This window comes from Shewanella sp. MF08487 (assembly GCF_050848685.1).
Lineage (GTDB): Bacteria > Pseudomonadota > Gammaproteobacteria > Enterobacterales > Shewanellaceae > Shewanella > Shewanella glacialipiscicola.
Genome location: NZ_JBOZPB010000006.1, coordinates 1 through 57,671 on the forward strand (window position 1 = coordinate 1; position 57,671 = coordinate 57,671).

Genomic DNA, 57,671 nt, shown 5'->3' on the forward strand with positions numbered 1-57,671 from the left:
GCTACAGAAACAAACTGTACATATTGCTATGAACACTCATTGTTACATTGATTTAAATTTTTGACTGCCAACCCGAAGGCTAAGCAGTTTCGATTAACTCAACACCTGTGAGTGTCCACACAGATTTGCTTGATAAATTGTTAAAGAGCGTTGACCACACACTGAGTTTACAGCGGGTCAGGGCTGCGTATTTTACGCATTCCCGTTGGGGCGTCAAGTAGTTTTTTCAACTTTCTCAACACTCATCGTTTAGCTTGCTAACCGATGAACTAACTGTGTTATTTGCTTAACTTGCGTTACGCTCATTGCCGTGTCAGTGGATGCGCATTATAGGGAGATTGAGAAAGTCCGCAAGCGCTTTTTTACCTATTTGCGTTATTTTTTTAATAGTTTCAGTTAGTCACATAATACCCACCACTTATCCTCAGACTTATCCACAAAACTCGCTAAGAAGGTTAAATTTCATACTGCGCAGGATTTACTTAATGCGTTATTGATTGAAGTGAAACGCGTTATAACTGTGATTAGTAATATAAAAGCGGAGTAAGAGACCGAAATCAGAATCATCCTGTATTAAACGCATGGCTTATTAAAGAGGAAATAAAAAGGCAACTTAGATAAGTTGCCTTTAGCGTTCATTCTATTCTACTTCTTGAGTAGGCTTAATCTGTAAGATGCAGATTAATTTAATTTGCCGTGACATTGTTTATACTTGCGACCTGAGCCACAAGGACAAGGATCGTTACGCCCCACTTTGTCACCATCACGGATCATCGGTGCGTGCGCAGTGACAGCTTCATGCTCATTACCACTGTCAATAAGCGACTCGGCCGCAGCGTGTTGATAGTCGCGCTGGATTTTGGCATCTTCTTCACGACGACGCGCTTCCATTTCTTCCACATCTGACTGAGCTTGTACTTGTACTTTCGACAGCACACTGATGACGTCGTGTTTCAAAGTGTTTAGCAGTTGTTGGAATAACTCAAACGATTCACGCTTATATTCTTGCTTTGGATTCTTCTGTGCGTAGCCACGTAAATGAATACCTTGACGCAGATGATCCATCGCGGCTAAGTGTTCTTTCCACAGGCCATCGAGCGTTTGCAGCATAACGGCTTTTTCGAATTGGCGTAGCACTTGCGCGCCAACCATTTCTTCTTTTGCCTTATAAGCCTCACCCCAAGCAGTGATAATACGCTCACGTAGACTCTCTTCATGTAGATCATCTTCTTTATCTAACCATTCTTGGATAGGTAACTTGAGCATAAATTCTTGGTGTAAACGCTGCTCTAAACCAGGAACGTCCCATAGTTCTTCCACAGATTGCGGTGGAATATACTGATCAATAACCGCACCAATCACATCGCCTTGAATGTTTTTGATGGTATCCTCGATACTCTCAGCATCCATTAACTCATTACGCTGGGCGTAGACCACTTGACGTTGATCGTTAGCGACGTCATCAAATTCAAGTAATTGCTTACGGATATCGAAGTTACGTGCTTCAACTTTACGTTGAGCATTTTCAATAGCACGTGATACCCATGGATGTTCAATGGCTTCACCTTCTTCCATTCCTAGCTTTTTCATCATGCTAGAAACACGATCCGAAGCAAAGATACGCATTAAGCTATCTTCCATCGACAGATAGAAGCGTGATGAACCCGCATCACCTTGACGACCGGCGCGGCCACGTAATTGGTTATCAATACGACGTGATTCGTGACGCTCAGTGCCTAGGATGTGTAAACCGCCCGCGGCAACAACTTCATCGTGACGAATTTGCCAATCAGCTTTAATCTTAGCCTTTTGCTCTGGCGTTGGATTGTCGAGTTCATCGATTTCCATATTCCAGTTACCACCAAGTACGATGTCAGTACCACGACCTGCCATATTAGTGGCGATCGTCACTGAACCAAGACGACCCGCTTGAGCAACGATTTCAGCTTCTTTTTCATGGAATTTAGCATTCAATACTTTATGCGGAATGTTTTCTTGCACCATTAAGCGTGCTAGCAACTCAGACTGTTCGATTGATACTGTGCCCACCAATACAGGCTGGCCACGTTCGCGGCAATCTTTAATGTCTTTGATGATCGCTTGATATTTTTCATCGGCGGTTAAGTAAACCAAATCCGCCATGTCCTTACGCACCATAGGACGGTTAGTCGGCACGACGACTGTGTCTAATCCATAGATATGTTGGAATTCGAACGCCTCAGTGTCGGCGGTACCAGTCATACCTGCCAGCTTCTCGTATTGACGGAAGTAGTTTTGGAAAGTAATCGACGCCAATGTTTGGTTTTCGTTTTGAATGTGCACGCCTTCTTTGGCTTCAACGGCTTGATGTAAGCCTTCTGACCAACGACGACCAGGCATAGTACGACCCGTGTGTTCATCGACGATGATGACTTCGTTGTCTTGTACTATGTAATCCACATCACGCTCAAACAGCGTGTGCGCACGGAGCGCCGCGTTGACGTGGTGTAATAGGGAAATATTTGCAGCAGAATAGAGTGAGTCGCCTTCGGCTAACATTCCGCGCTCGATCAATAGGTTTTCTACTTTTTCTTGACCACGTTCGGTGAAATGCACTTGTTTGGCTTTTTCATCGATGCTGTAGTCGCCTTCACCCACAAACTCTTCCGTGTCTTCTTTATCTTGACGGATAAGATTAGGGATCAGGGTGTTGATCTTAATGTACAGCTCAGAGCTATCTTCAGCAGCGCCAGAGATGATCAGCGGCGTACGCGCTTCGTCGATTAAGATTGAATCCACTTCATCGATTAGGGCGTAGTGCAACGGACGTTGTACCCGTTCTTGCGGTGAAAACGCCATGTTATCGCGCAGATAATCGAAACCAAACTCGTTATTGGTACCGTAAGTGATATCGGCGTTGTAAGCGGCTTTCTTTTCGTGCTGACCAAGGCCTGCCACGTTGATACCCACGGTTAAACCGAGGAATTCAAACAGAGGGCGGTTATTCTCGGCATCACGACGGGCCAAATAATCGTTCACAGTAATCACGTGAACGCCTTTGCCCGTCAATGCGTTTAAATAAGCAGGTAAGGTGGCCGTTAATGTTTTACCTTCACCCGTACGCATCTCCGCAATACGGTTACTATCAAGTACCATACCGCCGAGTAACTGTACGTCGAAATGGCGCATATCAAATACACGCTTAGACGCTTCACGCACTGTTGCAAACGCTTCAGCCATGATGCTATCTAATGAAGCACCAGCCGCTAAACGCTCACGGAACTCGGCGGTTTTTGCTTTTAATGCTTCATCGGTTAATTTTTCATAATCAGCTTCTAATGCGTTAATACTAATAACGATCTTTTGAAGCCCTTTAAGAGTGCGGTCGTTGCGACTACCAAATACTTTTGTCAGTAATTTACCAAACATCTGAATCACTTATTTTCTGTAGGCCAAGTCCATGATGGGAACTAGAAGCCAATGTTTCAATTAACTTGCTTTGCGGTAAACAAATTTTTGTGGATCTATTTGTTGTCCGTCTCGCAACACTTCATAATGCACATGAGCCCCAGTTGAGCGCCCCGTGCTTCCCATACTGGCGATAGCATCGCCTTTTGCGACCACATCACCTACAGTCACTGACAAAGCTTTATTATGGCCGTAACGCGTATGTAGACCGTTACCATGGTCAATTTCAACCAACTCGCCATAACCGAACATATTTCCAGCAAAAGTGACTACGCCGGCTGCAGTTGCAATAACTTTTGCGCCTTCTCGACCCGTAAAATCAATCCCTTTATGTACAGTCCTACGACCGTTGAAAGGATCATTACGCAATCCGTAGGATGATGATAACCAACCTTTATCGAGTGGGACACCTGATATATAACGTTCATCATCTATATGGTGGTTAAATGACACGGTTTCAAGGAGTGAAAGCTGAACATTATTATTGTCAATTCGTGATGCTAGCTTATCCATATCAACGATAAGCTGTCCGAGCTCAATATTAGTGCCTAATTCACTCAAACCACCCACGCCAACTTCAGATGAAAAATCAAAATCTGCATCTAGCTTGTTTTGCTGGGCGACCTGTTGACCTAAGGCTTCGAGACGGGTGATCTTAGCTTGCATACGTGCAACATGGGTCACTAATATGGTTAGTTGTGACTCAGTAGCACTTTTCAGCTCTAAGACTTGTTTCTTTTGTTGTTCGCGTACAAGGCGATCATTATCGACACTCGCCTGCTGATCTTGAAATCGAGCAGAGCTGTATTGATAAATACCCGATCCTGTCGCTAACAATAGCATTGGAAGTAGCAACCAGCGTTTACTGGGCTGCCAGCGTGTGACGCCATTCCGACCTTGAATAAATACTGTTACACTCATAGCCTAATTCAGCCATCTTATTATCATATGAAAAAGCCCCCTCAAGATCTCAGCAAGTTATTACATCAATCGGGAAAGCTACCCGATCTTGCTGAGAAAGCGGAACTACTGTTGTATCTGGATCAGCATGTGAAGCAGATTATTGCAGGTCCTGTTGCGGAGCAACTAAAAGTCGCTAATTTCCGTCAGGGTGTTCTTGTGATTGAAACGACTTCGGCGGCCTGGGCTGCACGAATTAATTTCCAAAAGCCGAAGCTACTCGCGCAACTTCAAGCAGAAACGCTCCCAATCCTTACCGCAATTGAAGTTAAAGTCAACCCGAGATTAGCAATGTATGACGCAAAGCCTAAACTGGGACACAAAGAATTAAGCCCTGCTGCAGCGGAGCATATTGCGGCATTAGCGGAAAATATTGGCGGTTCACTGGGCGAAAAACTAAAACGGCTGGCCTCATTGGCCAGCCGTAATAAATAATCTCACCGCTTTTTAAGCAAATACAGCGCCACCAGGTACTGTAAAGCTAACCGGGACATCGGCTTCTTTTTCAAAGCTGACCAATTCCCACGCATCTTGCTGTGCTAATAAAGCACGCACCAGTTGGTTATTCAGTGCATGACCCGTTTTATACGCAGTAAACTCACCTAAGATAGCGTGTCCTGCCACATATAAATCACCAAACGCATCTAAAATTTTGTGCTTAACAAACTCGTCCTCATAACGCAGGCCGTCGGGATTAAGGACGCGATATTCATCAAGTACAACAGCGTTTTCCATGCTGCCGCCCAACGCTAGGTTGTTGGCTCGCAGATATTCGATATCACGCATAAACCCAAACGTACGAGCACGGCTGATATCTTTTACGAAAGCGGATGTTGAAAAATCCATCACTACATGCTGTTGACTACGGGCGATTTCGGGATGTGCGAAGTCAATTTTAAAATTGACTCTAAAACCTTTAAACGGTTTTAGCTCGGCCCATTTGTCGCCGTCTTCAACACGCACAGTGCGTTTAATCTTTAAGTACTTCTTCGGCGCAGCCTGCTCTTTAATACCCGCAGATTGCAATAAGAAGACGAATGGGCTTGCACTACCATCCATTATCGGAATTTCAGGCGCATCCACTTCGATTACAGCGTTATCTATGCCTAAACCCGCAAGTGCTGCAAATAAATGCTCAATAGTCGAAATTCGAATACCTTCGTCATTGACAAGTGCCGTACACATTGTGGTTTCACGAACTTGTTCCGCCTTCGCTGGAATAGCAACAGCAGGACTCAAATCGGTGCGCACGAGTACGATCCCTGAATTAACGGGCGCGGGCATAATGCTCAAAGTGACCTTGTTGCCAGAATGCAATCCGACACCAGTTGTTTTCACCATTTTTTGAACAGTTCTTTGAAATATCATTCAGTTACCCGTTTAAATTTCAATTATTAAACCTAATATTTTTACACTCAGCGCCAGCAAAATAGCAGTACTGGTACTACATAATAACATAATTTTATTATGTTACACAAATATAGCACTACTGTGGTATTGCTCAAACTGAACAACACCGCACATTTATGCAGGACTCAAACGCTAACGCTAGTCGGCTTGTTTACGCAAAAATGCTGGAATATCAAGATAATCCAACTCATGCTTTGTCGACGGCGCTGAAGCTGGTTGTGCCGCTGGGACCACATTACCTTTTGGCGCAGCATAATTCACATGTACAGCTTCTTCGACATAGGCTTCGACTTTTGGTTCAACTACAACAGGCGTAGGCTCTGGACGAGGTGCAGGTTTAGAAACCAATTGAATATCTGGACGCTTTTCAGCACCAATACCGGTCGCAACAACCGTTACACGCAGCTCATCACTCATTTCTGGGTCGATGACCGCACCAACAACTACAGTCGCATTGTCAGAAGCGTAAGCTTTAACGTGATTACCGACAGTTTCGAATTCTTCGATACTCATGTCCATACCCGCAGTGATGTTAACTAACACACCACGCGCACCGGCTAAATCGATATCTTCTAATAATGGGCTGGCAACAGCAGCTTCGGCCGCTTCTTCAGCACGGTCTTCACCGCGAGCGACGCCGGTACCCATCATGGCATTACCCATTTCAGACATCACAGTCTTCACGTCGGCGAAGTCGACGTTAATCAGACCAGGGCGCGTGATAAGTTCGGCAATACCTTGTACTGCGCCAAGTAACACATTATTCGCTGCAGCAAATGCATCGAGTAAAGAAGTACCACGGCCCAATACTTTTAATAACTTCTCATTCGGGATCGTGATTAACGAATCCACATGTTTAGCCAGTTCAGCAATACCTTGCTCGGCATAAACCATGCGCTTTTTCCCTTCAAATGGGAAAGGCTTAGTTACAACCGCAACCGTCAGAATACCTTCTTCACGGGCGATTTGAGCTACAACAGGTGCAGCACCTGTACCTGTACCCCCGCCCATACCGGCAGCGATAAAGATCATGTCAGAGCCCTTGATCGCCGCGCGAATGTTTTCACGGTCTTCTTCTGCTGCTGCACGGCCCACATCTGGGTTTGCCCCTGCTCCGAGACCCTTAGTGACATCACGTCCTAATTGAATCGTTGAGCCAGCACTTGATTTTCTCAAAGCCTGAGCGTCTGTATTGGTAACGATAAACTCAACACCTTCAATGTTGTGTTTGACCATATGTTCGACAGCGTTGCCGCCGCCGCCGCCAACGCCGATGACTTTAATCACCGCGTCGTCTGAGTGAGTATCCATGATCTCAAACATTGTCTGATCTCCGTGTTGCCTGCGTTATGAAAATTAAAATTCGCCTTTAAACCAGCTTTGGACCCGATTCCAAGCGCTAGTTACCCCTTGGCGCTCAGGACGCTCGAACTGACGTTCGATCACCCGTCGTGCGCCGTAATGAAGCAGTCCAACTCCAGTGGAGTAAATAGACTGGTCCACGTATTCATATAACCCTTTGATCGGTAGCGGTGACGCTACGCGAACTGGCATGCCGAATGTCGCTTCCGCAATATCAACCACACCTTGTATCGACGCCGTGCCACCTGTGAGCACAATACCTGCGGCGATTTGATCTTCTAATCCACTGTCTTTCAATTCTTTGAGCACTAACTCAAATAGCTCTTGGTATCTTGGTTCTACCACTTCGGCGAGCGTGTGACGTGACATGCTACGTGATGGACGCCCTCCTACCGATGGTACTTCGATGCTATCTTCGCGGCTCACCATGGAGCTACGCGCACAGGCAAATTGCACTTTAATTTGTTCAGCATGTGACGATGGCGTGCGAAAAATCTTCGCAATATCATTCGTCACTTGGTTACCTGCAACCGGTACAACCGCACAATGCCGCAAGGCGCCGTTGGTATATACCGCAATATCCGTGGTGCCACCGCCGATGTCAACGATACACACACCTAAGTCTTTCTCATCGAAGGTCAACACTGCATCAGCCGAAGCAATACCCGAGAACACTAAATCATCGACTTTTAAACCACAACGCTCGACGCTCTTAGTAATGTTCTTCGCCATATCATTGGCGCAGGTCACTATATGCACCTTGGCTTCCATCCGCATACCAGACATACCAATTGGGCTGCGAATACCGTCTTGTACATCGATAGCATATTCCTGTGGCAGTACGTGTAAGATGCGACGTTCCGTCGGGATCTTCACCGAGCGAGCCGTGTGGATCACGTTATCCACATCTTCCTGCGTCACTTCTTCATCGTTGATCGATACCATGCCGTTTTCGTTTTGGCAGGCGATGTGTTTACCTGAAATACTCAAATAAACCGAGGCTACTTGGCAATCTGCCATTAATTCTGCTTGATCGAGTGCACGTTGCACACTGCGAACTATCGAATCTAAATCGTTCACGCCACCTTTATCCATGCCCCTTGAGGGATGGTTACCAAGGCCGACTATGCTTATTTCACCATCGGGCAGCACTTCGCCTATGATCACTGCGACCTTAGAGGTGCCTATGTCCAACCCGACGATAAGGTTTCTATCTTGGTTTTTGATCATTAATTATCGGCTCTCTTGTTTGTCCATCGCCCCAGCCTACGGCCAACCCTGTGTCGTAGCGTAAATCAACTCTGGCAACAGTTTTGTCTTGTTTTGCCAAAACCGGATAAACAGTAATAAATCGCTGTATCCGTGCAATTTTATCTTCTCGACCTAGATCTAAAACAATGCCGTTTGCTAGGGTCGCGTGCCACGCATGTCGTGGCGTTAAATTCAAACTCGCTAAGGTAAAACCATTAATCTTTAATAGAGAATTGACTTGTGCATAGACTGTCAATACCTCAAGGCCCATATCATCTGGTCCAGATAACTGTGGTAAATGCTCAAGTCCTGGATGCGCTGGCGCATCAAAAACATCACCGTGCACATTCAACCACGAGGTGCTATTCCAACGAGCAGCAGGTTGCTGTTCTTGCAAATATACCCTGAGCTTCGCTGGCCACTCACGTCTTACCGATGCGCGATATACCCAAGGCAAGGCTTCTAGTGCTTGCTGCACTAAGGTGATGTCAGCACTAAAAAAACTCCGTTGCATCAAATCCTGTAATGCAATCTGAATATCTTTATCTGAGGTGTAAGCCCGCTCACCTTTGATGGCAACCGCTTCAATTGGCAAGGTGCTGGCATCATTTAAAAATTTATGTAACTGGTAACCACCAAACAAAAAACTGGCCACGATGAAGAATAAAAAGCCAGCCCCACTCCATTGATACCAATTAGCCCGTGACATTCTTGCCCGCCAGTGCCGCCGCTTATCACTCCAAGACACGCTTTATTCCACCTTTAACGACACCCATTAAAAACCACAGAAAACCGGCCATTATATAGACCAAAATCCTTTGGTCAAAATTTCCTTTTCCTAGCAGAACGACCGCATACACTTAGCTCGCTTGTGCGGGTAACTCTATAACAGCAAAACCTAACTCTGTGGAAGCTAATTGTCGCGACAGAGCGCCAATATTGCCCGCGCCTTGAGTAAGTAATAAATCGCCTTCCTGTAATACATCTGGCAATATTTCGGCGAGCTGATCTGGGCTGGCAATAAAAATCGGATCTAACTGACCGCGCAGCCGAATGGAGCGACATAATGCTCGACTATCTGCACCTGTAATGGGGGCTTCACCCGCACTATAAACATCAAGTAATAATAGGCAATCCACTTGCGATAACACTTCAACGAAATCTTCATACAAGTCACGGGTACGAGTGTATCTGTGCGGCTGATACGCCATGACCAAACGTTTGTCAGGCCAACCCGCACGGGCAGCTTTGATGGTCGCTGCAACTTCACTAGGATGATGACCATAATCATCAACCAACATGACTTCACCCTTAGGTGTGGCAAATTTGCCTAAATGCTGGAAACGACGCCCTATACCTTGGAACTCGACTAGAGCCTGAGTAATAGCGTTATCGTCGATTTCATCTTCGGTCGCGACCGCAATCGCAGCTAAGGCATTAAGCACGTTATGTTGACCTGGCAAGTTAAGCACCAGATCGAGATCAGCTTTACCTTTACGTCTCACCGTAAAACTGCACTGATGGCCTTTCTGGCTGAAATTCAATGCTTGCACATCCGCATCGTCACTAAAACCATAGGTTACGTGTTTACGGCCAATACGTGGCATGATTTCACGCACCACATCATCGTCAATACACACCACAGCAACACCGTAAAATGGCAAGTTGTGTAGAAAATCGACAAAGGTGGATTTTAATTTCTCAAAATCACCACCGTAGGTATCCATGTGATCGGCTTCGATGTTAGTCACCACGCTGACCATAGGCTGCAAATGCAGGAAGCTGGCATCGCTCTCATCCGCTTCGGCAATCAAGTAACGGCTAGTACCTAACCTTGCATTAGTACCGGCACTATTGAGCAAGCCACCAATCACAAAGGTAGGATCCCGCCCCGCTTGAGCATACACACTGGCGATAAGGCTAGTTGTCGTGGTTTTACCATGGGTGCCAGCAATCGCCACTCCATGGCGGTAACGCATTAACTCTGCCAGCATCTCGGCGCGACGAACAATAGGTACGCGTAATTCTTTAGCAGCGACGATTTCTGGATTTTCCAGATTAATCGCCGTTGAAATAACAACTACATCGACTTGCTGTACGTTTTCAGCGGCATGACCAATTTGGATTTTGGCACCGAGTAAACACAATCTGTCAGTCACAGCATTTTGCGCGATGTCCGAACCGCTCACCTGATAGCCTTCGTTCACTAACACTTCGGCAATGCCGCCCATGCCCGCGCCGCCAATGCCGACGAAGTGAATACGCTTAATACGGCGCATTTCTGGGATCATGCTTCTCAGTTGTGCGTATCTTTCTGTCTTAGTCATGCTTATCCTTTCTCAGCAAGGCTGATGCACACTGCGGCAACTTGTTCAGTCGCATCCAGTACCGCAACATCTCTCGCTCTTTGGCCCATTTGGGCTAATTCTGTTCTGTCATTGGCGAGCAACTGTAATTTACTCGCCAGTTTATTCACGTCCAAGATGGCCTGTGGTAATAGGAAGGCTGCACCAGCCTCAACCAATACTTGGCCGTTACGTGTTTGATGATCATCCACCGCATGGGGATAAGGCACCAGAATACTCGGTAATCCCACCGCCGCTAACTCTGATACCGTCAGCGCGCCGGCTCGGCACAATACCACATCAGCCCAGCGATAGGCGGCTTCCATATCGTCGATAAACTCAGCGATATTCACACCACCATCTTGGCCTTGTTGCTGATAAGCCGCTTTGACACTAGCGAGATTATCCTTACCTACTTGATGCCACACTGTAACCGACTGCTGATGGCTCAGTATCGCGACAACCTCTGGCATAAGATCGTTAAATATCTTAGCCCCTAAGCTGCCGCCGACCACTAGCACTTTTAAGGCTTCATCAGCCTCAGGCTTAGGCTGCGCACCTAAGGCAATCAACTCTTGGCGAATCGGGTTACCTACAACCTTAGCTTTCACTGTGGTGAAGGTATTGTTAAAGGCACATAACACTTGCGTCGCAATCCGAGACAGCAATTTGTTCGTCATGCCTGGAATGGCATTTTGCTCATGCAACACCAATGGAATACCGGCTAATCTTGCCGCAACACCACCTGGGCCACTGGCAAATCCGCCCATGCCAAGGACCACATCGGGTTTAAACTCCGCAATCACGGCCTTAGCCTGCAATATCGAGCGCACCACTTTAAAAGGCGCGGCGAGCTTACGAATTAAACCATTGCCGCGCACACCTTTGATATCGATGAAATCAATATCAAATCCATATTGAGGGACTAAACGCGCCTCCATACGATCAGCCGTGCCTAACCAACGCACCTGCCAACCCTGTTGCGCTAAATACTTCGCCACCGCGAGTGCCGGAAACACATGTCCTCCCGTACCACCTGCCATGACTAAAATACGTTTTCCTGCTGGGGTCATCACTTCAATCTCCCTTGCACGGCCTGAATTAACGTCATGCGCCGCTCGTAATCAATGCGTATCAACATCATGGTTGCTGCCGTCATAACCCATAAACTACTGCCACCGTAGCTGATAAAAGGTAATGTCAACCCTTTGGTCGGTAACATACCAATACTGGCACCGACATTCACTACAGTCTGGAAACAAATCCAAATACCAATGGCATATCCCAAATACCCCTCGAAAGGTTTATCCATGGCCAAACACAAATTACCTAAACGAATCGATCTTAGTGCCAAAAATAGCAGCACAAATAGTACTGCGATAATGCCAATAAAGCCTAACTCTTCACCGATTACAGCAAAGATAAAGTCAGTATGCGCTTCAGGTAAGTATTCCAATTTTTGAATACTGTTACCGAGCCCCTGACCCAACCAATCACCACGGCCGTAGGCCATCAAAGATTGCGTTAACTGATAACCGCTACCAAAGGGATCTTGCCAAGGATCCATAAACGATGTCACTCGGCGCATACGGTAAGGTTCTAACAAAACCAAGGCAACAAACGCTAACACACCAGCGAAAATCAAAGCAAAAAAGTCGAGTAAACGCGCGCCTGCCAAAAACAATAAACCCACAGTGCCGACAAACAATACCACCACAGTCCCTAAGTCTGGCTGCATCAAAATCAACACGGCATAAATAGCGAATACTGCAATAGGTTTATAGAAACCTTTAGCGTTTTCACGTACTTCTTGATGACGACGCACTAAATAACCAGCCATATAAATAGCAAAGGCAAACTTAGCCACTTCTGCTACTTGGATACGTATAGGCCCAAGGGATAACCAGCGCGTTGCACCGTTTACTGTAGTGCCGACAACGAGAACCGCTAACAACATCAAGCCCACAACTAACAACAGCATTGGGCTCCAGCGCTGCCAAGTTTGCATTTCAACCCTAAGCACAAATCCTGCGATCACTAAGCAACCGACTAAATAACCCATATGACGAGTCATAAAATAAAATGGATTACCCGTAAGCGTTTGCGCCTCTGGCATAGAGGCAGACATCACCATCACAAAACCAAAACCAATCAAAGACAACACCGCCGTGAGCAAAGCGCGGTCGTACAATTGCACGCCCGGCACTTCGGTATCACGCTGCCAATTGGGTATCGCTAAACGCAAACGTCCCAAAAGGCTAAGTTGTCTTGCATCACTCACCATTGAGTTGCTCCACAAGGCCACGGAAATCATCACCTCGAGCCATGAAGTTACTGTACATATCTAAACTGGCGCAGGCGGGCGATAATAAAACAATATCGCCAGAGGTCGCTAATTCCGTTGCCTTAGCAACCGCGGCAGCCATAGAGTCAACTTTGAAAGCTCCCGCTTTTAATGCCGCTATTTTGTTACCGTCACGGCCCAAAGTAATAAGGTGCGTTACCTTAGCTAAAGCGGCAGTCAAAGGCGTAAAATCAGCCCCTTTTCCATCACCACCCGCAATCAAAATAATATCGCCTAGGTGGTCACTTAAGCCATCAATCGCCGCCACAGTTGCACCGACATTGGTTGCCTTAGAGTCATTGACATAGGTAATGCCATTCTTTATGGCAACTACTTCGCAACGATGGGATAAGCCAGTAAAAGTACGCGCCACATCGACCATGACTTGTTTACTCACATCGACAAAATCGACCAGCGCCATAGCAGCAATCAGATTTGCGTGGTTATGGCTGCCGAGTAAGGAAACTTCTGCTATCGATATTATCTCACTACTGCCATGATAAATTTTGCCATCGCTAATACCCCATTCGTCACACTTAGGGGCTGCTAAGCCAAAACTATTTTGGTTCATTGGCTCTGGCGGTATGGTTAGCTTGTCATCACGATTAAATAACACTGCGCGGCTCTGCTGATATAGACGTAATTTAGCCGCGCGATAGGAGGCTAAATCGCTATATCTGTCCATGTGGTCTTCACTGATGTTTAAGCAGGTTGCCGCCACACATTTAAGGCTATGAGTCGTTTCTAGCTGAAAACTCGATAATTCGAGTACGAATAAATCTGCATTTTCATGCAATAAATCCAGCGCCGGTAGACCAATATTCCCGCCAACGGCAACGGCAATACCGGCCTCTCTTGCCATCTCGCCTACCAATGTCGTGACGGTCGATTTACCGTTAGAGCCAGTAATGCCAATCACGCAAGGTTTACGGTCGGCAATTTCTCGGGCAAATAGCTCAATATCGCCTATCACTTCGATACCCATATCCAAAGCAACACGTACTTCAGGGGTATACATGGCAATACCTGGGCTAATTATAATTTGGCTTGCCTGCACTAAATAACGACAATCAAATCCACCAGAAATCAGTTTCACATCAGGAAAAGATGTCGAGAGCGTTTCAGTACCTGGAGGCTGCCTGCGGCTGTCCATCACCAGTGGTGTAATGCCCTTTCCGCACAAATAGCGCACGACAGACAAACCTGTCGCCCCTAAACCTAACACTATATGTGAATACTGATTTTGCATGTTCTGTTACCTTAACTTCAACGTGGCTAAGCCAAGTAAAACGAGAAATATCGAGATAATCCAAAAGCGTACAATGACTCGCGGTTCAGGCCAGCCCTTTAATTCATAGTGATGATGTATTGGCGCCATACGGAAAATACGCTGACCACGTAACTTGTACGAACCCACTTGTAGGATCACCGACAGAGTTTCCATTACAAATACGCCGCCCATGATCACTAATAGAATCTCTTGACGAACAAGCACTGCGATAGTGCCAAGTGCAGCGCCTAAAGATAGTGAACCCACATCACCCATAAAGACTTGCGCAGGATAAGTGTTAAACCACAAAAATCCTAAGCCAGCACCAACAATCGCAGTACAGACAATCACTAATTCACCAGAACCGGGCAAGTGTGGAATATGTAAGTAATTCGCAAACTGTGCATGACCCGATAGATAAGCAATCAAGGCAAACGCCGCAGCCACCATCACTGTCGGCATAATCGCCAAACCGTCTAGGCCGTCAGTCAAGTTCACTGCATTGCTTGAACCAACAATGGTAAAGTACGCCAATACGATAAACACGCCGCCCAGTTGTGGCATCACGTCTTTAAAAAAAGGCACGACTAGCTGGGTTTCACCTGGGTTTGCCGCTGTGGCGTACAGGAAAAAAGCCACGAGTAGTGCGGCTAAAGATTGCAGAATGTACTTCCAACGCGCGATCAAACCTTTAGTGTCTTTACGTACCACTTTACGATAGTCATCGATAAAGCCTATCAAACCAAAACTGCCGAGCACAAACAACATCACCCAAACATAGCGACTATCTAAATCACCCCACAATAATACGCTGATGAAGATTGCCGCTAAGATCAGTAACCCCCCCATTGTCGGCGTGCCACGCTTACTAAAGTGAGATTCCGGACCATCGTTACGCACGATTTGACCAATCTGCAGTAATTGCAGACGCTCGATCATTTTTGGCCCCCACCATAGACTAAAAATCAATGCGGTTAATAAACCTAAAATGGCTCGAAATGTTACATAGGAAAACACGTTAAACCCAGTGTAAAAACGGGTTAAATACTCCGCCAGATATACTAGCATCTACACTAACTCCCCACGCCCAAAGGCTATTTTTAGGTCATCCACAACCCGCTCCATGGCGGCGCTACGTGAACCTTTAACGAGAACCGTTACCTGTCCCGGCAACTGGTTGATATGTTTTATGAGTTTTTCGACTAACGTTGCCACGCTGTCATAGTGCTCCGCACCGAAAGCTTGGCTCGTGTGCTGACTTAAGGTTCCGGTACAAAACAAGGCATCAATCCCCTGTTGTTTGGCCAGTTGCCCCAACTCTGCGTGCAAAAGGGGCGCATTGTCGCCTAATTCGCCCAAATCTCCCAGTACCAAACAGCGATTTTCAGAAATTTCCTTTAGCCAAGCAATCGCAGCACCCACAGAGACAGGGTTTGCGTTATAACTATCATCGATTAGACGAACTCGGCCTAATTGGCTTGGCTGCATTCGACCCTTTACAGGCGTTAACTGGCTTAAGCCTTCTGATATTTCTACCAAACTTAATCCCAATGCAATACAGACACTTGCTGCAGCAAGTGCATTACTCACCTGATGACGTCCGGCCAGCGGAAGCACCACTTGGCAAGATTCACCTGAGTAATTAAGCATAAAACGATAACAGCCCTCAGCATTGGCTTTATGACCTGTTGCAATCACATCGATATGCCGTTTAGCCGCACCATCTTGCTGGGAGAAACTCAACTGCTTATATTTTCTGGCTTTTACGCTCATCACATCGGCGAAAGCATCATCGGCGTTAATAATGGCGGTGCCATCGGCTTGTAAGTGATTAAATATTTCTGACTTGGCCTGCGCGACGCCCGCTTGCGATCCAAAACCTTCTAAATGAGCACTGCCGACGTTATTCACCAGCGCCACGTTCGGACGTACGAGTCCTGAGGTGTAATCAATTTCACCCTTATGGTTAGCGCCGAGCTCGAATATCCCAAACTCATCCGCTGGCGTTAAACGCAGCAAAGTGAGCGGCACGCCAATCTCATTATTAAAGTTGCCAGCGGTATAGAGGATTTGATGCTTAGCCGACAGAATGGTCGCGATCATTTCCTTCACACTGGTTTTGCCGTTTGAGCCAGTTAACGCCACGCAAATCGGATTAATTTGGTCACGGACATAAGCCCCTATCGCGCCCATGGCTTTTTGACAATCGGGCACAATGAGCTGCGGGATATCAAAAGCTAACTCACGCTCAACCATTAACGCCGCGACGCCGTTCTCAATAGCGGTAGCTGCAAAATCATGGCCGTCAAAGCGTTCACCCTTTAAGGCAACAAACAGGGTTGCAGCGCCAATTTTGCGGCTATCACTGCTTAAATCTTCGATGGTGACGTCGTCACCGACTCGATGCGTACCTAAGTGTTGACTTAGGGCCTCGAGAGAAAGAGGGATCATCTTGATTGCTCCGTTAACTGGCGTGCCAGAGCGCGTTCATCATAGTCATGACGCACACCTGCCGCCTCTTGGTAAGTTTCGTGGCCTTTGCCAGCAAGCAAGATCACATCGCCAGGTTTAGCCAATGCCACAACCTCTTTAATTGCTGCGATACGGTCAACCTGAGTCAATGCCTGCTGAGGATGGGTTAGCCCTTGGATAATATCGGTAATAATTTGCGCTGGGTCTTCACTGCGCGCATTGTCGCTCGTCACCATAATGCGGTCAGCAAACTGTTCTGCAGCTTGGCCCATCAAAGGACGCTTGCCCTTATCACGGTCGCCGCCACAACCAAACACGCACCATAAATCACCGGCACAATGGCGACGTAGCGCGTTTAACGCTTGTTCGATCGCATCGGGTGTATGGGCATAATCAACCACTAAGGTGATGTTACCCGCTGTAGTGAAACGCTCCATACGACCTGCGACAGGCGTTAGGTATTGCACTTGCTCGGCTAACGCTTTCATATCAAAACCTTGCAGATACAAGGCCGATAACGCCGCGAGTAAATTAGAGAGATTAAAGGCACCAAGAAGTGGCGAGTGGATTTGAGTCTCGCCCTCGGGCCATACTAAGGTTGCACTGACACCTTGATCGTCAAACTTGGCATTTTTGGTATAAAAAGCCGCGGCTTGATGACCTTCAATGCTAAAACCCCAAATCTGCGCAGGCGCAGGCTTAAGCTCAGTCAACCAAGACGCGCCAACTGCATCGTCGAGATTCAATAAACCGTGACCTAAAGTGCTGAAACGAAATAGGCTTTGTTTAGCGGCGGCATAGCTTTCCATGTCACCGTGGTAATCGAGGTGATCGCGCGTCAGATTAGTGAATACGGCAACATCGAATGGCACCGCATCCACGCGGCCTTGCACTAAGCCGTGGCTCGACACTTCCATGGCGCAGACACTCGCGTCTTGGGCTTCAAACTCATGCAACTGACGCATTAAGGTGATCGCATCGGCTGTGGTGTTACCACTATCAACAAGCTCCCCCCAGAGACCATTGCCAAGGGTGCCCATGACGGCGGCTTTGCGCCCCAATGAAGTCACCAGTTGTGCAATGAGTTGACTCGTAGAGGTTTTACCGTTAGTTCCAGTAATACCGATAACCCCAAGGGATGGCATAACGGCAGACTTGTGCGCTAAGGGATAACGCTGGGCAGCAATTGCCGATACCTGGCGACTTAACTGAAAGAAATAAATCTGCACAGAGTGCTCGGCGTTATCGCTGTGCAACACTTTGCCATGTTGGTCAGCATCATCCGTGTGAACTAATACGCCTGCGGCACCTAAATCTAAGGCTTTTTCAATAAACTGTCTGCCATCGACCTTATGTCCTGGCAGCGCCAAAAACACATCGCCGCGACGTATTGCGCGGCTATCTAAGGTCAGATTATTGAAGGACTGCGCGCCGGCATAATGCAGCCAAGGCGCGAGCAGATCCCGTAATAACATCATTCTGCTCTCCCAGCGGCGATTCCCGCCAATTGCACTTGTTCTTTATCGGTAATGGGTTCAACGTTTAACATTTGCAGTGCGCCAGACATGACTTTGGCAAATGCAGGCCCCGCCACTGAACCACCATAATAGAGATCGCCCTTAGGCTCATTCACTACCACCACTATCGCTAATCTAGGATTATTCGCAGGAGCAACACCCGCAAATAAAGCAACATAATCATCACCATAACCACCAGCAACCGCCTTACGACTTGTGCCAGACTTACCTGCGACAGGGTATCCATCAATATGCGCTAAAGTACCTGTGCCGCCTTTTTCAGTCACTCCCACCAACATCTGCATCACATCGTGAGCCACACTTGGTGAAATCACTTGCTCGCCTACGGGTGGCTTTTTCAGTTTCATTATTGAAACAGGATATAAGGTGCCACCATTGCCCAAGGTGGCATACATACGTGCAAGTTGCAGCGTGGTGGCCGTTAAGCCGTAACCAAAAGAGAGGGTTGCGCGCTCAAAGTCTGACCAACGATGGCGATCTTGAATCAAGCCCGCGCTTTCGCCCGTGAGATTAATACCTGAAAAACTGCCCAGACCCATGGATTGATACGTACCGAGTAACTGTTGTACCGGAATAGATAAGGCCAACTTACTGATACCGACGTTACTGGATTTAGCCAAAATACGCGCCAAGCTCATGTCACCGTAGTTTGCAGGGTCGCGCACTTGGCGGCCACCTAAACGCATCCAACCCGGTGAAGTGGCAATAATATCGGTCGATTTAACTGTGCCAGCTTCAAGCGCTGCGGCAACCACAAATGGCTTAATGGTCGAACCCGGCTCAAAGGTATCTGTCATAGCACGGTTACGCATTCTGAAAGTTTGCAGATTGTCGCGCGCATTAGGATTGTATGAAGGCGTATTCACCATAGCCAAAACTTCGCCGGTGTGAACATCGAGGACGACAATCGAACCCGAAGTAGCTTGGTTCATCTCAGTGGTGCGTTTTAATTCGCGATAGGCTAATTGTTGGATCCTATGATCGATACTCAGCACGAGATCGTTAGGGCTTTCGCCTTCTTGTATAATATCAAGACGTTCAACCACATGGCCATCGCGTGATTTACGTACTTTCTGTTTAGATGGCGTACCCGTTAACCAGCTGTTATAAGCATTTTCAACACCTTCAATTCCCACATCATCGATGTTAGTGATGCCAATAAGCTGAGCGGTTATTTCACCACCAGGATAATAACGACGGGATTCAGACTTTAGAAATACACCGGGCAACTTAAGTTGAGTAATGTAATCTGCCACTGCGGGAGTAATTTGGCGTTTCAAGTAGGTAAAGCGCTTAGTAGGATTACTGCGCACACGGTCGAGGACATCTTCAATAGGCTCGTGCAGCACATCAGCTAAAGCTTGCCAACGGCGCATATCCGCAAAGCCGTTGCTATCATTGACTTGTTTAGGATCTGCCCAGACAGCACGTACAGGCACACTTACCGCTAGCATATCGCCATTGCGATCGGTGATTAAGCCACGCTGTACCTCACGACTTGTGGTCCGTAAGGTTCGCATATCGCTTTCATGGCGTAATTTATCAGGCTCGATAATTTGAATGTAGGCCGCGCGTCCCACTAGGCTGCAAAATAATGCACACACAAACCCCACCACAACGTATAAACGCCAATGGATCTGTTGTGGTTTTTGCGGTTTGCTTACCCGTTTGATTTTCGCTTGCCTAGTCATATCTTCCCTATACTCACGGCACCTTCACCACAACTTCTTCGCTGGGTAATGGACGACTCATGTTGAGTTCCTTTGACGCAAAACGCGTAATTCGACTATGTTCGGTCTGCGATTGCTCTTCTAATAATAAATTGCGCCACTCAATATCTAATCTGTCGCGCTCCTGCAGTAGTTGATCCCACTGGGTCGTTAGTTGACGAGTCGTATGACTACCATAGACAACAGCGACCGCATTGCAGAGCACGAGTAGCGCTAATAACAAGATCCATTTGTGCAGCCATAAATCGTGCAATACGATTTGTGGCAGATTAATAGAGGGCTTACTCACTGTGTGCCCCTTAGTAATCTAAACGCTCGGCAATGCGTAGCACTGAGCTACGTGCTCTGGCATTGCGTTCGATTTCTTCATCGGATGGCATAATCGCTTTGCCCACGGCACGTAATTTACGCGATTTATTGATTTGTTCTTCAGTGATAGGCAAGCCATATGGCACTTGTTCGCCTTGACTATGACGACGAATAAAGCGCTTAACGAGACGGTCTTCTAAAGAATGAAAACTGATAACCGACAAACGTCCTTGAGGAGCAAGAACATTAACTGCCCCCTCAAGCGCTTGCTCAATTTGGTCTAATTCACTGTTGATATAAATACGAATGGCCTGAAATACACGAGTCGCAGGATGCTTATTACGCTCTTTATTTTTGGTGATACGTGCGATCAGATCGGCTAAATCTTTAGTGCGTAAAAACGGGGTTTTCTCGCGGTCGGCAGCAATACAACGGGCGATATGACGAGCATTTTTCTCTTCACCATAGGTTTTAAATACCCAAGCCATATCCTCAATTTCTGCGCGAGCGAGCCACTGTGCAGCCGTTTGGCCTTGGCTATTGTCCATACGCATATCAAGTGGTCCATCGCGCATAAAACTAAAACCACGTTCGGCATCGTCAAGTTGCGGTGAAGACACACCTAAATCGAGTAATACGCCATCAATTTTGCCCACAAGCCCAAGTTCTTCGACATAATCGGCTAATTGCCCAAAACCACCATGCACGATTTGAAAGCGTGGATCATCGCTAAATTGTTTTGCCGCTTCGATCGCTTGGGGATCGCGATCGATTGCGATCAATCGGCCATTTTCGCCAAGATGTTGTAATACCTGTCTTGAATGACCACCGCGGCCGAACGTACCATCGATATAGATGCCATCGTCTTTGATGTTTAAACCGCCAACCGTTTCTGCAAGCAGTACGGATAAATGGGCAAATTCTTGACTCATTACTCTCTTCTTATTTAGTTAGCACGACTCGTTAAAGTGAAAAATCCGCAAGGCGCTCGTTATTGGCAAGCTCCTCACTTCGAATCGTTTCCTGACACTCATCAATTTGCTGCAGCCAAGCTTGCTCATCCCACAGCTCAAATTTATTCAATTGCCCCACCAGCATGATGCGCTTATCTAAGTTGGCATATTGCCTTAGCGGTGGCGGCAGTAATATGCGCCCATTACCGTCGAGCTCCACTTCGTGGGCGTAACCAAGCAACAGACGTTTTAACGATCTCTGGGTTTTATCGGTATCGGAAAGCTTTAACAACTTAGCTTCGATTAATTCCCATTCATGGATTGGATACAAGAGTAAACAAGCGGATTGGAGGTCAACGGTAATCACGATACGGCCTTGGTGCTCAAGCTGCAAAGGTTCGCGGTATCGCACTGGAATAGCGATCCGTCCCTTTGTATCTAAGCTGATAGCACTGGCTCCACGAAACACGCTAATTCATCCTATCCTTTGGTTTTTGATCCACAAATATCCACTATTTCCCACAACTGCTAAGTTTAGGGACAGTCGACAAGCATTGTCAAGGGATGGGATCCTTTTATAAATCCAGTCGGCAAGCGGGTTAGCCGCATGTTGAGCACTTAACCTAGCGACAAACTTTTGACAATAAAAACCACTGGTGATTGGCTAAACAGAGGAAACAACAGAAATAAATAGCGCTGAAATATTCAGCAACCTTTTGCTTTCAGGTGCTTGCGATGAAAAAAATGGGGAATTATTTCTGTATTTGTGGGATTTTACGGGTCGAGAAATAACGTCAAACTCAAAAACGCAACAAAACAAACTTACGTTCATCCTTATTCGACAGTCAAAAAAGAGTTGAAATCAGCATAAAAATCTAAATTTTTATTCCAAATAAAGACGTCCATCTTTTTACTAAGGGCTGAATATTAATGTCGCGATTGCGAGAAAGATCAAAAATCCCACGTAAAATCCACCAAAAGAACCACTTTATCCCTATACATTCACCTTATACCCGCACTAGCTACCTAATAGCTCGCCCATTCGCCTTAAAAAGTTAAACGGCGTATAGTCTAAATATTGACCGACTTCAGCCGATACCATATTAAGAGGTGCAATAACAAGGAGGCGTTATGAGTGGATTAGATAGCATTTATGCCATGCTGGCACAGCCAGTCAAAGCGGTGTTAAACCCCAAACGGGTCGTTGACCAGGTGAGTAGTGCTACAGCAAGCACCCCAGATAGCCACGAAAGTCCGCAATCACAATTACCTCCCACATTAGAAGGCCGCAATACTAAGGTTAGAGAACGGCGAAAAGAGTCTAATCGTAATAAGAATAGACAGCGCCGCGCATCGGATACACCTACAGTATTAAAAGAAGGTGCTTTGCTTGAAATAACAGACGATGCCGCTGAGATTCAAAAACCATCTAACCAGCACATTATTGATATAGAAGTATAAAACATGCGTTAACTACGAGTTCTGGCGACTGCGTCCTGCCAACCAGCATATAAACGCGCCCGAGTCTCTACGTCAATATTGGGGATAAACTGTTTATCGATACAAGCCTTATGCTCAAGCTCTATCACACTCTCCCAAAAGCCTACTGCCAACCCTGCTAAAAATGCTGCGCCCAAAGCCGTTGTCTCACAAACACTGGGTCTTAGCACTTCGACATCAGTAATGTCGGCTTGAAACTGCATTAAAAAATCATTTGTGACTGCGCCGCCATCCACCTTCAAACGCTTAAGGCTAACGCCACTGTCTTTGGTCATGGCATCAAGTAAATCTTTACTCTGGTAAGCGATAGATTCCAACGCTGCCCGAATAATATGATTACGATTCGCCCCGCGTGTCAGACCAAATAGCGCACCACGGGCATTGGGATCCCAATAGGGCGCACCGAGTCCCACAAAAGCGGGCACCAGATACACGCCATTAGTATCGGCGACCTTAGAGGCAAAGTACTCGGTATCACTGGCATCACGAATAAGCCCCAGTTCATCTCGTAGCCATTGAATGGTCGCGCCGCCCATAAAGACTGAACCTTCGAGGGCATAGTTCACTTCGCCCTTAGGCCCCACGGCAACTGTAGTCAATAAGCCATGGTTTGAGCGCACCGCTTTTGTCCCTGTATTCATCAACAAAAAACAACCAGTACCGTAGGTATTCTTCGCCATGCCGGGCTCGACACACAGCTGGCCAAAAAGCGCAGCCTGTTGATCGCCCGCCATTCCTGCAACTTGGATTTCACTGCCTTCGCCAGCAATCCGTGTTGTACCATATACGCTGCAGGAAGGTTTAACGTCAGGCAACATAGACAAGGGAATGTCTAAAGCTTCAAGTAACTTGTTATCCCAAGTCAGGCTATGGATATTGAACAACAGAGTGCGGGCAGCATTGGTGGGATCGGTAACATGCACCTTGCCCTCGGTTAACTTCCACACGAGCCAAGTATCGATAGTGCCGAACAACAACTCACCACGCTCGGCTTGCGCACGGGCATTGGGTACATTATCTAGAATCCATTTGATCTTAGTGCCTGAAAAATAAGGGTCGAGTAATAAACCGGTATTCTCACGCACATATTCTTCTAACCCTTGAGCTTTGAGTTGCTCACAAATCTCAGCGCTGCGACGGCACTGCCACACTATCGCGTTATAAATAGGTTTACCTGTGGCCTTCTCCCATATAACAGTGGTTTCCCGCTGATTGGTAATGCCAATGGCGGCCACTTCATCGCTGTGAATACCCGCACGCGCCAATACTTCAATTAACACTGAACTTTGGCTTGCCCAAATCTCCATGGGATCATGCTCGACCCAACCTGGATTAGGGTACAACTGGGTAAATTCCCGCTGGGACACGCTGACAATGTTTGCGTCGTGATCGAACACTATCGCCCTTGAGCTGGTCGTGCCTTGATCTAAGGCCACCACGTATTTTTTCTGCACGCTACTATCCTATCTGAACTCTCCGCCGCCTTTTTATGCTGGCGAGAATTAACATGATCCACCGACTTATGCAGTGAATATATTCGCAATTTTCTGCCGTGACCAGCAAGCAAGCCGTAAAACAAGATAACGCCACCATGCTATAGCCATAAAAAAGCCCTGAAGATTCAGGGCTTTTTTTAACACACTGAACTTACATCTTGTAGCTCATTTGGATACCCGCAAGCCATACATCGCCGCTTGCTTCGCCGTTAAAGTTAACAGTCGCTAGGTTCAATAGGTTTTGCTGTTCGTTGATTGGCGCATCGCCAGTCGCTTTAATATAAGTCACAGCAAAATCAACGTTCAGGTTCTTAGTTGCCTGATAACCTGCGCCGACAGAGAACCACAGACGGTCAGAGTCTGGAATTGTAGTTGTGCGCCACTCGTCATTTGCCGCCGTTTGATCTAAAGCAACACCGGCACGCACTAACCAAGCATTATTCACTTGATAAGTAGTTCCCAGCGCGAAGCGCCAGTTATCTTCGAAGTGTTCTTCTTTAACTAAATCAGACTCTAAATCACCTTTAGGTTTAACATCTCCAGGAAAATAAGCCACCAGTTGATCGAATACACTCCAATCAGTCCAGTTCACACTCGCATGCATGGCCCAGTTATCAGTCAATTGGTGATGGGAAGCAATTTCAGCAAACGCTGGTAACTCAAGCGGTAAATAACCTTCAATAGAGACATCTTGACCTCCGGTATACAAGACACCAGAAGCATGGCCATCTAACTCCAGCTTAACGCCACTGTGGTAAGCAAAACCGACACGATGAATAGAATTAATCTGCCAGCTTGTCCCTAACTGCCAGCCATAACCCACATCATCACCTTCCATGCTTTTCAGCTCTGTGCCACCAGCAGGTAACATGCCAGCCACCTGAGGCGGCAGCGCAGGTTTAATACCATCAACCCAACCAGGTAATGAAGCACCGATTTCGCCTTCACCATAAACAATCCGTACACCAGCACCTACGCTGACAGCATCATTAATGCGGTAAGCAATATTCGGATTAAATTCAACTGTGGTTACCGAAGTCTTATTACCAAAAATAGCAGCAGCATGGGCCGATGGTAAATCAGTGGCTAAGCCATAGTTTGAGTTAACGGCAAGGCCCCAAGTCCATTGATCATTTAGCTGATTTGAATAATAAAAATTTGGCACGAGTGCGTCATCGGCCACATCCAGTGCATCGCCACCTTTCATAACAACAGGATTTGGACCAATTAACGGTGAGCTAAGGCTCACATCACCAGTCACATCGACGTTTGGCATAACGTAAATGCCACCCGCGGACAACTGACGTCCTTCTAAATAAGTGAGCATTGCAGGATTTCGACCTTGAGCCGAAGCGTTATCCGCCATAGCGGCTTCACCCGCAAAGGCGCGACCTAAACCGGTAGCAGAGTATTCCGCAAGTTGAAAACCCGCGGCATGGAGTTGAGTCGTTGAACTTAACAAGGCTGCAGTGACAGCCAAAGTCAGAAGACGTTTTTGCATTGTTATTCTCTAATCATATTATTGTTATCTGTACTACTTAGATGAGTACTACGGCGTTCAGGCAAAATAGAGCAAACACTCCATATTGAATGCGCAGCAGTTTACTTATGCAGAAGATGTTTGCAACCAAAGGAGATAAAACAGACAAAAACTCTAAAGAAATACGACTTTAAAACAGATTTAGTGACGCACATCACCATTAAAACAAAAACCAACATTTAAACGCTCAAAAATCATTCACAACAGTCGTGAGATTTAAATTAAGAATTCAGTAAATACCCATATTAAACAATAACATAAAAAATAAAAACTTTGGAACACCTGTAAATCATTTAAACTCGACAAATTCAGCATAAATCACTGCTGAGAATAAAATTTTCTAGTTCCAAAACGGCAATAAAAATTTATGCTTTAAAATACAATCAATTAAATTAAGCGAGTATTGAGATTTAAAACAAAAGCGCCTAGGTATTAACCTAGGCGCTTAAATATGGACTCAACACCAGTACAAATGTGCGCTGAAAGTTTAGCGGCGCCAACCTTGGATTTGAGTTTCGTACTGACTGATTTGCGCAGCATGGGACAAGGTCAGCCCAATAGCATCTAACCCATTGAGTAACTTATGTCTCGCCGACTCTGCCAGCGTAAAACTAAACTCAGCACCTGACGGTGCAATCACTTTACAGCTTGTGAGATCAACCGTGATTTGCGCACCTTCTTCTGCCGCCACTTCATCCATCAACTGACGCACCTGCGCGTGGGTTAACGCCACAGGCAATAGGCCGTTATTGATTGAGTTGCCGTAAAAAATGTCGGCAAAACTCGGTGCAATAATGGCGCGCAAACCGAAGTCCGCCAGCGCCCAAGGCGCATGTTCGCGGCTTGAACCACAACCAAAGTTTTCCTGCGATAAAAGAATTGAAGCACCTTTATAACGAGGCTGGTTCAGTGAAAACTCAGGATTAGGCACATCGCCCGCATCATCTAAATAACGCCAATCATGAAATAAGTGCACGCCAAAACCATCGCGCGTCACCTTAGACAAAAACTGTTTCGGAATGATCTGATCCGTATCGATATTGGTGCTGTCTATCATCACCGCAAGCCCGGTATGGGTCGTAAAAGGTTGCATTAACTTCTCCTCTGTTTACGGTAATTAGTAAGGTTTACGAATATCGACAAAATGCCCAGCCACCGCAGCGGCAGCGGCCATTGCCGGACTCACCAAATGGGTACGACTGCCACGGCCTTGGCGACCTTCGAAGTTACGATTACTGGTCGAGGCGCAGCGATCACCCGCTTCTAATCTGTCATCGTTCATCGCCAAACACATAGAACAACCCGGTAAACGCCACTCAAACCCGGCTTCGATAAAGATTTTATCTAAGCCTTCGGCTTCGGCTTGGGCTTTCACTTGGCCAGAACCAGGTACAACAATCGCGGTGACGCCACTCGCGACTTTGCGGCCTTTAGCATGCACGGCGGCGCTGCGTAAATCTTCAATCCGCGAGTTAGTACAAGAACCAATAAACACCTTGTTGATACTGATATCGGTCATCGGTGTACCCGCACGCAGGCCAATGTATTCTAAAGCCTTTTCCATACTAGCTCGGGTGCTTGGGTTAGCTTCATTAATAGGATTTGGCACTTTTCCATCGATCGCTACGACTTGGCCGGGGTTAGTGCCCCAAGTCAATTGTGGCGCAATATCGGCGGCATCTAATTCAACGACAGCATCAAACACGGCGTCATCATCGGTTTTTATGGCTTGCCAGTAAGCAACAGCCTCTGCCCAATCTTCGCCCTTTGGCGCAAATTCGCGGCCTGCTAAATAGTCAAAAGTGGTTTGATCCGGCGCGACCATGCCCGCCTTAGCGCCCATCTCAATCGCCATGTTGCACACTGTCATGCGGCCTTCCATCGACAGGGCTTCAATCGCCTCACCACAGAACTCCACCACATAACCCGTGCCGCCATCCATGCCGATTTTGCCAATAATAGCGAGGACGATATCTTTAGCGGTCACGCCATCGGTAACATGACCACGCACTTCAATCTTCATGGTCTTAGCTTTTAGCTGACGCAGAGTTTGCGTCGCTAAAACGTGCTCAACCTCGGACGTACCAATGCCAAACGCCAATGCCCCAAAGGCGCCATGGGTCGCGGTATGGGAATCTCCACAGACAATCACAGTGCCGGGTAAGGTAATACCCAGCTCTGGCCCCATCACATGTACAATCCCTTGATTAGGATGATGAATGTCGTATAAGCGCACATCAAAGTCTTTACAGTTTTGCGCTAGGGTTTCAACCTGAGTACGTGCCATCGGGCTTAGGGCATCTAAGCTGGCGCTACGGGTCGAAGTGTTGTGATCCATAGTGGCAAAGGTTTTTTCCGGTGCACGCAGTTTGCGGCCCGCCACTTTTAAGCCGCTGAATGCTTGGGGAGAAGTCACTTCATGGACTAAATGCCTGTCGACATAAATGATCGGCGCTTCGCCCTCGGGAGAAGCAACAATATGGGCATCCCATACTTTTTGGTACAGCGTCTTTGCACCCACGTTTTTTGGCACAGTCGTCATTACACACCTTCCTTTATAGCATTGGCGATAAAGTCACCCATCTCGGCGGTTGATTTAGCTTGGCTACGCTTGTCGCTGCTCAATAGCTCACCGGTTAAGTAGCCAGAATTTAATGCTTTGCTTACGGCACGCTCAATCGCACTCGCCGCTTCTTCTTGCTTTAAGCTGTGACGCAACATTAAGGCCGCCGACAGAATTTGGGCGATAGGGTTTGCAATGCCTTTGCCCGCGATATCCGGCGCACTGCCCCCCGCTGGTTCAAATAAACCAAAGCCAGTGCTGTTCATGCTCGCCGATGACAACAAGCCCATAGAGCCCGTTAACATCGCGATTTCGTCGGATAAAATGTCGCCAAACAGGTTAGAACATAGCATCACATCGAACTCATCGGGACGACGTAGCAACTGCATGGTCGCATTATCGATATAGATGTGTTCAAGCTCTACATCGGGGAAATCTACCGCCACTTCTTCAACCACTTGGCGCCACAACACTGAGCAAGCCAGTACGTTGGCTTTATCCACAGAGGTGACTTTTTTACGGCGACCACGGGCGGCTTCAAAGGCGATGCGAGCGATACGGCTAATTTCGCGGCGGCTATAACGCATAGTATCGAAGGCTTCTTCATTCTCGCCTTCGCCTTGACGGCCCTTTGGCTTACCAAAGTAAATACCGCCGGTTAACTCGCGTACACATAAAACATCAAAGCCACGGGCAGATATATCGCTGCGCAGGGGTGACATATGCTCTAGGCCGTCGTGCAATTTAGCTGGGCGCAGATTACAAAACAGTTCGAAGTGACCACGCAGAGGCAATAGCGCACCGCGCTCAGGTTGTTCATTTGGCGGTAACTTTTCCCACTTAGGGCCACCGACTGAACCAAATAGAATCGCATCGGCCGCTTCACAGCCCTTTAGCGTGGCATCGGGTAAGGGGCAACCGTGGTTATCAATGGCAATACCGCCAACATCGAATTCAGTGTATTCGATATTCAAATCGAAACGCGCTTCCACCTCACGCAGCACTTTACGCGCCTCTGCCATCACTTCAGGACCGATCCCATCCCCTGCTAATACTGCTATTTGATAACTCATACGCCAGCCAACTCCTTTAAATGTAAATGCTTTATGCTCGACCTTGCTATTCTTTGGATGCTTTTAGCGACTAGACGCCGCCTAGCTCTCGATTTTTTTGCATGCTTTGTTTGTAATCGGCGACCTTGTCGGCGCGGCACGTTAAGTTCATCACATGCACTAAAGCGCGCGCCGAGGCTTCTACTACATCGGTCGCTAAACCTACACCGTGGAAGTTTTGCTCGTGGTAAACAGCGGTAATATCCACTTGGCCTAAGGCATTTTGGCCAACGCCCTTAGCGCCTAACTTGTAGCTGATGATATCAATTCGACGATCGGTTGCGCGGGCAATCGCGTTATAGGCAGCATCGACAGGACCATTACCCGTTGCGGCTTCGGTTTTAATTTCGCCGCCCACTTCAATACGCACAGTCGCCGTAGCTACGCCTTCAGTTGAGTCAGACTGCACCACTAATTGCTGCAATTGATAGTGATTATCTTCTTCGGCCTGTGCTTCCATAAAGGCTAAGGCTTCTAAATCATAATCAAATACTTGGCCTTTTTTATCTGCCAATTTTAGAAACTCTTCATACAGAGTATCCATATTGTAGTCGTGCTCGCTATAGCCCATTTCTTCCATGCGATGCTTGATCACATGGCGACCCGAGCGCGAGGTCATATTCAAATTGTTGCGATTCAAACCTATGCTTTCGGGCGTCATAATTTCATAGGTATTTTGCGCTTTTAACATGCCATCCTGATGGATGCCCGACGAATGGGTAAAGGCATTGGCACCGACAATCGCCTTGTTCGCCTGCACTGGCATATTGCATAACTGGCTGACTAAATTAGAAGTACGGTGAATTTCTTTGGCATTAATGCCAGTTTCTAGCCCTAACATGCCCTTACGCGTCGCTAAAATCATAGCGATCTCTTCCAATGAACAGTTACCCGCACGCTCACCTATACCATTGATCGTACATTCAATTTGACGCGCACCGTGTTGCACTGCGGTTATCGAGTTAGCCACTGACAAACCTAAGTCATCATGGCAATGCACTGAGATCACCGCTTGGTCGATATTCGGCACCCGATTAAACAAAGTCTGAATGATATTGCCAAACTCACTTGGCACTGTGTAACCGACCGTATCGGGAATATTAATGGTGCGTGCGCCCGCAAGAATGGCGGCCTCCACCATACGACATAGATTATCGATGGGCGTACGCCCCGCATCCTCACAGGAAAACTCCACGTCATCAGTAAAACGGCGGGCATACTTCACCGCGCCTACGGCCATCTCTAACACTTGATCGAAAGAACGCTTCAACTTGCTCTCAACGTGAATCGTCGAGGTCGAGATAAAGGTATGGATACGGAATTGATCTGCAACAGACAAGGCCTGCGCCGCAGCATCTATGTCCTTTTCCAATGCGCGGGATAAGGCACAAACGCGGCTATTTTTGATGGTACGCGCTATGGTCTGCACTGACTCAAAATCACCGGGTGAAGAAACTGGAAAACCCACCTCCATCACATCCACACCCAGACGTTCCAGCGCCATAGCGATCTGTAACTTTTCTTTGACCGAAAGGCTTGCGGCTAACGCTTGCTCACCATCACGTAAGGTCGTATCAAATATAATTACTCTGTTAGACATCTCGCTTCTCCATGGAACGTCACCGTTCATTATTTAACTTTTGCCGTATTCAGATACAAAAAACCCCGCAACATCGGTGCGGGGTTTGTGAATGCTTTGCCTCTTTATCGAGCGTGCAACACTAAGACCTCCGCGTATAAACCGCGAGAGAGAGAAGGAGGAGGTCGAGTTTGCGGCTAATAATATTCATTTAATCTGTATATTTATTCTGTTTGAATTTTTGAGGACGGTTAATATTTAACTTGCCTAGCCGATAGTGTCAACCCTAATTTTTTCATGTTTAACGGGTTTAGTTAGATATAAAGCTAATTATTACCGCTTTTACCTTATATTAGTGACCAACTTTACAGAATTAACCAACTGTTTGGATTAAGAAATTATATGGATGTGTTAACTTATATCTCTTAAAATAAATAGTTTTTTATGCAAAAAGCATTTAAGAAAAGTTATAATCCCGTTCTAGTGATTATGGATAGTAGAACTTACGCATTTTATGGAGTACAAAATGGATTTTCGCGTCATGGTACTGAGCCTGTTTTTATGGCTGTTCCCCTTTGGAGCCAGTGCTATAGACCAGTTAGATGAACTGACAGAACTCGTCTACCAATATCCTAGCAAAGCATTTTCTCAGCTTGCTCTTTTAGAAAAAACATTCGCAGCTAGCCATATAAACTCAGATATCAATCAACTCAGATTGAGCGTGTTGAAGTGTCAAAACCTGCTACAACTCGGAGAAAATGAAGCGGCAATCAACGTTGCCCAACTAGGTGATGCGCGCGCTAAGCAACTTAAGCTAGACCAAGCCCGTCCTTACTTTTTAATTTGCCAAGCCGATGCCAATCTTAATAACAACAATATTCAAAATGCCCTCCCCTTACTCGACTCAGCCATTACCTTAGCTAGGCGCTACCAGCAACCCCAAGCCTTAGTCGATGCCTTACGCTTGCGTGGCCAACTCGACACCGATACAGGTAATTTCTCTTCTGCTATCGAAGATTTACGTTTAGCTATCGATATTTATCCCGATATTCATACTCAAACCCAAAATTGGGTTTGGCCACCACAGGCTTATATCTATGCCGCTATGGGTAATTTACTTTATGCGACCCATGATGTCCCCCAAGCCATGTATTACACCAATCTAGGAATACAGAGCTCAGATGCAAAAGGGAAAGTCTTACAAATCACTTTACTAAATGCGGCCAGAATAGCATTCGATAATCAAGAGTTCGATTACAGCGACCAGCTCGAAATACAAGCTAAAACACTGCTGCCAGAATTAGGTACACAGTTAGAACTTGCCTACAGCTATGCCATTTTAGCCTCCATCGCACTCGATAAAGGCCGTATTGATAATGCCGAAGAGTATATTTCAATAGCCATCAACATATTCAAAAAGCAGAAGCAAAAATTAGCGATAATGCGCTCAAACCGTCTACTAGCACAAATACGTTTTGCCCAACACCAAGACGATGAAGCATTAATTCTCATGAATCAAGCCATTGAACAAGGGGAAAGCCTGAATCAATACTCCGATCTCAAAGGATTTTATGGGATCATGAGCGACTATTACTTAGAGCAAGATGATTTTAAACAAGCTTATGCTTTCTTACTTAAACGCTATCGAGCAACTGAACTCGCGAATCAAGAAATGAATAATGCCCGAATATTGCAATTTAAAGCGCGCCTCAATCAACAAAATATAGGGCTAGCTAGCAATGATCATGCGCCAGAGTCGGACTCAATCTTACAAGAGTTAAATGTAGACTGGGTCTATAGCACACTATTTTTAATCGCAATGCTCTTACTCGGTGGAATGATTTGGTATTTGATTGATAAGCAAAATAAGCGCGCCCCCCATATTGAAGGTGATGAGCCTGTTGAAACTTTAGTACAGCAGATACTATCGGTATTAAATAACGCTAAACAAGGTAATTACCCGCTATCTTTATTGATCTTTAATGCCAGTCAAATCCGTCAAGTGGACTTACCCTCATTGCAAGATGAGTTACAACATCGACTGCGAGAACAAGACAAATTAATTCGCTATTCAATGGATGAAATTGTCATTGTTTTACCGCATACCTCAACCGAAGGTGCCCAAAAAGTCATTACTCAGCTAGTAGCGTGCATTCAACCTTGGCAATGCTCGAGCAAGGTCAATATTGGTGTCGCTGCGATGCAGCAATTTGATACGTTAGAGTCATTAATCAAGCGCGCCAGTATCAATCAATTGGGTAAAGTTAAGAGTGGTGAGAACAATTAATCTCATTATTCTCCCGCAATTCATTATTCTCCTGCTAAATAAGCAGCAATTTCATCAAGAAAATCGTTACCAAAACGACTCAATTTACGCTCACCAACGCCATTTACAGCAAGCATTTCGCCCGCACTCGTCGGCATCATGGCGGCCATTTCAGCCAGCGTAGCATCGTTAAACACTAAATATGGCGGCACATCCTGCTGCTCGGCAATGGTTCTACGCAATAGCTTTAGCCGCGCAAATAACTTACGGTCGTAGTTGAGCGGAGTTTTGGATTGACTCACCTTACGTTTAGTTGTCGTTAATTGAATACGCGGTTCGGCCAGCATTAACACCACTTCACCTTTCAGTATTGGTCTTGCTGAAGGGTTTAACGTGATAGAAGATCCACGCGTCACATCCTGACTCGCTAATCCTAAATGGATCAATTGACGGATAACACTCAGCCAATATTCATGACTCCTATCTTTGCCAATCCCCCAAGTCGTGAGTTTATCGTGGCCGCGATCGACTATTGGCGCGCTTTTCGAGCCCCGCAATACCTCAATTAAATGATTAATACCAAAACGCTGCCCTAAACGAAAAATACATGACAGCACCTTTTGCGCATCTTCAGTACCGTTATAACGTTTAGGTGGGTCAAGGCAAATATCGCAGTTACCACAGGGTTCGAGCGCACTCTCATCAAAATAATGCAGCAACACTTGGCGACGGCAGGTTTGCGCCTCGGCAAAGGCGGCCATGGTATTGAGTTTATGGAATTCTACTTGTTGCTGTGGCCCTGGCTCTGCTTGCTCAATTAAATGCCGCACACGGCCAATATCGGCAGGATCAAACAGCATAAACGCTTCCGCGTCGAGCCCATCACGGCCAGCACGACCCGTTTCCTGATAATAGGCTTCGATGCTTTTAGGGATATCGTAGTGCACCACAAATCGTACGTTCGATTTATTAATTCCCATACCAAAAGCCACCGTCGCCACGACGATGTCAATTTGATCTTTAAGAAAACTATCTTGTACGGCGCCGCGATCTTCTTGCGTCATACCCGCATGATAGGCCTTAGCATTAAAGCCTTGCAGACATAAGCGATCGGCCACCTCATCGACTCGTCGACGGCTACTACAATAAATAATACCGTTAGTGCCATTTTGCTGAGTGAGAAAATGCCGTAATTGATTAGCAGCATTGAGTTTTTCGGCGACTGTATAGCGAATATTGGGCCTGTCAAAACTGGAGAGTAAACGGAAAGGGTCAATACCGAGCCGCTCGCAAATACTCTGGCGGGTCGCCTGATCTGCAGTTGCAGTCAGCGCCATCATGGGCACATAGGGAAAGAGTTGTTTTAATTGCCCGAGCGCGGCATATTCAGGTCGGAAATCATGTCCCCATTGGCTAATGCAATGGGCTTCATCAATCGCGAACATGGCTAATGGCAACGACTGCATTCGTTCAATAAAATCGCTGCTTAACAAACGCTCAGGTGACACATACAGCAGTTTTAATTCGCCATGGCGTAATTGTTTTAGTACCTCGGCGCTACGCTCTCGTGGCAAAGAAGAGTTAAGGTAGGCGGCTGCTACACCGGTTTGTAATAAACTATCAACTTGATCTTTCATCAAAGAAATCAAGGGTGAAACGACGATAGTGATGCCATCCATCAACAATGCCGGCAATTGGTAACACAAACTCTTACCGCCACCAGTAGGCATAATAACTAAACAGTCTTGTCCACCACAAACACGCTCAATAACTTCACGTTGACCGTCCCGAAAATTGCGGTAACCAAACACCTGTGCAAGGCGTTGTGAAAGGGGATCATCGTGTATTTCGAGGACAGGCGTTTCCATGGATCTTCTATGTCAAAAGTGAGGGCGCCTATTCTAAAGCAGTGAACCGTTTCTGTCTTGCGCCAATGTAACATCGTCTATCAGGCTAACTTATCTTGCGTGGCTAGAGTTGCATTCGTCGCTAGCTTCACTGTAGATTAATTGCTCTAAGTCGTACTTTTATAGAATTAGCGTTGATAATAAATCCAATAAAGCCTCATACCGTCACTTCGTGACAAGGACAATCCTAATGACAACCCCTATGCAAGCCGAGATATTAAAAAAAGTGGCTGACGTCTTTGATAAACATGTGCCTTTTCATAATTTACTGGGGCTAGAGATTAAACGCTATGACATCAATGGTGTCGAAGTCGTGGTCAATATGAAACCCGAATTAATTGGTAACATTCACCAACAAATTCTCCATGGTGGCGTGACCGCGACGATCTTGGATGTTGTTGGTGGCCTGACAGCTTTTGCCGGCCTTGTCGCCAGCGGCGAAGATTGGACCATTGAAGAATTACAACAACGCCTGCAGACCTTAGGGACTATCGATATGCGGGTCGATTACCTACGTCCTGGCCGCGGAGTCACTTTTACGGGCACGGGTAGCGTGATCCGTGCGGGCAATCGGGTATCTGTGTGTCGCATGGAGCTGCATAACGAGCAAGGTACTCACATTGCTTTTGGAACCGGCACCTATATGGTGGGCTAACGGCGGGAATCGTTAACTATAGATAAATAACCTAGCCTACTACGTTCAACGTCAGCAACGTAAACAGCTTGATTAACAAGCTGTTTTACTAACGTTCATTGTCCGTTTAACGACTTATCGAGATATTCTGTAACGAAAATAGCGCGGTTAATATCTTGAGTCAGCTAGCAGACACACCTACAATCGCCGTCTTGTTGTCCTTCGAAGATGTCTCATGTCAGATCGTGAATACCGCAAAGGGATCCTGCTCGCAGTCAGTGCTTACTGTATGTGGGGGTTTGCGCCTTTATATTTCAAATTACTCAACCATGTTTCCGCCACCGAAATTTTGCTCCATCGGGTGATTTGGTCATTCGTGTTTATGCTGATCATTATGCAGTTTATCGGCGGTTTTTCTCGCTTACGCTTACTGTTTAAACAGCCTAAACAGTTGATGGTTCTCACCATTACTTCCATACTGATCGCGGGAAACTGGCTGCTATTTATCTGGGCGGTAAATAACGACCACATGCTCGATGCCAGCCTAGGTTACTTCATCAATCCTTTACTCAACGTCTTACTCGGGATGTTATTTCTAGGCGAAAGGTTGCGTAAACTGCAATGGTTTGCGGTTTCACTCGCCAGCGCAGGCGTATTGATCCAATTAATCTCTTTTGGCTCTATTCCAATTGTCTCACTGGCACTTGCAGGCACCTTTGGTTTCTATGCGCTGCTGCGAAAAAAGGTCAATGTGGATGCTAAGGCCGGTTTATTAGTTGAAACCGCTGTACTGCTGCCCGTTGCGCTGATTTATCTTGTTGCTACATCAGATACCGCTACAGCCAGTATGCTAACCAACGATTGGCAATTGAACCTTTTATTAATGGCTGCGGGTATTGTTACTTCCATTCCACTACTGTGTTTTGCGGGTGCAGCTGTTCGTATTCCTTTATCTACGCTAGGTTTTTTCCAATATATTGGTCCAAGTATTATGTTTATCTTAGCTGTAAGCCTGTTTAATGAGCCCTTCGATGCAGAAAAAGGCGTCACTTTCGCTTTTATCTGGGCGGCATTACTTATTTTCAGCTTAGATATGGCCTACAAGCGCAAAAAAACGTAAGGATTTACCCTTTGCACAGCGGCAAAAGATTCACTTTTGTAGCTGTGCAATTAACTCTGCACCTCGAGGTACCGTCAGCAATAGATCATATCCTTTGGTTGTAGGGATTAGCACTAACTGTGATTTATCTGTTATCGCTAAAAATAATCTCCCTTTCCCCTGTAGATTAAACCAGCCCAATTGAAACCCTGGCATACCTATGCCGTTCGCCTTAAAGCTCGGCGTTAAACCTACCTCTTGTTGTAAATCGACTATGCGCGCCTCGGTAACTAATAAATCCGCGCGCGATAGGTGCACTTTGTAGAAGGGGGCATCCAATGTGAGCCCAGTATCAGTTAACACTAACTTCGCATGACTAGATTGATAAAATACCCAAGAAAAGCCGCCCATCATCACAAGCAGTATCCCTAAACTGGCAGATTTGGCGATATTCGGCATTTTTTTGAACCACAACATCAATAAGATACCGGCTAAGCCTAATAGCAAGACGATAAAACTTAACATAGAGGTTTGGGTTAACGGGGCGAGTTCGAATACTTGGGGGCTCATCGGCAGCATCTCCTGTGCGGTTAAACCTTAATTTGCCAATAAAGACCAATTATATCAACAAAAATGCCAGCACTAATATGAGTACTAGGCTGGCATTAATAGGGCTGATTTAGAATAAACTAGAGATCGAGTGCGAGGATTTTTGAACGACGTTGATAGTTATACAGCTGCTTTTTCTTTTGTGGCAGCGCTTCAACATCTTCAATCACAAAACCGTGCTCTAAAAACCAGTGAATACTACGGGTTGTTAGCGCGAATAAACGTGAATAACCTCGATTTCGCGCCTTATTGATGATGTTTTTCAACAGCAAACTACCTCTATCGGCATCGCGATAATCAGGATGCACGACCAGGCAAGCAAACTCGCCCGCATTGTCCTCTTCAAAAGGATAGAGCGCAGCGCAACCAATCACTAAACCATCGCGTTCAATCAGCATAAATTGTTCGATTTCAATCTCGAGCTGCTCACGGCTACGACGCACCAGAATGCCTTGCTCCTCCAATGGACGAATCAGGTTCAGTACGCCGCCAATATCGGCGATAGACGCACTACGTAGGCGCTCAGCGCTCTCAGTCACTATTTGCGTACCAATGCCTTCACGCGAGAACAACTCTTGCAGTAAAGCACCGTCGTCGAGATAGCTGACTAAGTGACAACGTGGCACGCCATTGCGACAAGCATCAATGCTTGCTTTCAAGAAAGCCATAGTGCCAACGCAAGCAGAACCTTGTTCACTCAGCTTATCCATAATGTTTTGCGCATCATTAGGCATCAATTCTGCAATCACATCGCCGTTACGATCAAGAATACCGTTTTGCGAGCTAAAACCGATCATCTTGTCAGCTTTGAGCTTGATCGCCACCTGAGTAGCAATTTCCTCAGCCGTTAAATTAAAACTCTCGCCAGTAACAGAAGCCGCAATCGGCCCCATCAGCACAATACAGTGATTGTCTAACTGGCGTTTTAAGCCTTGCACATCGATACGACGCACTCTACCGCTTAAACAAAAATCGATACCGTTATCCACACCAAGCGGCTGAGCAATGACAAAATTGCCACTAACTAAGTTAATTTGTGCCCCTTGCATCGGTGTGTTGCTTAAACTCATGGATAAACGCGCTGTGATATCAAATTGCAGTGCACCCGCAACTTGTTTGATCACTTTGAGCGACTCTTCATCGGTGATACGCACGCCTTCATGGTAGATAGGCTCAATGTCGTTGTTCGCTAATGCAGCATCAATTTGCGGCCTAGCGCCATAAACCAAAACCACTTTTATCCCTAAACTGTGCAGCAAAGCGACATCATTTAAGATGGCGCGAAATTGATTTTGAGCCAAAGCTTCACCGCCAAGCATCACCACAAAGGTTTTACCTCTGTGAGCATTGACATAGGGGGCAGAGTGACGAAATCCATCAACCAGTTCAGTGGTACGCACGCGTTATATACACCTCATTTTGAGCTGGCAATGTCACGGCGACATACCAGGAATGAATCGCTAACTTTTGCGTATGGTATTGCATTTTAATTCACATATAAAGAATTTATTCTCACCAAAGCACAGCTTTAATGATTTTAAATGCTTAAAACAGCACTTTTTACATTTCGCTTAACGTTTTGACTTTACCAGGCATGATTCATGCGACTTAGGTATGTAATGCAATGCCTTCAAATTGATGATTCGTCGCGAAAAAAATGCAAAAAAAAGCCCCTTAAATAAGGGGCTTTTCTCGAAACACTCACCAAGAATTACTTGATTTTGGCTTCTTTGTAGATAACGTGCTGGCGAATAACAGGATCAAATTTTTTGATTTCCATTTTCTCAGGCATGTTACGCTTGTTTTTTTCAGTTGTGTAGAAGTGACCAGTCTTAGCTGTAGAAACTAATTTGATCTTCTCACGATTACCTTTAGATTTAGCCATGATCTATTATACCTTCTCGCCACGGGCACGAAGTTCAGCAACAACAACTTCGATACCTTTCTTGTCGATCAGACGGATACCTTTAGTAGATATACGTAACTGTACGAAACGCTTCTCTTCTTCTAACCAAAAACGGTGGTTTTGTAGGTTAGGTAAAAAACGACGACGGGTCGCGTTTTTTGCATGCGAACGGTTGTTACCAACCATCGGCTTCTTGCCAGTAACTTGGCATACTCTTGACATGTCAATCTTCTCCAAAAACAATTTTAACGCTCGAGCATTAATGTGCCTCGTATGGCCGTCGCCCGAGGCACAAAGAGGGCGCATTTTATACACGATCACAGAGTGAAGATCAAGTGTTAGATTAATTAATCCAGCCTCGTTCTGCAAAAGAAACTATCTCTTGATCACCTACAACCATATGGTCCAATAAGGATACGTCTATGGTTGCTAACGCATTTTTTAATCGTTCAGTTATTCGTCGGTCAGCCTGACTGGGCTCGGCAATACCAGACGGATGATTATGACAAACGATAACTGCTGCGGCCTTTTTCTCCAACACTAAGCTCACCACTTCACGTGGGTACACTGAGGCTGAGTCTATTGTACCGCGGAATAATTCGACAAACTGAATCACTCTATGCTGGCTATCTAGCAGTAAAACTGCAAACACTTCATAGGGGCGATCAGCCAATTGTCTCATTAAATAGTCCCGAGTTAAATCGGGATTTGTCAAAATTTGACCTCTTTGCAAGTTTTCTTGCGCTACACGCCGCGCTAATTCGGCCGCAGCTTGAAGCTGAGCGTATTTTACAGGTCCTACGCCCGGAAGTCGACATACCTGATTTCGAGAAGCGCAAAGCAAATTTCTAAGGCCGCCAAACTCACCAATTAACGACCTCGCCAAATCAACAGCATTCAATCCCGCGACACCATTTCGCAGTAATACCGCTAATAACTCAGCATCCGACAGCTGCCCCGCCCCCTTTTGTAATAGCTTATCTCGAGGCCCTTCGCCCTCTGGCCAATCTTTAATGCCCATACGACCTCCGTGTCATCTCACATATTTTTACTTTACAGAGTATGGACGAGTTTTTTTGAACAGGGATGATCACTAAAATTCACCACTTTGTGCTATCGTTGCGGCATTATTTCTATCTCAGGTGATGTCTGTGAGTTTGACAAATAAAAACGTCCTGCTGGGCATTGGCGGCGGCATTGCAGCCTATAAAAGTGCTGACTTAGTCAGGCGCTTGAAGGATCGCGGCTTTGATGTACGCGTAGTGATGAGCCAAAGTGCGATGGAGTTTATCACCCCGCTCACACTGCAAGCGTTATCGGGTCATCCCGTCGCATCGAGCTTACTCGATCCTGCAGCAGAAGCGGCGATGGGTCATATAGAACTCGCTCGCTGGGCAGATCTGGTTATTATCGCGCCTGCGACCGCAAACCTATTGGCGCGGATTAATGCAGGCATGGCCGATGAGTTAATCACAACCACTTGCTTAGCAACCGAGGCGCCCATTGCACTGTGCCCGGCGATGAATCAGCAGATGTATCGCAATGTGGCAACGCAAACAAATTTAACTAGCCTTGCATCCCGTGGCTTTACGCTTTGGGGACCCGCAAGTGGTAGTCAAGCCTGTGGCGAAGTCGGTCCTGGGCGCATGTTAGAACCATTAGAGATTGCCGAGCTGGCGACACAATTTTTTGCCCCTAATGACAGCGCTGAACTTAAGCCTCTCGCCGGACAATCAGTGCTTATAACGGCGGGGCCAACCCGAGAAGCCATTGATCCGGTCAGATATATTTCGAATCATAGTTCAGGGAAAATGGGCTTTGCCTTAGCCAAAGCGGCCTCAGATATGGGCGCAGAGGTTACGTTAGTCTCAGGTCCGGTGAATCTAATGACGCCAGAGGGTATAGTACGTATTGATGTTGAATCGGCACAAAATATGCTCGATGCCGTAATTAAACATATTGATAATAAAGATATTTTTATCGGCTGCGCTGCCGTAGCTGACTATCGCATTAGTGAGATTTCCAGCTGTAAGATCAAAAAATCGGCAGAAGAAATGCAACTTGCGCTAGTGAGGAATCCTGATATCTTAGCCACGGTTGCGAGCTTACCTAACCGTCCTTTTATGGTGGGATTTGCCGCTGAAACCCATGATGTAGAAGCCTATGCGCGCGATAAACTCAAACGTAAAAACTTGAATATGATCGCCGCAAACGATGTTTCCATTGCAGGTATTGGCTTTAATGCCGATGCCAATGCCCTGCGCGTGTTCTGGCCGCAGGGTAGTCAAGATTTGCCAGCGACGGATAAGCTCACGCTGGCACGGCAATTACTTTCGTTAATAGTAAAAGAAAAAACAAATACATGAAAACACCGATTGAATTAAAAATTCTCGACTCCCGTATTGGCTCTGAATTTCCTCTGCCCGCTTATGCCACCCTAGGCAGCGCAGGCATGGATCTTCGCGCCATGATAGACACAACTTTGACGATAGCACCGGGTCAAACCGTGCTGATTCCCACAGGAATAGCCATTCACGTTGCAGACCCGGGACTGGCTGCAGTTATTTTACCGCGCTCAGGCCTAGGTCATAAACACGGTATCGTACTTGGTAATTTGGTTGGACTCATCGACTCAGACTACCAAGGAGCGTTAATGGTGTCTTGCTGGAATCGCAGCGACAGTCCGTTCACCTTAGAAATTGGTGATCGTCTGGCACAACTGGTGTTTGTTCCTGTAATACAAGCACAATTCAAACTCGTTGATGAGTTCGATAGCTCAGATCGTGGTGAAGGTGGATTTGGCCATTCAGGCACTAAATAATCCCCTAAGTCGTTATTGAGCCAAGGATACTGCAATGGCTGTAAGCCCAAAAATTAATCGTCGTGAACACATATTACAATGTCTAGCGCAGATGCTAGAAACACATCCGGGACAAAGGATCACCACCGCGAAACTGGCCTCAGAAGTCGGTGTATCGGAAGCCGCACTCTACCGCCACTTTCCAAGTAAGGCGCGGATGTTTGAAGGCTTGATTGAATTTATCGAAGAGTCATTATTATCGCGCATCAACTTAATCATGGATGACGAGAAAGACACCATGAAACGTTGCCAGTTGGTATTGCAACTATTGTTGATTTTTGCCGAACGTAACCCCGGCATTTCCCGCGTTCTCAATGGCGATGCATTGCTGGGTGAAAATGAACGTCTACGGAGCCGGATCAGCAGCTTATTTGCCAAAATTGAAACTCAATTGAAGCAAATATTGCGTGAAAAAATGCTCCGCGAAGGTAAAGGTTTTAACCTAGATGAAGCCATATTGGCTAATTTACTGCTAGCCTTTGCCGAAGGACGAATAGCCCAATTTGTACGCAGTGAATTCAAACTAAAACCGACTACACACTTCGATGAACAATGGTATTTCATCCAACACCAACTATTGCAAAGCTAATGATTTTTCAACATAAAGGACGGTAAATACCGTCCTTTTTTAGTTTACTTTCCTTGTCTCACTATGACTTTTGTTTTATCCTCGAAATACATTTACAAAACAAAATTAACAAATGACTTACAAGGATGTCAGGTGAAACTCTTTCAATTATCTGCTTTAGCAGCGCTTTGCTTATCAATATTACCCATATCAACATGTACCGCTGATACCACTAATCCGCTATCACAGGCTCAGTTATTCAGTAAGGGAGATGAATACTCTAATGTGAAAATCTCGCCTACGGGTAAATATCTAAGCGCTATTACCAGTGTTGAAGGTAAAAAAGTTCTCTTAGTATTGGATGCTCAAACAAAAAAACTAATTAATGCCATTCACTTCCCTGGTAATGCTCAGGTCGGTACTTATGAATGGGCTAATAGTGAGCGACTAGTACTGGCTAAAGAATACTTAAAAGGCTGGCAGGACACCCCCATTTATTATGGTGAATTACTGGCGGTTAATGCCGATGGTTCACGTAAAAATTACCTCTTTGGTTACAACAGTGGCGACCAACAAACAGGTTCAAATATCAAGAAAAATACCCCGATGCGAGCAAGTGCCTTTATCCTCGATCCGCTGCCAGATGATGAGCGTTATATGCTCGTTAACGTCATCCCATGGAACGACAAAATAAATCTTGATGTTGAGCTATTGCAAGATGTATATCGCGTAGACTTATTTAATGGTACACGTAAACGCATCATGGGCTCACCGATAGGTCAGGCGCGCTTTTTGACGGATCATGAAGGGGAGGTTCGTTTCGTTGCAGGTGAAGACCGTAAAAACATCACTAAGGTCTTCTATCGTAAAGAGGGAAAATGGATAGACACCGATAAATTAAACTTGGGCTTCACAGACTTTAGCCCACTCTCCTTTAGTAATGAAAAAAATACCATTTATGCCGCAGGACGTTCACAAGGCACAACCTTAGGGATTTACAAAATAAATCTCGAAACAGGTGATAAAAAGGAGATTATTCAAGATGAAATCGTTGATCCCAGCAACTTTTGGATTAACGGTACCAATAAGCAACTTTACGCAGTCGAATTCGAGAATGGCTATCCTAACTATGCCTTTGTTGATAATGAAGATTCGCACGCTAAATTGCTAAAAGATTTGTTAAGTGCGCTGCCCGGCCATCAAGTACGCATTGTGAGCGAAACTCGAGATGCAGAAAAACTCATAGTGCTTGCATTTAATGATCGTAACCCAGGCGATTACTACATATTTGATACGAAAAAACTCAAACTAGAACATCTTGCCGCCGCTAGAAACTGGCTTGACCCAGAAAAGATGGCCGAGGTTAAACCTATCAGCTTCACCAGTCGTGATGGTAAAAAACTCCATGGTTATTTAACACTTCCCATTGGTAAAGAAGCTAAAAACCTACCATTAGTGGTCAATCCGCACGGTGGCCCACATGGTATACGTGACTGGTGGGGCTTTGATCCACAAAACCAATATCTAGCAAGTCAGGGCATTGCGGTTCTGCAGGTTAACTTCCGTGGCTCTGGCGGATACGGTGAACAATTCGAGCATGCTGGCTATCAAAAGTGGGGCTCAGAAATACAATACGACATTATAGATGCCACTCAATATGTCATTGACCAAGGTTTTGCCGATAAAGAGCGTATCTGCATTGTTGGCGGCAGTTTTGGCGGCTATAGCGCCCTACAGAGTGCCGTGCTTGCACCGGATATGTTTAAATGCGCTGTGGGTGTAGCCGGTGTATACGATTTAGAATTAATGTTTGATGAAGGCGATGTCGCCAGTCGACGTGCAGGAACAAGCTATCTTAAGGATGTACTAGGGCAAGATGAAGCGGTGCTCAAGGCAATGTCTCCTTCTCAAAACGTCAATAAACTCAAAGCAAACTTGCTACTGGTTCATGGCGGCGAAGATGCTCGAGCGCCAATTGAGCAACTGGAATCCCTCGAAAAAGCCTTAAAAGCTCACCAATATCCGTACCAAAAACTGGTGATGGATAATGAAGGCCACGGTTTTTATAACGATGAACACAGAGCGAAATACTACGAAAAGATGCTGAGTTTCCTAAAAACAAATCTAACACTGTAAACTTCAGCGACGTTAGCCAACGTTTATCGTTGAATAAGATTAGCCACAGTAGATTTAAAGCTGATATCCGATAAGGACTATCGGCTTTTTCATGTTTGCGATGAACGTTTTTCGGTATGAATCAGCCGCTATTCGCGCTATTCTCATCAGCCTATTCTTGCTCTAGCGAGAATAGTAATAATTTGTATCTAGTGCTGGACAGCCCAAATACCCCATACTGTTCAGCATAGGTTTTCTGTTATAGCCGCTACAAGGTAGTGGAGGATAAGATGTCATTAAGTGAAGCAGCAGTAAAAGTACAAGCCGCATTATCAGAACGTGGACTTGAAACCCCAATGCTCCCAAGCGTTTACAGCAGTGAAGAACGTAAAGACAAGATTGAACATCATATGAAAGAAATCCTAACATTAATGTCATTGGATCTATCAGACGATAGCCTTGCCGATACGCCGCGCCGCATTGCTAAAATGTACGTCGATGAAATCTTCTCCGGCTTAGATTATGCGAACTTCCCTAAGATCACGGTTATCGACAATAAGATGGGCTTCGATGAAATGGTGCGCGTGCAAGACATTAGCCTCACCAGCACCTGCGAGCATCATTTAGTGACCATTGATGGCACTGCGACCATCGCTTATCTGCCACGTAAAAAAATTATCGGTTTATCAAAGATTAATCGTATCGTACGTTTCTTTGCCCAGCGACCACAGGTGCAAGAGCGTTTGACTCAACAAGTGTTAGTCGCGCTGCAAACCTTGCTTGAAACTAAAGACGTAGCGGTAAAAATGGATGCGGTGCATTACTGTGTTAAATCTCGTGGCGTGATGGATTCCACCAGCTCAACCACTACCACAGCACTGGGCGGTGTTTTTAAATCAAACCCTGCGACCCGTGCTGAGTTTTTGCATCAGACTAAATAAGGGCATTGAAGCCTAACGCGATTTAAAGCCTGCCTAAGTCGGCACAACCTAAATCCGCACCAATCAAAACGCATGAATAAAAAAATGCTGCGATTCTTTTATAAAGAACGCAGCGTTTTTATTGGGCCTAACTTAATCACACTAAGTGGCTCAGGGTGAATGAGACATTACAGCCTAAATGCCGTATTGCTCGCGATACTGACTCACGGCGGCAAGTTGCACTTCCATGCCTGGTTTTTCAGACAGATAGCTGATTAAGTCGGCTAATTTAATAATAGCGACAATACCGCAACCAAAATCACGCTCAACCTCTTGAATAGCCGATAGCTCGCCCTTGCCTTTCTCTTGCCTGTCTAATGCAATCAACACGCCCGCTAATTGCGCCTTATGGGCTTCGATGATTTCCATCGACTCACGAATCGCAGTACCCGCAGTGATCACATCATCAACCAGCATCACGCGGCCTTTAAGCTCACTACCGACTAAGCTGCCACCTTCACCGTGATCTTTTTTCTCTTTGCGATTAAAGCAGTAAGGAATGTCGATATCGTGGTGCTCACACAGGGCAACCGCCGTAGTCGTCGCAATCGGAATACCTTTGTAAGCAGGGCCAAACAGCAAGTCGTAATCAATGCCAGAATCCACTAACGCAGCGGCATAAAAACGGCCCAGACGCGCTAAATCACGGCCAGTATTGAACAAACCCGCATTGAAGAAATAAGGACTGATACGGCCCGATTTAAGGGTAAATTCGCCAAATCGCAACACCTGACGTTCTAGGGCAAATTCAATAAACTCACGTTGATAGGCTTTCACACTTTCTCCTTACGATTTTCTACTTGATATTTTTATTGGTGATTTTTATTAGATATAAGGCTTTCTTCACATACGTATCTTGCTACAACTAAAAAATTACAGCTAATAAAAAGCCCCATGACGGGGCTTAATAACAACAGACTTAATTTAATGCGGCTTTCTGCACATCAACAATTTCACGAATACTGTTCTTGGCGAGCACCAACAGTTCGAGTAATTCTTCGTGGCTGAATGGCTCGCCTTCGGCGGTGCCCTGAATTTCGATAATCTTACCCGTTTCAGTCATCACCACGTTCATGTCAGTTTCAGCGGCGCTGTCTTCGATATATTCTAGATCGCTTATCGCTTCACCCTTGTAAATACCTACGCTGACAGCAGCGATAAGGAATTTCAGCGGGTTAGATTTAATGATGCCTTTACCACGCGCCCAGTTCAACGCATCCACTAAGGCCACACAGGCGCCAGTGATAGAGGCAGTGCGCGTGCCACCGTCAGCTTGGATCACATCACAATCGATCACGATAGTGTTTTCACCTAGGGCTTTCATATCCACACAGGCGCGTAGGGCACGACCGATAAGACGTTGAATTTCTTGCGTACGGCCAGATTGCTTACCGCGAGCGGCTTCACGATCCATACGGCTATGGGTCGAACGTGGCAACATGCCGTATTCCGCCGTTACCCAGCCTTGACCCTGACCTTTAAGGAAACGTGGCACACCTTCAGTAAAACTGGCGGTACAAAGCACTTTCGTTTCGCCAAATTCCACTAACACAGAACCTTCGGCATGGGCCGTAAACTGGCGAGTGATAGTGATGGGACGAGTTTGTGCTGGCGTTCTGTTACTTGGACGCATGCGAGATTCCTGTATTCTGAGTCATTGACCGATTTTGGCTGCATATTATAGGGGCTTGCGCCTTAGGATGCCATGCTTAGGGTGATTCTCTGGCAAACTCATCACATTCAAACGCCTAATCCGTGCACCTATTTGCCGTATGCCTTTAATCCTAAAGCCATTGACTCTATAATCGCCTCTCATTATGACGATTACACCATTAGGACAACCCATGATCCAAAGCATGACAGCCTACGCTCGCATCGAGCACAAAGCACAATGGGGCACTGCCTCCTGGGAAATTCGCTCAGTCAATCAACGCTATCTCGAAACTTACCTACGTTTACCCGAGCAATTCCGCAGCTTCGAACCCGTACTGCGCGACCGCCTTCGTAAACGGTTAAGCCGCGGCAAAGTTGAAGTCAATCTGCGCTACGAACTGGCAGACAACAGCAATAACGAGCTGCAGTTGAATCAAGCGCTAGCAAAACAACTATTAGGCGCCGCCACTTGGCTTAAGCAAGAAGCGGGACAAGGCGATGTCAATCTTACCGACATCCTACGCTGGCCGGGCGTGCTAGCGAGCGGTGAACAAGATATGGATGCCATCGGCGCCGATCTGATGACAGCCTTCGATTCAGCCATAGATCAATTCATCGAAGCCCGTGGCCGTGAAGGCGAAGCCATCAAAGACATGCTGCTAAGCCGCTTAGACGGAGTCAGCGAGCAAATCGCCGTCGTACGTGAGCACATGCCAACGGTGATGCTGTATCAACGCGAAAAGCTCACCAACCGCCTTGCAGAAATCAAAGGTGAACTCGACCCCGCCCGCATCGAGCAAGAAATGGTGCTTCTGGCGCAGAAACAAGATGTCGCCGAAGAAATGGACAGACTCGAAGCCCATGTCGCCGAAGCCCGCCGCATCCTCAAAAAAGGCGGCAGCGAAGGTCGCCGTTTAGATTTTATGATGCAAGAATTCAACCGCGAATCGAACACCCTCGCCTCTAAATCCATCAGCACTGAAATCACCTCAGCCGCAGTGGAACTTAAAGTCCTGATTGAGCAGATGAGAGAGCAGATCCAAAATGTTGAATAATGTTTTCGCGGTCACACCAGAACACTAAGAACACTATAAAGCCTCATTTTGTGAGGCTTTTTTGTTTTCACCCGTTTCTGTTTGTTCGCAGTTGTTGTAGTATTTGTGGTGGGCAATTCGGTGGGCAGTTACCACCAACAAAAACAGCAATGGTGGGCAAGGAAGATAATGGCAACAATAACAGCAAAGCAAATACAGACTTTCGCCAATGGTGAACCCAAAAGGCACCCTATTGGTGGCGGCCTCTACTTCGTAGTAAGAAACAATGCCACTCCTTATTGGATGCTGCGCTATACCTCCAATGGCAAGCGTAAAGAAATCACTTTGGGGCAATTCCCTTACCTTTCACTTGCCGATGCTAAAGCGGAAGCCGCCATTCAAAAACGAGATATAAACGCTGGCTCAGATCCCCTTATTGCTCGCCAACGCATCAAAGAACAATCCATAAAAGTGGTTGATGATTTATTTAACGACTGGTACGAGTCGGACTTAGTTAAGCGGCTTAAGCACCCACATATTCCACAGCGGGTATACCGTAATGATATAAAGCCCGCCATCGGAGAAATTCCGATAGATCAAGTAAATGCTAGGGACATTAGGGCTATCGTTCAGAAAATTGCCCAAGAAAGACCGACAACCGCCAATGATGCGTTAATGTATTTGAAGCAGTTATTCAGGCATGGCATCAAGTTAGATCTCTTGGGCAATAACCCAGCTAGTGCCTTTACAGTTTCTGACGCTGGCGGCGTCGAACTCAGTAAAGACAGAGCTTTGACCTTCCCTGAGATAGAAAAAGCGTTCAAGCTATTTAAAGCCAACGCTATGAGCTTCACCCGTGATAACTATTTAGCTTGCGCCATGCTGGTCACTTTGGGCCTTCGTAAGAGTGAGCTATGCTGCGCCATGTGGAATGAATTTGAGTTAGATAAGGCCCTTTGGCACTTACCAGAAGGCAGAAGCAAGACAGGTGCACCTATTACTATTCCACTCCCTCGCCAGGCTATGGAATGGCTGAATGAGCTTAAAATCAGATCTTGTGGTTCTGCCTATGTCTTTCCAGCTCGCCGAACCTCAAGCAAACCACACATGGGCAATGACACGCTTAACAGAGCTATTTCTAAGTTATTTGGTCGTGAGCCAGGGCGTAAGGTGCAACCACCAAACCTTATGGGGGATATGCTGCTTTTTACCCCACATGATTTAAGAAGAACTTTCAGGATACTGGCTGCATCCCAAGGTGTGCCTGGTCATGTCGCCGAACGCTGTTTAAACCACAAACTCAAAGGTGTAGAGGGCATTTACGACCGCCACGATTACCTAGAAGAACGCAAGGAAGCTCACGCTAAAGTGGCTGATTTACTCGACCCAATAATCAACGGATGATGAAGATGGAAATAATATCAAGCACTGCACAATTACCAACTTGGTATACACCTGAACGATATATACATTTGAAGCGTGCAAGTTACGATGTGATCCTGAATGAACTTTGGTTACGTCATCATGCCAACGAAGACATTGAACAAGGAAAGGAGTGTAAAGAACTATCTTTACTATTTAATAAGCGGTTTATAAACGACTCAGATATTCCTCCAGATGACGCATACAACGCTCTTGGATTGAATGTAAAATTAATATCATCCCCTATTCTTAAGATATTAGCAGGAGAAGTCATGAGGGACAGTGATGACACTGAAAATAGATATGTCCATGAAATTGGGATGTGCAATCTATTTGGGGATGGTTTTGTAAGCCTGAATCTAAAGCTGGCAACTAATAGTGAAATTATTGATGAGTTCACTATTCTATTAGACAAACTCAGAAAAGAATCAAATATCCCAGAGCCTAAACGCGAGTTCAGGAGTGTAGAGAAATTCGATGCTATTTTTCAAAACCATGTGTTTGAGTATATAGACCTAACTCTTTGGGCCAAAGCCAATAACTTAAAAATTCCACCTAGAGTGTTTGCAGAGGCTATCGTCAATGCTGATAAAACCCCTGCCTTTACTGCAACTGAAATCCAAAACAAAGTTCAGAGAAATGCTCAACAAATCTTGAGCATTAGCTATTTGAAACAATTAGAGGTGGATATAAAAACCCATAGAATCTAATTTTCATCTCATCTTCTTAGGTAAGAAGATGAGCGTTTTTATTCTAATATTCCCCCTAGTATATGCCTGAACTTACCAATACACGTTGAGGCATATAATGACCATCCAATACACCCGCCCTACCCCTGAACAACGCCAGGAACTGCTTAAAGTCGCTGGCGAATCAGATCGTTTAGTTCGTGAGAATGAACGCAAGCAAATTACCACTTTGTCTCGGTCCAGAACTTGGGAGCTAGAACGCTTAGGGCTGCACCCTATCAGAACCAAGCTTGGTGTGAACTCAGTCGCCTGGCTACTCTCAGATCTACTTTGGTTTATCTACCACCCCACACTCACTCAAGCAGTATCAAGTCCCCGTACTACTAGCAAAGCCCAGTTAGGAGCACAGAAATGAATACTCTCTTTCACAATGGGCTAACACTGCCGCTTAGTGATGCACATGTATATCAAAGACGCGGCATCATCCTAGCTTATCGCAATCAGGAACCTTTGCACTTCACTATTTTACGCTGCCAAGAAGGTAACGAAGTTCAAACCTATTTTGGTGCGGCTAGAGTAGACAGTATCCAAGATTTTAAAACCATCATGGACTACGGCGATAAGTTCGAGATCGTTAACTCATGGTTTAACTGTTGTCACCAACAGAGACTACAAAACCCATGTTAAACAACAGAAACACACACAAATCTCTATTTTCACTTAAACGAGGCTACATGGATAAGGCATGGCAAAAAGACGGCAAAGTCGCAGTGCACATAAACGCTATATCAGTATCCCGCACTGTGTATTGGATTCGACTAGCTACGCTGACCTTAATGGCAGTGCCATCAAATTGCTGACTCTAATCGTTAGGCAGTGGAATGGCTATAACAACGGTAATCTAACCTGTACTTGGGACCAAATGAGACCCTACTTCGGCGGCCAAGACACAATGAGAAGTGCCCTAAAGGCGCTCATTAAACATAGATTAATCGAAGTCACGGGCACAGGCTCAACATCGAGAAAAGGCGGATTACCACCAGTGCTATACGCAATAACCTGGGAGTCAGTTGATGAATATCGTGGACAAGGACAGATGACAACAAAACCGACGTTAAGCCCGATTCGGAATGACTGGCATAAGATTAACGGCCATAAGGGTTCAAAATCACCTGTACTAAAAATTGGTGCAAACACCAGCTAGTTAGTCCCAATAACTGGTGTAAACCACCTTTAATTGATAAACAACAAACACCAATTACTGGTGTTTGGGTAACTCACATCAAACTAATTATTAACAATAACAATCAACAACTTAAATTTAATTTATGCAATTTAGGATACGCAAGGGTTTGTCCCAAAATCTGGTGTGCTTTATATAAGCCATACCCAAACAAAAAATTAACTCACTTTATGTCAGAGGAATTATAGTAATGTCAGCTAAAACATTTACTGCGCTAGAACAAATCGAAACCAAAACCTCACAGATTAAAGCCTTAACCATTCTTGCCCAAGGGAGTCATATTGAAGAATTAAACTCAGATGATATTGGGCATTTCTTCAACACCCTAACCGATATGACCAATGATATTCAAAACAGCCTTGCCACCTTAAATACCACTCTTAAAGCAAATAAGTAGGTTAATCATGTCAAGAGTGCATTCAGCTAGGGATCGTGACGAATTTGGCGTAATTCTTGATGCGTTGGAACGAAATCACGGACTTAAAGCCCGCTGGCTGGCAGAGTTAACCGCACTATGGGCATTAAGGATCAGCGATTTACTCGCAATTACAACCGCTCAAGTTGATGAGTCTTTTAATACTGGTGAATTCACCATTATCGAGACCAAGACTCAAAAAAATAAGGTGATCACCTTAACCCCTCACGCCATTAAATTACTTAATCAAATGAGACTGACATACCCAAACAACATATACCTGTTTGAAAGTCGTCATGGAGGTTCAAGAAAACCATTAAGCCGCAAGACTGCTTGGCGCTGGATGTCACAAGTAGAACCCGATGTCATCAAGTGGCGGCGTACCTGTGGCCGCTTAGGGGGCGTTAATCTCGGTACTCACTCTTTGCGTAAGTCAGGCTCACGATTACGACAGCAAGCAGGTGTGACTTTAGAAGAATTACAGCAATTACTTAACCACAGTAAGCCAGAAACAACCATCAACTATCTGGACAATAACGAACAAGACTTAGTCGATACCTTTGTAGCAGGAGATATAGCGCTATTTGGTGAGGGGATCTTAGATCAAAAGAACAATTGAGACAGTTTATAAGTTGCGTCCCAAATGAAAGCTAACACACTGATTTTTAAAGATTCATAAATACTAGGATTGATAAGTATTTTAAGCAGCCGTTATCAAGTAAATCACAGTTTAAAAAGCTTTTATATCAATCTATTACAAGAATTTTGCAGTCATTTAAAAACATCGGGGGACCCTGGGGGTTTCAACTTTAACCACGGGTACGAGGCCCGCGGTATCTGGAAAATTATTGCGGCCCCTATGCAACAGCAGCAATCTTACCAGGTCACTGGAAAAAGCCTTGTCTTTACTGGGCTGCAGGCTGCCGTTTGCCGCATTTTAGCTGCGACGAACGGCGATAAACCGCCGTGTTGTAATTAACTTAAACAAACATCAACAGAGTAGGAGAAGATTTTGAATATAGACTCGAAAACAACCATCGCAGGACTGCCAGCAATGAACGCACGAAAGCTGGTCAGCAGTATCCCATTTGAAACCCATGGTTTCTCTATTCGATGCTTTGCCAATCGATTTAAGATAAGCCAGAAGATCGCCAAAATCCGTATAGAAGCGTTTGAGTCTGAGGGGTACTTTGAAAAAATCAGGGATGATAGTAAGAAAACCCGTTGGCAACTCACCATGAAGGCTGCTTCACTAGCCCAAGCCAGTGCCGCCAAGAAAGTTAAGCGAGCAACAGCCGACAAGCACTATCAGGCGTTTCTACAACGAGTCAATGAAATCAATTTCAATGACTCGTATTTGTATCAAGTAACCAAGGTGGCTTTGTTCGGAAGTTATCTAACGGAGGCTGACCTAGTGAGCGATATCGACTTGTTCATCTGGATATCATGTAAACCAAAATTTGATACTGACTTTACAATCATTCGCGAGCAGAGAACCAAGGAAATGCTATCTGAAGGTCGTGGCTTTAGAGATTTAAGCGAAGCACTGCACTGGCCTGAATTGGATGTCAGAAAGTATCTCAAAAACGGTTCAAGAGTCATTAGCATTCAGGGGCACAACGAAGGCTACGAGCAATTTGAACATAAAATTATATTTCAAATAAACGAAAATATGCCTTTGTAAATTGTGACTACAAAAAACTTGGAGGCAGCATAGGGTGTTTGTGACACGTCACAAATGCAAAGATTAAGTACAATAACGTTCGCCCAAACACTTAAAACAACTCATTAGTTAGCTAAATCTAGCCTTGTTTAACTCAATTCTTAGTCTAAACAAGGCTAAAAACAACTTTTATAGCTTGATTATGGTGATGAATGACACCAAGCCAATGAAGATGAACATCATGGTTTAGTCTCACAACATGGCATATGCGCCCTTCCATTCTGACAAACAAAGGACCGCCTACCATTCAGTGTTTATAAGGAGTACAGCCTTTTTAGCCACCTCGAATTTACCACTACCAAATGGAGGGGGTGGTCAAATACCTACAGCCTGTAAGTACAGTACCGTCCCCCTAACTCAATTTTTATTCGCGATAAATAAGATCTTTTTTTCTGTGACTAAAAGCCAGTCTCCATCAATAAACCTATAATTCACATATAAAAGACACGAACTGCACTTATGCTGAAGTTGACTATTCATAATTTATTCACTACGTTATAGGTGTTTTTATATGAAAAAAAAAGTATATATGGCTATATAACAACTTTAAATGTAAAATTCAGCCGCATTTTTAGCAATAGTGCACAAGGATTGCGCAATCTAAGGATAATAATAAAAAGGATATGGCTATGTTAAGTAGTACAAACTTTAGTCAAGCATTGCTCTATAGGGCACATCATAAAGGTATAAATCTTTGTAATTTAAAGCTACAGAAGTTAGCTTATTATTGCCAAGGTTATTACTTGGCTACACATAATGAACCGCTTTTTCACGATGCCATAAACGCTTGGCAGCATGGTCCAGTAGTCCCGACTCTTTATCATAGCTTTTGCGGATACGGCGATAGACATATCCCAGTTCCTGCGCAAGATCACTTTTCTTCATTAGCCCAAAGCGCAAAAGAAATGATTGATTTTATCATTGATAAATATGGCAGAGCTGGAGCTTGGACACTGCGTAACAATACTCATAATGAGTCTCCATGGTTAGCACATTACGATCGAGATTCAGGAAGAATTGATAAAGCTGAGATTACTCATCAAGAGTTAAAATCATTCTTTTTAAATGAGCTTGCCGAAATCCAAGACAAACAATTAGCTAAACTCCTTGATCAGTATCAAGAAGCTTCAACTAAACCTCCTGTTGCCATGCCTGATACGATATCAAGCAGCAAGGACTTTCTTCAGTGGATTAGAAATAGATAAGGATATCTAAATGGCTCACGTAGTTTTTTTTAGCCATTCATTTTTAGATGAGCTCAAAAACTCAAATGACGATGTCATAGAAAAGATTTATTACAACTTTATAAATCCCATTAAAAATGGACTCGAGCCGCAAGGCGAGTTACAAGGGAAATATAAACCGAGCTGGGAAATGAAATTCATTGATAGCCCAATGAAAAAAGCTTTTACTGATTTAGCTCGAGAGAGGAATTTCCACCACTATCATTTTGGGTATTCATACTATAAAGAAGGAAATGACCCTGCCTATCAAGGTGATGTGTCTGATGGAATTTTACATATAAGAAAAAATGATAACGCCAGTTGTTCTGAACACATACTATTTTCGGTATGCCTCGAACACCCGTCACCTTTCAAAATTCCTTTTGAAAAAGATGCTAGTAAAGCTGAAGCAGCTTAGCTGAAAATTTGATAGCTAAAAATACTGTATCAATTACGGCTTCCTGTACACCATTGGTGGGCAAAATGGTGGGCAAAAACATAAATAACTCACAAGACTAATTATAAAGCATTGTTTTTAAACAGATTAAATTAAAATATCAACAAGCAGATCCAAAACGTTGAGTAATGATAGTTAACGCGTTTTAGATACCAAAAAGCCCTTAACTTAAGGGCTTTTTGTATTTTATGGCACTGAGGAAATATCAGTTAAAGCACTCACTCTTAGCCAAACCTATCGAGTGCAAAGTGCTGAGCTAGGCTCAGTGAACAATCCTTTACAGTAACAGGATTTTTTGCAGCTCTTGGTGTGAGCTCACTTGATAGTGCGGGGCGATACCGGCAGGTACGTCGTGGCCGTGGAGGTTATACCAGCAAGTATGAATACCAGCATTGATACCGCCTTGGATATCTGAATGCGGGTTATCGCCGACCATAAGCACAGTCTCACGCTCAGGATGACCCATGAGTTCGAAGGCATGTTCGAAGATGCCCACATCGGGTTTGGCTATGCCCACTTTTTCAGAAATCACTAAAATATCAAAATGATGCTGCAAGCCTGTACGCTCTAATCGCACGGTTTGTAGCTCAGTAAAACCGTTAGTTATGATACCTAATTTTGCCTTACCTTGGAGCGCGGCTAATAACTCGCGGGCACCGGGTAGCGGTGAACAAATTTCGGCCATTGCCGATAAAAAGGCACTATTGAGCGTCATGGCCGTGACAGATAATTTGGCAGCCCAAGGCTCGAAACGTATGGTCTGCAACTCGGCGGCAGTTATCTTGCCATCTTGATAATCAACCCAAAGTGGTTTGTTAACTAACTGATACTCATCAAAATCGGCTTGGGTAAAACCGACCCCAAACTCACTAAACATCAATTTAAGCCCTTTTAAGGCATCGAAATAAAATAGGGTTTCATCGGCATCAAACAAAATCCATTGGTAAGGCAAGGACATAGGAACTCTCTTTCTGACAAAATAGCTAAGACCCATCCCCATGCCGTTCAGTGGCATCGAGAATGGTACATCGGCGATTGCGGCAATGCTGTGGCTAGCTGCCTAGCAGTAATCAAGATAAGCGATAAACATGAGCGATAAACATGAGCGATGAGCGCGAAAATAACTAGGCTTCACAGTCGACACCCGCAATCAGCAAGTGCATTAGTCTACCTTGCATCACGGGCAATGATAACCACGATAATAAAAACTGACTGTTGAGGTATCATCAACAATAATGGCAGGGGAACTCGATAATCTAAGGACACCATTGAGCACTTTTCAGCACTACCTATCTTTGTCACTGTCGTGGAATGCGGTAGCTTTTCATTGGCTGGTCAAAAGCTTGGACTGAGTAAATCGGCTGTGAGTAAACGCATTACCCTATTAGAACAAAGTCTGGGTATTCAACTTTTGCACCGTAACACTCGCAGCTTGAGTCTTACCGAAGCGGGCGGACGAGTTGACCCAAGCTGGTTTTAATCTTGGCACTAGGGTTTATTCCCTTTTCAAGCTGCAGATTGTTGGCTTCAATTGATTTGGTTAGAAAATGGAAATTGAGGTAGCCATCTTCATACATATTTTCTCCACATGCTGGCTTTTTATATCTCAGTACATCACCAATCTGAATTTCCATTATTCGTTATCAATCCTTATCTAAGCAGCTTGGTGCAATATAACATACTGATA

Annotated in this window: 53 protein-coding genes and 1 pseudogene; 22 read left to right on the plus strand and 32 right to left on the minus strand. The window is 45.5% G+C overall.

All coding sequences use genetic code 11. The features are described 5' to 3' along the window. Positions 1-681: 681 nt before the first annotated feature. Together secA and ACRN9H_RS05935 are read right to left on the minus strand one after the other, a co-directional pair. Positions 682-3,408 carry a preprotein translocase subunit SecA gene (gene secA, locus ACRN9H_RS05930; RefSeq protein ID WP_432312868.1) on the minus strand — a complete coding sequence of 909 codons (2,727 nt, stop codon included), beginning with the start codon at positions 3,406-3,408 and terminating at the stop codon, positions 682-684. Positions 3,409-3,468: 60 nt separating this feature from the next. Further along, a complete protein-coding gene (locus tag ACRN9H_RS05935) occupies positions 3,469-4,368 on the minus strand; it encodes a M23 family metallopeptidase (protein ID WP_220773653.1) in 900 nt (299 codons plus the stop codon). Between the two features lie 27 nt (positions 4,369-4,395). Between ACRN9H_RS05935 and ACRN9H_RS05940 the strand changes: the two genes are divergently transcribed. Beyond that, a complete protein-coding gene (locus ACRN9H_RS05940) occupies positions 4,396-4,842 on the plus strand; it encodes a DUF721 domain-containing protein (RefSeq protein ID WP_432312869.1) in 447 nt (148 codons plus the stop codon). 12 nt (positions 4,843-4,854) lie between these two features. Here the strand turns inward: ACRN9H_RS05940 and lpxC are convergent, their stop codons facing one another. The 15 genes from lpxC to mraZ form a co-directional block, all read right to left on the minus strand. After that, positions 4,855-5,775, minus strand: a complete 921-nt coding sequence (gene lpxC / locus ACRN9H_RS05945; protein WP_198572582.1) for a UDP-3-O-acyl-N-acetylglucosamine deacetylase — start codon at positions 5,773-5,775, stop codon at positions 4,855-4,857. 180 nt (positions 5,776-5,955) lie between these two features. Then, positions 5,956-7,140, minus strand: coding sequence for a cell division protein FtsZ (ftsZ, locus tag ACRN9H_RS05950; protein WP_432312870.1), 1,185 nt, complete (start codon positions 7,138-7,140; stop codon positions 5,956-5,958). Between the two features lie 33 nt (positions 7,141-7,173). Beyond that, positions 7,174-8,409: a cell division protein FtsA gene (ftsA, locus tag ACRN9H_RS05955; protein WP_076497088.1), complete on the minus strand. Its 1,236-nt coding sequence runs from the start codon at positions 8,407-8,409 to the stop codon at positions 7,174-7,176. Then, positions 8,390-9,139, minus strand: a complete 750-nt coding sequence (locus ACRN9H_RS05960) for a cell division protein FtsQ/DivIB (RefSeq protein ID WP_432313046.1) — start codon at positions 9,137-9,139, stop codon at positions 8,390-8,392. Before ACRN9H_RS05960 ends, ftsA begins: the two co-directional genes overlap by 20 nt. 151 nt (positions 9,140-9,290) lie before the next feature. Then, entirely contained in the window at positions 9,291-10,757 is a 1,467-nt protein-coding gene (gene murC, locus ACRN9H_RS05965; RefSeq protein ID WP_432312871.1) for a UDP-N-acetylmuramate--L-alanine ligase, read from the minus strand. Between the two features lie 2 nt (positions 10,758-10,759). After that, positions 10,760-11,848 (minus strand): undecaprenyldiphospho-muramoylpentapeptide beta-N-acetylglucosaminyltransferase, encoded by a 1,089-nt coding sequence (gene murG / locus ACRN9H_RS05970; protein WP_432313047.1) that lies wholly within the window; start codon positions 11,846-11,848, stop codon positions 10,760-10,762. Continuing rightward, positions 11,848-13,059: a cell division protein FtsW gene (ftsW, locus tag ACRN9H_RS05975; RefSeq protein ID WP_432313048.1), complete on the minus strand. Its 1,212-nt coding sequence runs from the start codon at positions 13,057-13,059 to the stop codon at positions 11,848-11,850. Before ftsW ends, murG begins: the two co-directional genes overlap by 1 nt. Then, positions 13,049-14,368: a UDP-N-acetylmuramoyl-L-alanine--D-glutamate ligase gene (murD, locus tag ACRN9H_RS05980; RefSeq protein ID WP_432312873.1), complete on the minus strand. Its 1,320-nt coding sequence runs from the start codon at positions 14,366-14,368 to the stop codon at positions 13,049-13,051. Before murD ends, ftsW begins: the two co-directional genes overlap by 11 nt. Positions 14,369-14,374: 6 nt before the next feature. Beyond that, complete coding sequence (gene mraY, locus ACRN9H_RS05985; protein ID WP_220773661.1) at positions 14,375-15,457, minus strand: phospho-N-acetylmuramoyl-pentapeptide-transferase; 1,083 nt, start codon at positions 15,455-15,457, stop codon at positions 14,375-14,377. Beyond that, the gene (locus tag ACRN9H_RS05990; protein ID WP_432312875.1) at positions 15,458-16,840 is read right to left on the minus strand and encodes a UDP-N-acetylmuramoyl-tripeptide--D-alanyl-D-alanine ligase; all 1,383 of its coding nucleotides are present in this window, start codon (positions 16,838-16,840) and stop codon (positions 15,458-15,460) included. Continuing rightward, complete coding sequence (murE, locus tag ACRN9H_RS05995) at positions 16,837-18,339, minus strand: UDP-N-acetylmuramoyl-L-alanyl-D-glutamate--2,6-diaminopimelate ligase (RefSeq protein WP_432312877.1); 1,503 nt, start codon at positions 18,337-18,339, stop codon at positions 16,837-16,839. Before murE ends, ACRN9H_RS05990 begins: the two co-directional genes overlap by 4 nt. Continuing rightward, positions 18,336-20,090, minus strand: a complete 1,755-nt coding sequence (locus tag ACRN9H_RS06000; protein WP_220773664.1) for a peptidoglycan D,D-transpeptidase FtsI family protein — start codon at positions 20,088-20,090, stop codon at positions 18,336-18,338. Before ACRN9H_RS06000 ends, murE begins: the two co-directional genes overlap by 4 nt. A gap of 13 nt (positions 20,091-20,103) precedes the next feature. Next, entirely contained in the window at positions 20,104-20,418 is a 315-nt protein-coding gene (gene ftsL / locus ACRN9H_RS06005) for a cell division protein FtsL (protein ID WP_220773665.1), read from the minus strand. A 10-nt stretch (positions 20,419-20,428) separates the two neighbouring features. After that, positions 20,429-21,370 (minus strand): 16S rRNA (cytosine(1402)-N(4))-methyltransferase RsmH, encoded by a 942-nt coding sequence (gene rsmH / locus ACRN9H_RS06010; RefSeq protein ID WP_432312879.1) that lies wholly within the window; start codon positions 21,368-21,370, stop codon positions 20,429-20,431. A 31-nt stretch (positions 21,371-21,401) separates the two neighbouring features. Beyond that, a complete protein-coding gene (gene mraZ / locus ACRN9H_RS06015; protein ID WP_263190404.1) occupies positions 21,402-21,860 on the minus strand; it encodes a division/cell wall cluster transcriptional repressor MraZ in 459 nt (152 codons plus the stop codon). A 662-nt stretch (positions 21,861-22,522) separates the two neighbouring features. On the opposite strand from mraZ, the gene ACRN9H_RS06020 reads away from it, so the two are divergent. Next, positions 22,523-22,852, plus strand: a complete 330-nt coding sequence (locus ACRN9H_RS06020) for a hypothetical protein (protein ID WP_432312881.1) — start codon at positions 22,523-22,525, stop codon at positions 22,850-22,852. Positions 22,853-22,860: 8 nt separating this feature from the next. Here the strand turns inward: ACRN9H_RS06020 and glpK are convergent, their stop codons facing one another. From glpK to leuA, 6 genes are all read right to left on the minus strand, one after another. Continuing rightward, a complete protein-coding gene (gene glpK, locus ACRN9H_RS06025) occupies positions 22,861-24,345 on the minus strand; it encodes a glycerol kinase GlpK (protein ID WP_432312883.1) in 1,485 nt (494 codons plus the stop codon). Positions 24,346-24,538: 193 nt separating this feature from the next. Further along, a complete protein-coding gene (locus ACRN9H_RS06030) occupies positions 24,539-25,888 on the minus strand; it encodes an outer membrane protein transport protein (RefSeq protein WP_432312885.1) in 1,350 nt (449 codons plus the stop codon). 526 nt (positions 25,889-26,414) lie between these two features. Next, complete coding sequence (leuD, locus tag ACRN9H_RS06035; RefSeq protein ID WP_105251184.1) at positions 26,415-27,020, minus strand: 3-isopropylmalate dehydratase small subunit; 606 nt, start codon at positions 27,018-27,020, stop codon at positions 26,415-26,417. A 24-nt stretch (positions 27,021-27,044) separates the two neighbouring features. Then, the gene (gene leuC / locus ACRN9H_RS06040; protein WP_432312887.1) at positions 27,045-28,469 is read right to left on the minus strand and encodes a 3-isopropylmalate dehydratase large subunit; all 1,425 of its coding nucleotides are present in this window, start codon (positions 28,467-28,469) and stop codon (positions 27,045-27,047) included. Then, positions 28,469-29,563: a 3-isopropylmalate dehydrogenase gene (leuB, locus tag ACRN9H_RS06045; RefSeq protein WP_432312889.1), complete on the minus strand. Its 1,095-nt coding sequence runs from the start codon at positions 29,561-29,563 to the stop codon at positions 28,469-28,471. Before leuB ends, leuC begins: the two co-directional genes overlap by 1 nt. Positions 29,564-29,633: 70 nt before the next feature. After that, a complete protein-coding gene (gene leuA, locus ACRN9H_RS06050) occupies positions 29,634-31,202 on the minus strand; it encodes a 2-isopropylmalate synthase (protein WP_011787768.1) in 1,569 nt (522 codons plus the stop codon). Between the two features lie 505 nt (positions 31,203-31,707). Here leuA and ACRN9H_RS06055 point away from each other — a divergent pair. After that, on the plus strand, positions 31,708-33,468 hold the full coding sequence (locus ACRN9H_RS06055; protein ID WP_432312891.1) for a diguanylate cyclase domain-containing protein: 1,761 nt from the start codon (positions 31,708-31,710) through the stop codon (positions 33,466-33,468). A gap of 23 nt (positions 33,469-33,491) precedes the next feature. On the opposite strand, the gene recQ is transcribed toward ACRN9H_RS06055, so the two are convergent. Then, complete coding sequence (recQ, locus tag ACRN9H_RS06060; protein ID WP_432312893.1) at positions 33,492-35,315, minus strand: DNA helicase RecQ; 1,824 nt, start codon at positions 35,313-35,315, stop codon at positions 33,492-33,494. Positions 35,316-35,544: 229 nt separating this feature from the next. On the opposite strand from recQ, the gene ACRN9H_RS06065 reads away from it, so the two are divergent. Together ACRN9H_RS06065 and rarD are read left to right on the plus strand one after the other, a co-directional pair. Continuing rightward, entirely contained in the window at positions 35,545-36,009 is a 465-nt protein-coding gene (locus tag ACRN9H_RS06065) for a thioesterase family protein (protein ID WP_432312894.1), read from the plus strand. Positions 36,010-36,223: 214 nt separating this feature from the next. Further along, on the plus strand, positions 36,224-37,108 hold the full coding sequence (rarD, locus tag ACRN9H_RS06070; RefSeq protein WP_432312895.1) for an EamA family transporter RarD: 885 nt from the start codon (positions 36,224-36,226) through the stop codon (positions 37,106-37,108). A 30-nt stretch (positions 37,109-37,138) separates the two neighbouring features. Here the strand turns inward: rarD and ACRN9H_RS06075 are convergent, their stop codons facing one another. The 5 genes from ACRN9H_RS06075 to radC all read right to left on the minus strand — a co-directional run bounded on the left by ACRN9H_RS06075 (position 37,139) and on the right by radC (position 40,623). Further along, positions 37,139-37,657: a PH domain-containing protein gene (locus ACRN9H_RS06075; RefSeq protein ID WP_432312896.1), complete on the minus strand. Its 519-nt coding sequence runs from the start codon at positions 37,655-37,657 to the stop codon at positions 37,139-37,141. Positions 37,658-37,776: 119 nt separating this feature from the next. Then, on the minus strand, positions 37,777-39,096 hold the full coding sequence (argA, locus tag ACRN9H_RS06080; protein ID WP_432312897.1) for an amino-acid N-acetyltransferase: 1,320 nt from the start codon (positions 39,094-39,096) through the stop codon (positions 37,777-37,779). Between the two features lie 311 nt (positions 39,097-39,407). After that, positions 39,408-39,581, minus strand: a complete 174-nt coding sequence (gene rpmG / locus ACRN9H_RS06085) for a 50S ribosomal protein L33 (RefSeq protein WP_160054468.1) — start codon at positions 39,579-39,581, stop codon at positions 39,408-39,410. A 6-nt stretch (positions 39,582-39,587) separates the two neighbouring features. After that, positions 39,588-39,824 (minus strand): 50S ribosomal protein L28, encoded by a 237-nt coding sequence (gene rpmB, locus ACRN9H_RS06090; RefSeq protein ID WP_076497114.1) that lies wholly within the window; start codon positions 39,822-39,824, stop codon positions 39,588-39,590. Between the two features lie 121 nt (positions 39,825-39,945). After that, a complete protein-coding gene (gene radC, locus ACRN9H_RS06095) occupies positions 39,946-40,623 on the minus strand; it encodes a RadC family protein (RefSeq protein WP_432312898.1) in 678 nt (225 codons plus the stop codon). A 121-nt stretch (positions 40,624-40,744) separates the two neighbouring features. Between radC and coaBC the strand changes: the two genes are divergently transcribed. From coaBC to folE, 5 genes are all read left to right on the plus strand, one after another. Further along, on the plus strand, positions 40,745-41,968 hold the full coding sequence (coaBC, locus tag ACRN9H_RS06100) for a bifunctional phosphopantothenoylcysteine decarboxylase/phosphopantothenate--cysteine ligase CoaBC (protein WP_432312900.1): 1,224 nt from the start codon (positions 40,745-40,747) through the stop codon (positions 41,966-41,968). Beyond that, positions 41,965-42,423 (plus strand): dUTP diphosphatase, encoded by a 459-nt coding sequence (gene dut, locus ACRN9H_RS06105; protein ID WP_432312902.1) that lies wholly within the window; start codon positions 41,965-41,967, stop codon positions 42,421-42,423. Before coaBC ends, dut begins: the two co-directional genes overlap by 4 nt. 34 nt (positions 42,424-42,457) lie before the next feature. Then, positions 42,458-43,051 (plus strand): nucleoid occlusion factor SlmA, encoded by a 594-nt coding sequence (gene slmA, locus ACRN9H_RS06110; RefSeq protein WP_076497118.1) that lies wholly within the window; start codon positions 42,458-42,460, stop codon positions 43,049-43,051. Positions 43,052-43,183: 132 nt separating this feature from the next. Continuing rightward, positions 43,184-45,166 (plus strand): alpha/beta hydrolase family protein, encoded by a 1,983-nt coding sequence (locus ACRN9H_RS06115; protein ID WP_432312904.1) that lies wholly within the window; start codon positions 43,184-43,186, stop codon positions 45,164-45,166. Between the two features lie 269 nt (positions 45,167-45,435). After that, positions 45,436-46,086: a GTP cyclohydrolase I FolE gene (gene folE, locus ACRN9H_RS06120; protein WP_432312906.1), complete on the plus strand. Its 651-nt coding sequence runs from the start codon at positions 45,436-45,438 to the stop codon at positions 46,084-46,086. Between the two features lie 174 nt (positions 46,087-46,260). On the opposite strand, the gene pyrE is transcribed toward folE, so the two are convergent. Then, positions 46,261-46,902, minus strand: coding sequence for an orotate phosphoribosyltransferase (gene pyrE, locus ACRN9H_RS06125; protein ID WP_006079863.1), 642 nt, complete (start codon positions 46,900-46,902; stop codon positions 46,261-46,263). A 142-nt stretch (positions 46,903-47,044) separates the two neighbouring features. After that, the gene (gene rph, locus ACRN9H_RS06130) at positions 47,045-47,758 is read right to left on the minus strand and encodes a ribonuclease PH (protein WP_076497122.1); all 714 of its coding nucleotides are present in this window, start codon (positions 47,756-47,758) and stop codon (positions 47,045-47,047) included. A 211-nt stretch (positions 47,759-47,969) separates the two neighbouring features. Here rph and ACRN9H_RS06135 point away from each other — a divergent pair, with 211 nt between their 5' ends. From ACRN9H_RS06135 to ACRN9H_RS06185, 11 genes are all read left to right on the plus strand, one after another. Further along, positions 47,970-48,833 carry a YicC/YloC family endoribonuclease gene (locus ACRN9H_RS06135; protein ID WP_006086670.1) on the plus strand — a complete coding sequence of 288 codons (864 nt, stop codon included), beginning with the start codon at positions 47,970-47,972 and terminating at the stop codon, positions 48,831-48,833. A gap of 168 nt (positions 48,834-49,001) precedes the next feature. Then, complete coding sequence (locus ACRN9H_RS06140) at positions 49,002-50,216, plus strand: tyrosine-type recombinase/integrase (protein ID WP_432312908.1); 1,215 nt, start codon at positions 49,002-49,004, stop codon at positions 50,214-50,216. A gap of 5 nt (positions 50,217-50,221) precedes the next feature. Further along, the gene (locus ACRN9H_RS06145) at positions 50,222-50,944 is read left to right on the plus strand and encodes a DUF6387 family protein (protein ID WP_432312910.1); all 723 of its coding nucleotides are present in this window, start codon (positions 50,222-50,224) and stop codon (positions 50,942-50,944) included. A gap of 97 nt (positions 50,945-51,041) precedes the next feature. Next, positions 51,042-51,338 carry an AlpA family phage regulatory protein gene (locus tag ACRN9H_RS06150; protein WP_011494777.1) on the plus strand — a complete coding sequence of 99 codons (297 nt, stop codon included), beginning with the start codon at positions 51,042-51,044 and terminating at the stop codon, positions 51,336-51,338. Beyond that, positions 51,335-51,610 carry a hypothetical protein gene (locus ACRN9H_RS06155; RefSeq protein WP_432312912.1) on the plus strand — a complete coding sequence of 92 codons (276 nt, stop codon included), beginning with the start codon at positions 51,335-51,337 and terminating at the stop codon, positions 51,608-51,610. Before ACRN9H_RS06150 ends, ACRN9H_RS06155 begins: the two co-directional genes overlap by 4 nt. 58 nt (positions 51,611-51,668) lie before the next feature. Beyond that, on the plus strand, positions 51,669-52,127 hold the full coding sequence (locus ACRN9H_RS06160) for a hypothetical protein (RefSeq protein WP_432312914.1): 459 nt from the start codon (positions 51,669-51,671) through the stop codon (positions 52,125-52,127). Positions 52,128-52,356: 229 nt separating this feature from the next. After that, positions 52,357-52,563 carry a hypothetical protein gene (locus ACRN9H_RS06165; RefSeq protein ID WP_432312916.1) on the plus strand — a complete coding sequence of 69 codons (207 nt, stop codon included), beginning with the start codon at positions 52,357-52,359 and terminating at the stop codon, positions 52,561-52,563. A gap of 7 nt (positions 52,564-52,570) precedes the next feature. After that, positions 52,571-53,200 carry a tyrosine-type recombinase/integrase gene (locus ACRN9H_RS06170; protein WP_432312918.1) on the plus strand — a complete coding sequence of 210 codons (630 nt, stop codon included), beginning with the start codon at positions 52,571-52,573 and terminating at the stop codon, positions 53,198-53,200. A 393-nt stretch (positions 53,201-53,593) separates the two neighbouring features. Then, on the plus strand, positions 53,594-54,265 hold the full coding sequence (locus ACRN9H_RS06175) for a hypothetical protein (protein ID WP_432312920.1): 672 nt from the start codon (positions 53,594-53,596) through the stop codon (positions 54,263-54,265). A gap of 668 nt (positions 54,266-54,933) precedes the next feature. Next, positions 54,934-55,509, plus strand: coding sequence for a Panacea domain-containing protein (locus tag ACRN9H_RS06180; RefSeq protein ID WP_432312922.1), 576 nt, complete (start codon positions 54,934-54,936; stop codon positions 55,507-55,509). 10 nt (positions 55,510-55,519) lie between these two features. Continuing rightward, a complete protein-coding gene (locus tag ACRN9H_RS06185; protein WP_432312924.1) occupies positions 55,520-55,945 on the plus strand; it encodes a hypothetical protein in 426 nt (141 codons plus the stop codon). A gap of 316 nt (positions 55,946-56,261) precedes the next feature. Here the strand turns inward: ACRN9H_RS06185 and yjjG are convergent, their stop codons facing one another. Beyond that, on the minus strand, positions 56,262-56,942 hold the full coding sequence (gene yjjG / locus ACRN9H_RS06190; RefSeq protein ID WP_432312926.1) for a pyrimidine 5'-nucleotidase: 681 nt from the start codon (positions 56,940-56,942) through the stop codon (positions 56,262-56,264). 309 nt (positions 56,943-57,251) lie between these two features. Here yjjG and ACRN9H_RS06195 point away from each other — a divergent pair. After that, a pseudogene (locus ACRN9H_RS06195) lies at positions 57,252-57,443 on the plus strand (LysR family transcriptional regulator); the annotation flags it as partial. Positions 57,444-57,671 lie beyond the last annotated feature (228 nt).

Excerpts from the sequence above, each read along its gene's own strand:
- secA (WP_432312868.1), bottom strand. The coding sequence starts at position 3,408 with ATGTTTGGTAAATTACTGACAAAAGTATTTGGTAGTCGCAACGACCGC.
- ACRN9H_RS05935 (WP_220773653.1), bottom strand. The coding sequence starts at position 4,368 with ATGAGTGTAACAGTATTTATTCAAGGTCGGAATGGCGTCACACGCTGG.
- ACRN9H_RS05940 (WP_432312869.1), top strand. The coding sequence starts at position 4,396 with ATGAAAAAGCCCCCTCAAGATCTCAGCAAGTTATTACATCAATCGGGA.
- lpxC (WP_198572582.1), bottom strand. The coding sequence starts at position 5,775 with ATGATATTTCAAAGAACTGTTCAAAAAATGGTGAAAACAACTGGTGTC.
- ftsZ (WP_432312870.1), bottom strand. The coding sequence starts at position 7,140 with ATGTTTGAGATCATGGATACTCACTCAGACGACGCGGTGATTAAAGTC.
- ftsA (WP_076497088.1), bottom strand. The coding sequence starts at position 8,409 with ATGATCAAAAACCAAGATAGAAACCTTATCGTCGGGTTGGACATAGGC.
- ACRN9H_RS05960 (WP_432313046.1), bottom strand. The coding sequence starts at position 9,139 with ATGTCACGGGCTAATTGGTATCAATGGAGTGGGGCTGGCTTTTTATTC.
- murC (WP_432312871.1), bottom strand. The coding sequence starts at position 10,757 with ATGACTAAGACAGAAAGATACGCACAACTGAGAAGCATGATCCCAGAA.
- murG (WP_432313047.1), bottom strand. The coding sequence starts at position 11,848 with ATGACCCCAGCAGGAAAACGTATTTTAGTCATGGCAGGTGGTACGGGA.
- ftsW (WP_432313048.1), bottom strand. The coding sequence starts at position 13,059 with ATGGTGAGTGATGCAAGACAACTTAGCCTTTTGGGACGTTTGCGTTTA.
- murD (WP_432312873.1), bottom strand. The coding sequence starts at position 14,368 with ATGCAAAATCAGTATTCACATATAGTGTTAGGTTTAGGGGCGACAGGT.
- mraY (WP_220773661.1), bottom strand. The coding sequence starts at position 15,457 with ATGCTAGTATATCTGGCGGAGTATTTAACCCGTTTTTACACTGGGTTT.
- ACRN9H_RS05990 (WP_432312875.1), bottom strand. The coding sequence starts at position 16,840 with ATGATCCCTCTTTCTCTCGAGGCCCTAAGTCAACACTTAGGTACGCAT.
- murE (WP_432312877.1), bottom strand. The coding sequence starts at position 18,339 with ATGATGTTATTACGGGATCTGCTCGCGCCTTGGCTGCATTATGCCGGC.
- ACRN9H_RS06000 (WP_220773664.1), bottom strand. The coding sequence starts at position 20,090 with ATGACTAGGCAAGCGAAAATCAAACGGGTAAGCAAACCGCAAAAACCA.
- rsmH (WP_432312879.1), bottom strand. The coding sequence starts at position 21,370 with ATGAGTCAAGAATTTGCCCATTTATCCGTACTGCTTGCAGAAACGGTT.
- ACRN9H_RS06020 (WP_432312881.1), top strand. The coding sequence starts at position 22,523 with ATGAGTGGATTAGATAGCATTTATGCCATGCTGGCACAGCCAGTCAAA.
- ACRN9H_RS06030 (WP_432312885.1), bottom strand. The coding sequence starts at position 25,888 with ATGCAAAAACGTCTTCTGACTTTGGCTGTCACTGCAGCCTTGTTAAGT.
- leuD (WP_105251184.1), bottom strand. The coding sequence starts at position 27,020 with ATGCAACCTTTTACGACCCATACCGGGCTTGCGGTGATGATAGACAGC.
- leuC (WP_432312887.1), bottom strand. The coding sequence starts at position 28,469 with ATGACGACTGTGCCAAAAAACGTGGGTGCAAAGACGCTGTACCAAAAA.
- leuB (WP_432312889.1), bottom strand. The coding sequence starts at position 29,563 with ATGAGTTATCAAATAGCAGTATTAGCAGGGGATGGGATCGGTCCTGAA.
- leuA (WP_011787768.1), bottom strand. The coding sequence starts at position 31,202 with ATGTCTAACAGAGTAATTATATTTGATACGACCTTACGTGATGGTGAG.
- ACRN9H_RS06055 (WP_432312891.1), top strand. The coding sequence starts at position 31,708 with ATGGATTTTCGCGTCATGGTACTGAGCCTGTTTTTATGGCTGTTCCCC.
- recQ (WP_432312893.1), bottom strand. The coding sequence starts at position 35,315 with ATGGAAACGCCTGTCCTCGAAATACACGATGATCCCCTTTCACAACGC.
- ACRN9H_RS06065 (WP_432312894.1), top strand. The coding sequence starts at position 35,545 with ATGACAACCCCTATGCAAGCCGAGATATTAAAAAAAGTGGCTGACGTC.
- rarD (WP_432312895.1), top strand. The coding sequence starts at position 36,224 with ATGTCAGATCGTGAATACCGCAAAGGGATCCTGCTCGCAGTCAGTGCT.
- ACRN9H_RS06075 (WP_432312896.1), bottom strand. The coding sequence starts at position 37,657 with ATGAGCCCCCAAGTATTCGAACTCGCCCCGTTAACCCAAACCTCTATG.
- rpmG (WP_160054468.1), bottom strand. The coding sequence starts at position 39,581 with ATGGCTAAATCTAAAGGTAATCGTGAGAAGATCAAATTAGTTTCTACA.
- rpmB (WP_076497114.1), bottom strand. The coding sequence starts at position 39,824 with ATGTCAAGAGTATGCCAAGTTACTGGCAAGAAGCCGATGGTTGGTAAC.
- radC (WP_432312898.1), bottom strand. The coding sequence starts at position 40,623 with ATGGGCATTAAAGATTGGCCAGAGGGCGAAGGGCCTCGAGATAAGCTA.
- dut (WP_432312902.1), top strand. The coding sequence starts at position 41,965 with ATGAAAACACCGATTGAATTAAAAATTCTCGACTCCCGTATTGGCTCT.
- slmA (WP_076497118.1), top strand. The coding sequence starts at position 42,458 with ATGGCTGTAAGCCCAAAAATTAATCGTCGTGAACACATATTACAATGT.
- folE (WP_432312906.1), top strand. The coding sequence starts at position 45,436 with ATGTCATTAAGTGAAGCAGCAGTAAAAGTACAAGCCGCATTATCAGAA.
- rph (WP_076497122.1), bottom strand. The coding sequence starts at position 47,758 with ATGCGTCCAAGTAACAGAACGCCAGCACAAACTCGTCCCATCACTATC.
- ACRN9H_RS06135 (WP_006086670.1), top strand. The coding sequence starts at position 47,970 with ATGATCCAAAGCATGACAGCCTACGCTCGCATCGAGCACAAAGCACAA.
- ACRN9H_RS06140 (WP_432312908.1), top strand. The coding sequence starts at position 49,002 with ATGGCAACAATAACAGCAAAGCAAATACAGACTTTCGCCAATGGTGAA.
- ACRN9H_RS06145 (WP_432312910.1), top strand. The coding sequence starts at position 50,222 with ATGGAAATAATATCAAGCACTGCACAATTACCAACTTGGTATACACCT.
- ACRN9H_RS06150 (WP_011494777.1), top strand. The coding sequence starts at position 51,042 with ATGACCATCCAATACACCCGCCCTACCCCTGAACAACGCCAGGAACTG.
- ACRN9H_RS06155 (WP_432312912.1), top strand. The coding sequence starts at position 51,335 with ATGAATACTCTCTTTCACAATGGGCTAACACTGCCGCTTAGTGATGCA.
- ACRN9H_RS06160 (WP_432312914.1), top strand. The coding sequence starts at position 51,669 with ATGGCAAAAAGACGGCAAAGTCGCAGTGCACATAAACGCTATATCAGT.
- ACRN9H_RS06165 (WP_432312916.1), top strand. The coding sequence starts at position 52,357 with ATGTCAGCTAAAACATTTACTGCGCTAGAACAAATCGAAACCAAAACC.
- ACRN9H_RS06170 (WP_432312918.1), top strand. The coding sequence starts at position 52,571 with ATGTCAAGAGTGCATTCAGCTAGGGATCGTGACGAATTTGGCGTAATT.
- ACRN9H_RS06180 (WP_432312922.1), top strand. The coding sequence starts at position 54,934 with ATGTTAAGTAGTACAAACTTTAGTCAAGCATTGCTCTATAGGGCACAT.
- ACRN9H_RS06185 (WP_432312924.1), top strand. The coding sequence starts at position 55,520 with ATGGCTCACGTAGTTTTTTTTAGCCATTCATTTTTAGATGAGCTCAAA.
- yjjG (WP_432312926.1), bottom strand. The coding sequence starts at position 56,942 with ATGTCCTTGCCTTACCAATGGATTTTGTTTGATGCCGATGAAACCCTA.